Raw genomic sequence first — 57,671 nt, 5'->3', positions numbered from 1 at the left:
GCCCAGGAAAACTACGACAGCGCAACGCGCCTCGACAGCTTTACCACTGACCTGACGCTGGATAACGGGCAGCTCACCCTCGACGGAATGCAGGGAATCTCTTCACTCCTGTCGTTAACCGGTGAAGGTAAGCTGGATCTGGTGAAAGAGACGGCGGATACCCGATTTAACGTGCGGGTACTTTCCGGCTGGCAGGGTGAAAGTAAACTGATCGACTTCCTTAAAGAGACGCCGGTTCCACTCACTGTCTATGGCAAATGGCAGGCGCTGAATTACAGCCTTCAGGTGGATCAGATCCTGCGCAAACATCTGCAGGACGAAGCGAAACGTCGTCTGAACGACTGGGCGGATCGGAATAAAGATTCACAGTCAGGGAAGGATGTGAAGAAGCTGTTAGATAAGCTTTGATGCCCGAGCGCCCGGTAGCGCACATGCTACCGGGCAAAACAACTCACTAAACCTCATAGTCCAGTTCTTCTTCATCCCGCAGTGGAATGAGCTGCACCTTCTGTACACGGTGGCTCTCAACCTGCAACGTTTTAAGCAGATAGTCGCCCACCTGAACCTCTTCTCCCGGTTGCGGGATACGCTGCAAATATTCCATCAGCAGACCGGCAATAGTGTGGTATTCGCGTTTTTCATCCAGCGGCAGCGGCACATATTGCACCAGGTCTTCCAGCGGCATATGGCCGTTCGCCGTCCACGACCCGTCGGCATTTTTCTGGATGTCGTGGCGCGCATCAATCTCATCCACCTCGTTGGGCAAATTACCGGCGATGGTTTCCATGACGTCGCTGAGCGTGACCAGTCCTTCAACGGAACCGAATTCATCCACCACAAAGGCAAAGTGAGTGCGCGCGTTACGGAACTGCTCAAGGGCAGAAAGCAGCTGCAGTCCTTCAGGGAAGACCAGCGGCTGGCGCACCAGAGCGCGCAGATTGAGTGCTTCACCGTGCAGCTGCTGTTGCAGCAGGTCGATGACGTGCACCACGCCCAGCAACTCCTCTTCCTCTTCACCACCGGTGACAACCACGCGGGTGTGCTGGTTTTTATCCAGCAGGGCGCGAATGTGCTCCTCCGGTGCCGTCAGGTCGATATGCTCGATGTCATGCCGTGATGTCATGATGCTGCTGACCGTCCGCTGATTCAGATTGAGCACCCGCTCAATCATCAGTCGTTCCTGCGGATTAAAGATCAGCCCGTCACTGTGATCGGCAAGCATCGCGGCGGATTCCGCATCCAGTTCTGCATCCTCTTTTTTCCCGCTCAGCAGGCGCATGACCGTGTCGGCCGTGCGTTGACGTAACGTCTGATTTGCTGAGAGGAAGCGGCGACGGTTGAATATCGCCAGCTGGTTCAGCGCTTCAATCATTACTGAGAAACCAATGGCGGCATACAGATAGCCTTTCGGAATGTGGAATCCAAACCCGTCTGCCACCAGGCTAAAGCCAATCATCAGCAGGAAACTCAGGCAGAGAATAACAATGGTCGGGTGGCTGTTAACGAACCGGGTCAGGGCTTTACTTGCCATCACCATCAGCGTAATGGCAATGATCACTGCGGCCATCATCACGGCCAGGTGGTCAACCATCCCGACGGCGGTGATCACCGAGTCCAGTGAGAAGACGGCGTCCAGCACCACGATTTGCGCCACCACAGGCCAGAATTTTGCCCCGCGTCGCTGGGTCGGGTTTTCACTGTCTTTGCCTTCGAGCCGCTCATTAAGTTCAACCGTCGCTTTAAACAGCAGGAACAAGCCACCGAAGAGCATGATCAGGTCACGGGCGCTGAAGCTCAGGCCGTGAACGGAGAACAGAGGCTGTGTCAGCGTGACCAGCCAGGAGATAGAGGCCAGCAGCAGCAACCGCATCACCATCGCCAAAAGCAGGCCCGTTACGCGAGCGCGGTCACGCTGAGAAGGGGGCAGTTTTTCGGCGAGGATGGCGATAAAGACCAGATTATCAATACCGAGCACCAATTCGATGACGACCAGCGTCACCAGTCCGGCCCAGATTGATGGATCGGCAATCCATTCCATAGTAATAGCAATACCTTCTGTTATATGACGAATGTCACACTTCGATCATGGATAAAGCGGCGGGAAATTGCAATGCCGGGCTGAGATTTCTCTTAATAAGGCCGAACAAAAAGAGAGCAATACGCTGGCGCTGTAAATAAGGTAATTACGTATATTTTATTACGCACAGTACATTTTAGGATATATCGCAATTAATGGTTTTTATTGCTACTTTGTCAATATAAAGAAAATCCTAAAAGGTCAAAACTTTGCTCTTAATATTAATCTTAAAAACAGTTATTAGGACAGTTGTCTCCTTGCCTGCTATTAGGTTAGCTGCAACAATTCCTCCAGCATCAAATGTTAAATCTCCTTGTTGCTATTATTGTTTCGGTCTTCAGGAATGGTTATTGATTATCCGTCGGGCGTTTTGCGGCTGATATATTTCCAGAAGACCTTGTTCAAGAGGGTGTCTATCCATAACACATTGTTTAGTCAGTGGATTGGTAACTGAAAGCCAAGGGCGGTAGCGTGCCTGAAAGCGTGTGAATCAGCCTCGATTATTCTGTCAATAGCCAATGGATGAATAAGCTTTTTTTAGGACTGATGCCAGTTATATTTCTATTTGATTAACTGCATGCTGAAACCCAATACGACCCGGCTTATTTTAAATTGCACAGGATAATTACTCTGCCAAAGTGATAAATAATCAATGATGAAATCCAAAATGAAATTGATGCCATTATTGGTGTCTGTGACCTTGATGAGTGGTTGTACGGTCTTTCCCGGCAGCAATATGTCAACAATGGGTAAGGACGTGATCAAGCAGCAGGATGCCGATTTTGATCTCGACAAAATGGTGAATGTTTATCCACTCACGCCACGTCTGGTCGAACAATTACGCCCACGTCCGAATGTTGCTCAGCCGAATATGTCTCTGGATCAGGAGATTGCCTCCTACCAGTACCGCGTGGGGCCGGGTGATGTCATCAACGTCACCGTCTGGGACCACCCTGAACTGACCACACCAGCGGGCCAGTACCGTAGCTCAAGCGACACCGGTAACTGGGTACAGTCAGACGGCACCATGTTCTATCCCTATATTGGCAAGGTACACGTTGCCGGGAAAACGCTCGCCGAAATCCGCAGTGATATTACCGGCCGCTTAGCGCAGTACATCGCCGATCCGCAGGTGGACGTTAATATCGCCGCATTCCGCTCGCAAAAAGCCTATATCTCCGGACAGGTGAATAAATCCGGCCAACAGGCCATCACCAACGTACCGCTGACCGTTCTGGATGCCATTAACGCCGCCGGCGGTTTAACCGACGGTGCCGACTGGCGCAACGTGGTTCTGACGCACAACGGCAAAGAGCAGCGCATTTCGCTGCAGGCGCTGATGCAAAACGGTGACCTGACTCAGAACCGTCTGCTCTATCCGGGCGACATTCTCTACGTACCGCGCAATGACGATCTGAAAGTGTTCGTGATGGGCGAAGTTAAGAAACAGAGCACCCTCAAAATGGACTTCAGCGGCATGACCCTGACCGAAGCGCTGGGTAATGCAGAGGGTATTGATCTGACCACCTCCAACGCCACCGGTATCTTCGTGATCCGTCCGCTGAAAGGTGAGGGCAGTGCGAAAGGCAAGATTGCCAACATCTACCAGCTGGATATGTCCGATGCGACGTCTCTGGTGATGGCAACGGAGTTCCGTCTCCAGCCATACGATGTGGTGTATGTCACCACCGCACCGGTTGCCCGCTGGAACCGTCTGATCAACCAGTTGCTGCCAACCATCAGTGGCGTTCGCTACATGACGGATACGGCGCGCGACATTCATACCTGGTAATCCGCGATGTTTAACAAAATTCTGGTGGTATGCGTGGGGAACATTTGCCGTTCCCCCACGGCTGAACGGCTGCTGAAACTCTACCAGCCCGAACTGACCGTTGAATCCGCAGGGCTGGGTGCGCTGGTCGGTAAAGGTGCCGATGAGCGCGCAACGAGCGTGGCCCGCGATCATAACCTTTCTCTCGACGGGCACATCGCCCGTCAGGTCACCGGCCGTATGTGCCGGGAGTATGACCTGATCCTGACGATGGAAAAACGCCATATCCATGCGCTGTGTGATATCGCACCGGAGATGCGCGGCAAGGTGATGCTGTTTGGTCACTGGGACAATGAACGCGAAATCCCCGATCCATATCGCAAAAGCCATGAGGCCTTCGAGGCGGTATACACCTTACTTGACCAGTCTGCCCGTCAGTGGGCGCAGGCACTGAAAGCTCAGCAGGGATAACAATGACAGAAAAAACAAAACCTTCTGCCGCCCCGACTTCGGGCAGTGATGAAATCGATATTGGTCGCCTGGTCGGCACCGTCGTAGAGGCAAAGTGGTGGGTGCTTGGGATCACCGCCGTGTTTGCCGCGGCGGCCGTCGTCTATACGCTGTTTGCGACGCCAATCTACAGTGCCGATGCGCTGGTGCAGATTGAGCAGAATACCGGTAACTCGCTGGTGCAGGACATTGGCTCCGCACTGGCGAACAAACCGCCGGCCTCCGATGCGGAAATTCAGCTGATCCAGTCGCGCCTGGTTCTGGGTAAAACCGTTCACGACCTCGGCCTTGATATCTCCGTCACCAAAAATACCTTCCCGATCTTTGGTGCCGGCTGGGACCGTCTGATGGGACGCAGCAACGACACGGTCAAAGTGACTGATTTTGTGCTGCCAAAAGGAAGCGCGGATCAGACCTTTACCCTGACGGTGTTAGGCCCGAAACAGTACCAGTTGACCAGCGATGCGGGCTTTAGCGCGCGCGGTGAAGTGGGGCAGATGCTGACGAAAGAGGGTGTCAGCATGATGGTCAGCGCGATCCACGCCCAGGAGGGCGGTGAATTTACCGTGACCAAATTCTCCACGCTGGGAATGATTAACAATCTGCAGAACAACCTGACCGTCACCGAAAACGGCAAGGACACCGGTGTCCTGAGCATGACCTTTACCGGTGAAGATAAGGATCAGATCCGCGACATCCTCAACAGCATCACCCGCAACTATCTTGAGCAGAACGTTGAGCGTAAATCGGCTGAAGCGGCGAAAAGCCTGGCATTCCTCGCTAAACAGCTTCCGGAAGTCCGCGCTCGTCTGGATGATGCCGAGAACAAGCTGAACGCCTATCGTCAGGATAAAGACTCTGTCGACCTGCCGCTGGAAGCGAAATCCGTTCTCGACTCGATGGTTAACATTGATGCGCAGCTTAACGAGCTGACCTTCAAAGAAGCGGAGATTTCCAAGCTTTATACCAAGCGTCACCCGGCCTACCGTACGCTGCTTGAGAAACGCCGCACGCTGGAAGAAGAGAAGGCGAAACTCAACGACCGCGTCACTGCGATGCCTAAAACGCAGCAGGAAATCGTACGTCTGACCCGCGATGTGGAATCCGGACAGCAGGTGTACATGCAGCTGCTGAATAAACAGCAGGAGCTGAAAATCACCGAAGCCAGTACCGTTGGTGATGTGCGCATCGTTGACCCGGCCATCACCCAGCCTGGGGTGTTGAAGCCGAAGAAAGCCCTCATCATTCTCGGCAGCATTATTCTGGGTCTTATCCTCTCCATCGTTGGCGTGCTGCTTCGCTCGCTGTTCAACCGTGGAATCGAAAGCCCGCAGGCACTGGAAGAGAGCGGTATCAACGTCTACGCCAGCATCCCGCTGTCGGAGTGGCAAAAATCGCGTGACAGCGTCAAAACCACCAAAGGCGTTAAGCGTTACAAACAAAGCCAGCTGCTGGCCGTGGGTAACCCAACCGATCTGGCCATCGAAGCGATTCGTAGTCTGCGTACCAGTCTGCACTTCGCCATGATGCAGGCCAAAAACAACGTCCTGATGCTGACCGGTGTCAGCCCGTCAATTGGTAAGACCTTTGTTTGTGCCAACCTGGCGGCGGTGGTGAGCCAGACCAATAAACGGGTGCTGCTGATCGACTGTGATATGCGTAAGGGCTATACCCACGAACTGCTGGGTACCAATAACGTCAACGGGCTGTCGGAAATCCTGCTGGGCAAAGGTGAGATTAGCCAGAGTGCAAAACCGACGACGGTGCCGAAGTTTGACCTTATTCCGCGTGGTCAGGTGCCGCCGAATCCATCAGAGCTGCTGATGAGTGAACGTTTTAGCGAGCTGGTGGAGTGGGCGAGCAAAAACTATGACCTGGTGTTGATTGATACCCCACCGATTCTGGCGGTGACCGATGCCGCCATTGTGGGCCGCCATGCCGGCACCACGCTGATGGTGGCGCGTTACGCGGTGAACACGCTGAAGGAAGTGGAAACCAGCCTGAGCCGCTTCGAGCAAAACGGAATTGAAGTGAAAGGGGTGATCCTGAACTCCATCTTCCGTCGTGCGACCGGTTACCAGGATTACGGTTACTACGAGTACGAATACAAGTCTGACAGTCACTAATCGTTAGCTTTCGGGGAAGACCATGACTACACAACGCCCTTTAGTTTCTATTTATATGCCGACATGGAATCGTCAGCAGCTGGCGATCCGCGCAATAAAATCTGTGCTGCGACAGGATTACGATAACTGGGAACTGATCATCGTTGATGACTGTTCTTCCTCGTACGAACAGCTGCAAAAGTTTGTGACTGACCTTAACGACCCGCGCGTGGTTTACACGCACAACGAGATTAACTCCGGTGCGTGCGCGGTGCGTAACCAGGCGATTATGCAGGCTAAAGGCCAGTATCTGACCGGCATCGACGACGATGACGAATGGACGCCGAACCGTCTGTCGATCTTCCTGTCGCACAAAGCACAGCTGGTGACGCATGCGTTTTTGTATGCCAACGACTATGTCTGTCAGGGTGAAGTTTACTCGCAGCCTGCCAGCCTGCCGTTGTATCCGAAATCGCCTTACTCACGCCGCCTGTTCTATAAACGCAACATCATCGGTAATCAGGTCTTTACCTGGGCGTGGCGCTTTAAGGAGTGCCTGTTCGATACCGAGCTGAAGGCTGCGCAGGATTACGACATCTTCCTGCGCATGGTGATGGAGTATGGCGAGCCGTGGAAGGTGGAAGAGGCGACGCAGATCCTGCATATCAATCACGGGGAGATGCAAATCACCTCGTCGCCGAAGAAATTCTCTGGTTACTTCCACTTTTACCGCAAGCACAAGGACAAGTTCGACCGTGCCAGCCGGAAGTATCAGCTGTTTACCCTCTATCAGATCCGCAATAAGCGCATGAACTGGCGCACGCTGCTCACGTTGTTGTCCGTGCGTAACGGCAAGCGTCTGGCTGATGGACTTCGGGGGAAATAATGTTTCTGGAAGATTGCCGCGCTAACAGCTGGAGCCTGCGCCCGTGCTGCATGGTTCTGGCGTACCGCATCGCGCATTTTTGCTCGGTGTGGCGCAAGAAAAATGTTTTAAACAATCTCTGGGCAGCACCGGTGCTGGTGCTGTACCGCATCATTACTGAATGTTTTTTTGGTTATGAAATTCAGGCCGCTGCCACCATTGGTCGCCGTTTTACCATTCATCACGGTTATGCCGTGGTGATCAACAAATTCGTTGTAGCCGGTGATGATTTCACTATTCGCCACGCGGTCACCATCGGTAACCGTGGGCCCGACAGCCTGGCCTGCCCGGTGATTGGCAATAACGTCGAGCTGGGCGCGAACGTGGTCATCATTGGCGACATCACGATTGGTAACAACGTCACGATAGGCGCAGGCAGCGTGGTGCTGGACAGTATTCCGGATAACGCGCTGGTGGTGGGTGAGAAAGCCCGCGTGAAGGTGATCAAATGAACATTCTGCAATTTAACGTCCGTCTCGCAGAGGGCGGGGCGGCCGGTGTGGCGCTGGATCTTCACCAGCGCGCGCTGCAAAAAGGACTTCAGTCTCGTTTTATTTACGGTTATGGCAAAGGCGGTAAGAAAAGCGTCAGCCACGATAACTACCCGCAGGTACATAAGCACACGCCGCGCCTGACTTCCGTGGCCAACATTGCCTTGTTCCGCCTGTTTAATCGCGATCTGTTTGGCAATCTTAATACCCTTTATCGCACCGTGACGCGCTCCCAGGGGCCGGTTGTGCTGCATTTCCACGTGCTTCACAGCTACTGGCTGAATCTGGAAGAGGTGGTGGCGTTTTGCCAGAAGGTGCAGGCCCACAAACCGGATACCCGCTTCGTCTGGACGCTGCACGATCACTGGAGCGTGACCGGTCGCTGCGCCTTTACCGACGGGTGTGAAGGCTGGAAAAGCAACTGCCAGAAGTGCCCGACGCTGAGCAACTATCCGCCGGTGAAAGTGGATCGTGCCCATCAGCTGGTGGCCGGAAAGCGCCAGCTGTTCCGCGACATGCTCTCGCTCGGCTGTACGTTTATCTCCCCAAGCCAGCACGTGGCCGATGCCTTTAACAGTCTGTATGGGGCAGGGCGCTGTCAGATCATCAATAACGGTATCGACGTGGCGACGGAAGCGATTCTGGCCGAACTTACCCCGGTTGCAGAAACCCCGGGTAAACCAAAAATCGCTATCGTTGCGCATGACCTGCGTTACGACGGCAAAACCAATCAGCAGCTGGTGCGCGACATGATGGCGCTGGGTGACAAGATTGAACTGCACACCTTCGGCAAGTTCTCGCCGTTCGAAGGGGCTAACGTGGTGAATCACGGGTTTGAAACCGATAAGCGCAAACTGATGAGCGCCCTCAATGGGATGGATGCGCTGGTATTCAGTTCGCGCGTGGATAACTACCCGCTGATCCTGTGCGAAGCGCTCTCCATCGGTGTGCCGGTGATTGCCACCCACAGCGATGCGGCACGTGAAGTGCTGGAAAAATCGGGCGGGACCACGTTTGCGGAGCATGAGGTGCTGCCTTTGGTGCAACTGCCGAAGGCGCAGATCGCGCAGGCCGTTTTTGGCACCGACCTGGAATCGTTCCGCAACCGCAGCCGCAAGGCCTACAGTGGACAACAGATGCTGGAGGAATATGTCTCGTTCTATCAGAGTCTGTAGTTATCTGCTGCTGCCGCTGATTTACCTGCTGGTCAACGTCAAAATTGCCCAGCTTGGCGAAAGCTTCCCGATAACCATAGTGACCTTCTTGCCCGTTCTGCTTCTGCTGTATGTCGACAAAATCAACCTCAAGAAGCTGATGATGGCCTTAGGGCTGGGCGTGGGTCTGACGCTATTTAACTACATCTTTGGTCAGTCTCTGGATGCCAGTAAATACGTCACCTCCACCATGCTGTTTGTTTATATCGTCATTATTATTGGCATGGTCTGGAGTATTCGCTTCAAGGTTATTTCGCCACACAATTATCGGAAAATCCTTAGGTTCTTTTATATTGCCGTTGCGTTAATTGTTATGCTTGCCGCACTGGAAATGGCGCAAATTATTTTGACCGGTGGCAGTAGCCTGATGGAGATAATTTCGAAATATCTCATTTACAGTAACAGCTATGTATTGAACTTCATCAAGTTTGGCGGAAAGCGTACGACAGCCCTCTATTTTGAACCGGCGTTTTTTGCTTTGGCACTAATCTCAATTTGGCTCAGCATCAAACAGTTTGGTATCAAAACCCCTAAGACCGATGCTATGATTCTTGCAGGAATTGTTCTGTCAGGATCGTTCTCAGGGGTAATGACATTTATCCTGTTTTACCTGCTGGAGTGGGCATTCCAGTACCTGAACAAAGATGCGATTAAGAAAAAACTGCCGCTGGCGATTATCTCTCTGACAGTATTTATGGTTGGCGTGATATTTGCCTTCCCATACATCTCAGAACGTCTGGGAGATTTGGGAACCGAAGGCTCGTCATCCTATTATCGTATCATTGGTCCGCTGGTGATGGTGGGTTATTCCTTAACCCATATCGATGGTGTAGTAAGATTCGGCTCACTTTACGAATATGTTGCATCATTCGGAATCTTTAACGGTGCGGATGTCGGTAAAACCATAGACAATGGCCTGTATCTGTTAATTATCTATTTTTCGTGGTTCGCCGTACTGTTGACACTGTGGTATCTGTTTAAAGTTTTCAAAATGATGATTAACGCGTTTGGTGATAACCAGAACTTTCGCGTGCAGCTTTATCTGTTTACACCGGTGTCGTTGTTTTTTACCGGGTCAATATTTAGCCCGGAATATGCTTTCTTGATTGTCTGTCCGTTTATTCTGCGCAAAGCGCTTAATATTACGAACGTATGACGAAATGAGGTGATTTATGTTTCTTAGCGTCATTACTGTCGCTTTTCGTAATTACGAAGGGGTGGTAAAAACCTGGCGCTCGCTGCGCAACCTGGCGCGCGATCCAAGCCTCACCTTTGAGTGGATTGTGGTCGATGGCGGCTCGAACGATGGTACGGCGGAGTTTCTGGAAAAACTCAACGGTGAGTTCAACTTACGTTTCATCAGCGAGAAAGATAAAGGCATCTACGATGCGATGAATAAAGGCATCGACATGGCGCAGGGCCGTTATGCCATCTTCCTGAATTCCGGTGACGTATTCCATGAGGATGTGGCGTTATTTGCCCGTCAGCTGGCGCGCCAGAAAGAGGATGCGATGTACATTGGCGACGCGCTGCTCGATTTTGGCGATGGCCATAAAGTTTGCCGCAGTGCGAAACCCGGCTGGTATATCTACCACAGTTTGCCTGCCAGCCATCAGGCCATTTTCTTTCCGGTAAAAGGTCTGAAAAAACAGCCTTACGATCTGCAGTATAAAGTTTCTTCAGATTATGCGCTGACCGCCAGCCTGTATAAATCAGGTTACCCGTTCCGTCGAATTAAAGGGCTGGTATCTGAATTTTCAATGGGCGGTGTGTCAACGTCTAATAATCTGGAACTGTGCCAGGATGCCAGAAATGTGCAGCGTAAAATATTAGGCGTGCCGGGGTTCTGGGCGGAATTATCTTATTTATTACGTCTGCGTACCACCGGTAAAACGAAAACCTTATATAACAAAGCCTGAATATAAGGAAACGTAATGCAGGATCTTAAAGGTTTCTCCGTGCCGAAAGGCTTTCGGGGCGGGAGCGGTATTAAAGTGCAGTTGTGGTGGGCCGTACAGGCCACCTTATTTGCCTGGTCACCGCAAATACTGTACCGCTGGCGAGCTTTTTTATTGCGTCTGTTTGGCGCAAAAATAGGAAAAAACGTAGTCATTCGCCCGTCGGTAAAAATTACCTACCCGTGGAAATTAACGCTTGGGGATTATGCGTGGGTAGGGGATGACGCGGTGTTATATACCCTTGGCGATATTACGATTGGCGCAAATTCAGTGGTTTCACAGAAGTGTTATTTGTGCACCGGCAGTCACGATTTTATGAGTCAGCATTTTGATATTACCGCCACTCCGATTGTGATTGGCGAAAAATGCTGGCTGGCGACAGATGTTTTTGTTGCACCTGGTGTTTCTGTTGGCGATGGCACGGTAGTCGGTGCCCGCAGCAGCGTTTTTAAATCGCTACCGGCAAATAAAATTTGCCGTGGCAACCCCGCAGTGGTGATACGCGAACGCGTTGAAACTGATTAAATTCATAAGTAGAGGAATATAAACATGTCTAAAGTCGCTCTCATCACCGGCGTTACCGGACAGGATGGTTCTTACCTGGCAGAACTGCTGCTGGAAAAAGGTTATGAAGTACACGGTATTAAGCGTCGTGCTTCTTCATTCAACACCGAACGTGTGGATCACATTTACCAGGATCCTCATGCGGCGAACCCGAAATTCCATCTGCACTACGGCGACCTGACCGATACTTCCAACCTGACCCGTATTCTGCAGGAAGTGCAGCCGGATGAAGTGTACAACCTGGGCGCGATGAGCCACGTTGCGGTCTCCTTTGAATCTCCGGAATACACCGCTGACGTTGACGCAATGGGTACGCTGCGTCTGCTGGAAGCGATTCGCTTCCTCGGCCTTGAGAAGAAAACCCGTTTCTACCAGGCATCCACCTCTGAGCTGTACGGTCTGGTGCAGGAAATTCCTCAGAAAGAGACGACCCCGTTCTATCCACGTTCTCCGTACGCCGTGGCGAAACTGTACGCGTACTGGATCACCGTGAACTACCGTGAATCCTACGGCATGTATGCCTGTAACGGCATTCTGTTCAACCACGAATCCCCACGTCGTGGTGAAACTTTCGTTACCCGTAAAATCACCCGCGCTATCGCTAACATCGCACAGGGTCTGGAATCTTGCCTGCACCTCGGCAACATGGATTCCCTGCGTGACTGGGGCCATGCCAAAGACTACGTAAAAATGCAGTGGATGATGCTGCAGCAGGAAAAACCAGAAGACTTCGTTATCGCAACCGGCGTGCAGTACTCCGTACGTCAGTTCGTTGAGATGGCTGCCGCTCAGCTGGGTATCAAACTGCGCTTCGAAGGTACCGGCGTGGAAGAGAAAGGCATCGTGGTTTCCGTAACGGGCCATGACGCACCGGGCGTGAAACCGGGCGACGTGATTGTACAGGTTGACCCACGTTACTTCCGTCCTGCTGAAGTGGAAACCCTGCTGGGCGACCCAACCAAAGCACACGAAACACTGGGCTGGAAACCAGAAACGACTCTGCAGGAGATGGTTTCCGAGATGGTTGCCAAAGATCTTGAAGCAGCGAAAAAACACTCCCTGCTCAAGTCACATGGCTACGAGGTTGCCATCGCGCTGGAGTCCTGAGAATGACAAAACAACGTATTTTTGTCGCGGGTCATCGCGGAATGGTGGGTTCCGCGATTGTTCGCCAGCTTGAACAGCGCGGTGATGTCGATGTGATTGTCCGTACCCGTGACGAGCTGAACCTGCTCGACAGCAAAGCGGTACAGGACTTCTTCGCCAGTGAACGTATTGACCAGGTGTATCTGGCGGCGGCGAAAGTGGGCGGCATTGTTGCCAACAACACGTATCCGGCGGATTTCATCTACGAGAACATGATGATTGAGAGCAACATCATTCACGCAGCGCATCTGCACAACGTGAATAAGCTGTTGTTCCTCGGCTCATCCTGTATCTACCCGAAAATGGCGAAGCAGCCGATCGCCGAGAGCGAACTGCTGCAGGGTACGCTGGAAGCAACCAACGAGCCGTATGCGATTGCCAAGATTGCCGGGATCAAGCTGTGCGAATCCTACAACCGTCAGTATAACCGCGACTATCGTTCGGTGATGCCGACCAACCTGTACGGACCGCATGACAACTTCCACCCGAGCAATTCGCACGTGATCCCGGCGCTGCTGCGTCGTTTCCACGAGGCAACGGCCGAAAATGCACCGGATGTGGTGGTGTGGGGCAGCGGTACGCCAATGCGTGAATTCCTGCATGTGGATGATATGGCGGCTGCCAGCATCCACGTAATGGAGCTGGATCGTGAGGTGTGGCAGGAAAACACCGAACCGATGCTGTCGCACATTAACGTCGGTACTGGCGTGGATTGCACCATTCGTGAGCTGGCGCAAACCATCGCGCAGGTGGTGGGTTACAAAGGCCGCGTGGTCTTTGACGCCACCAAACCGGACGGCACGCCGCGCAAACTGCTGGACGTGACCCGTCTGCATCAGCTGGGCTGGTATCACGAGGTATCACTGGAGCAGGGGCTGGCAAGCACCTACCAGTGGTTCCTTGAAAACCAGCACCGCTTCCGGGGGTAATGATGTTTTTAAGTCAGGAAGATTTTGCCACGGTAGTGCGTTCCACTCCGCTCATCTCAATTGATTTGGTGGTGGAAAACGAACGCGGCGAGTTCTTGCTGGGAAAACGAACCAACCGTCCTGCACAGGGCTTTTGGTTCGTGCCCGGCGGGCGCGTGCAGAAGGATGAGACGCTGGAAAATGCTTTTGAGCGTCTCACTCTGGCGGAACTGGGCCTGCAACTGCCGATGGCGGCAGGCCAGTTTTACGGGGTCTGGCAGCACTTCTATGACGATAACTTTTCGGGCACCGGTTTCACCACGCACTATGTGGTGCTCGGTTTTCGCCTGAAGGTGAGTGAGGCAGACCTGCGTCTGCCTGATTCTCAGCATGACGACTACCGCTGGCAGACGCCAGAGGCGTTGCTGGCCAGTGACAATGTGCATGACAACAGTCGTGCCTATTTCCTGGCCGATCGTCAGTCCGGAGTGCCGGGCTTATGAAAATTCTGGTGTACGGAATCAACTATTCGCCGGAGTTAACCGGCATCGGTAAATACACCGGCGAAATGGTCGAGTGGATGGCGAGCCAGGGACATGACGTGCGGGTCATTACCGCGCCGCCATACTACCCGGAATGGAAAGTAGGTGAGCGCTATTCAGGCTGGCGCTACCGTCGCGAAGAGGGTGCCGCGACCGTCTGGCGTTGCCCGCTGTACGTGCCGAAACAGCCCTCAACGCTGAAGCGGTTACTTCATCTGGGCAGCTTTGCCCTGAGCAGTTTCTTCCCGCTGATGGCGCAACGTCGCTGGAAGCCGGATCGCATTATCGGTGTGGTGCCAACGCTGTTCTGCACCCCAGGTATGCGCCTGCTGGGCAAACTCTCCGGCGCGCGCACGCTGCTTCACATTCAGGATTATGAAGTGGACGCCATGCTCGGCCTGGGAATGGCCGGCAAAGGTAAGAGCGGGAAGGTGGCGAAACTCGCCAGCGCCTTCGAGCGCAGCGGCCTGCATAACGTGGATTATGTCTCGACCATCTCGCGCTCAATGATGAACAAAGCGCAGGAGAAGGGCGTACCGGCGGAAAAAGTGATCTTTTTCCCTAACTGGTCTGAAGTGGCGCGTTTTCGCGACGTGACAGACAGTGACGCGCAGGCGCTACGCGCTCAGCTCGGTTTGCCTGACGACCAAAAAATCATTCTTTACTCAGGCAACATCGGCGAGAAGCAGGGGCTTGAGAGCGTCATCGACGCCGCACAGCAACTGAGCCATCAACCCTGGATGTTTGTCATCGTCGGGCAGGGCGGCGGAAAAGCGCGACTGGAAAAAATGGCCAATGACCGCGGCCTGACGAACGTGAAATTTTTCCCGCTTCAGTCTTACGAGGCACTGCCTGCGTTGCTGAAGATGGGCGACTGCCATCTGGTAGTACAAAAGCGCGGCGCGGCAGACGCGGTGCTGCCGTCCAAGCTGACCAACATTCTGGCAGTGGGCGGTAACGCGGTGATCACGGCGGAAGCCGAAACAGAATTAGGCCAGCTGTGCGACAGCTATCCGGGGATCGCCGTTTGCGTGGAACCGGAATCGGTCCCGGCGCTGGTCACTGGCATTGAACGGGCACTTGCCATGCCAAAAACGAACACGGTGGCACGTGAATATGCCGAACGCACGCTCGAGAAAGAGAACGTGCTGAGCCAATTTATTGCAGATATACGGGGATAAATCATGAGTCAAACCACTTTGTATCCGGTTGTGATGGCAGGTGGCTCTGGTAGCCGGTTGTGGCCGCTGTCCCGCGTGCTCTATCCAAAACAGTTCCTCTGCCTGAAAGGGGAGCTCACCATGCTGCAGACGACGGTTAACCGCCTGCAGGGTGTGGAGTGTGAAAGCCCGGTGGTGATTTGTAACGAACAACACCGCTTTATTGTCGCCGAGCAGCTGCGCCAGCTGAACAAACTCACAGAAAATATCATTCTGGAGCCTGCCGGACGTAACACCGCCCCCGCGATTGCGCTGGCAGCGCTGGCGGCCAAACGCAGCAGCCCGGATTGCGATCCGCTGATGCTGGTTCTGGCGGCAGACCATGTTATTCAACAGGAAGAGTCGTTCCGCGAGGCGGTACGCGCGGCTATTCCTTACGCCGAAAACGGCAAACTGGTGACTTTCGGCATCGTGCCTGACCTGCCGGAAACCGGCTACGGGTATATTCGTCGTGGCAATGTGACCCCGGGCGAAGGCGACAGCGTAGCGTTTGACGTGGCGCAGTTTGTCGAAAAACCGAATCTGGAAACCGCGCAGGCGTATGTGGCCAGCGGTGAATATTACTGGAACAGCGGGATGTTCCTGTTCCGCGCTGGCCGTTACCTGGAAGAGCTGCGCAAATATCGCCCGGATATTCTGGACGCCTGCGAGAAAGCGATGGCGGTAGTGGATCCGGATCTCGATTTTATCCGTGTTGACGAAGCGTCTTTCCTCGCCTGCCCGGAAGAGTCAATTGACTATGCGGTAATGGAACGCACGGCCGATGCCGTTGTGGTACCGATGGATGCGGGCTGGAGTGATGTTGGCTCCTGGTCCTCCCTGTGGGAGATCAGCGCCCATACCCCGGAGGGTAACGTCCACCACGGTGATGTTATCAGCCACAAAACGGAAAACAGCTATGTCTACGCCGAGTCCGGTCTGGTGACCACTGTTGGCGTGAAGGATCTGGTGGTCGTACAGACGAAAGACGCCGTGCTGATTGCTGACCGTAATGCCGTGCAGGACGTTAAAAAAGTGGTGGAGAAGATCAAGGCCGATGGTCGCCATGAACACCATATCCACCGCGAAGTGTATCGTCCGTGGGGCAAATATGACTCCATCGATGCCGGTGAACGTTACCAGGTGAAACGCATCACCGTGAAACCGGGTGAGGGGCTGTCGGTACAGATGCACCACCACCGTGCCGAGCACTGGGTCGTGGTGGCGGGTACCGCCAAAGTCACGATTGATGGCGAAGTGAAACTGCTGGGCGAAAACGAGTCAATCTATATTCCGCTGGGAGCCACGCACTGCCTGGAAAACCCGGGGAAAATTCCTCTCGACTTAATTGAAGTGCGCTCCGGTTCGTACCTGGAAGAAGACGATATTGTCCGTTTCCAGGACCGTTACGGGCGGGTATAGCGCCGTCTCTAAAGCCGGATAGCGTTTCGCGCATCCGGCCTGCGAATGAATAAAAACAAATTTGCCTGTTAATCGGGCGGGCCAACTGTTGCCTGAAAAAGGGGTCATCATGGAAAAATTAACCTGTTTTAAAGCCTACGATATTCGCGGCAAGCTGGGCGAAGAGCTGAATGAAGACATTGCGTGGCGCATTGGCCGCGCATACGGCGAATATCTTAAGCCACAAACGATTGTCCTGGGCGGCGATGTGCGCCTGACCAGTGAGTCCCTGAAGCTGGCGCTGGCAAAAGGGCTGCAGGATGCGGGAGTGGACGTGCTGGATATCGGCTTGTCCGGCACCGAAGAGATTTACTTTGCCACCTTCCACCTCGGCGTGGACGGCGGTATCGAAGTGACGGCCAGCCATAACCCGATGGACTACAACGGTATGAAGCTGGTGCGCAAGGGCGCGCGTCCTATCAGCGGCGATACCGGTCTGCGTGACGTGCAGCGTCTCGCCGAAGCTAACGATTTCCCGCCGGTGAATGAAGCAAAACGCGGCAGCTATAAGCAGATCGACCTGCGTAAAGCGTACATCGACCACCTGCTGGGTTACATCAACGTTGCAAACCTGAAACCGTTGAAGCTGGTGATCAACTCCGGTAACGGCGCGGCCGGCCCGGTGGTGGATGCGCTCGAAGCCCGCTTTAAGGCCCTGAACGTGCCGGTAACCTTCGTTAAGGTCCATAACACCCCGGACGGCAACTTCCCGAACGGTATCCCGAACCCGCTGCTGCCGGAGTGCCGCGACGACACCCGTAACGCGGTCATCGAACACGGTGCCGATATGGGTATCGCCTTTGACGGCGATTTCGACCGCTGCTTCCTGTTCGACGAAAAAGGCCAGTTCATCGAAGGCTACTACATTGTCGGCCTGCTGGCGGAAGCGTTCCTCGAGAAGAACCCGGGCGCGAAGATCATTCACGATCCGCGTCTGTCCTGGAACACCGTGGATGTGGTGAACGCCGCGGGCGGCCAGCCGGTGATGTCCAAAACCGGTCATGCTTTCATCAAAGAGCGTATGCGCGAAGAAGACGCCATTTATGGCGGCGAGATGAGCGCCCACCACTATTTCCGTGATTTTGCCTACTGCGACAGCGGGATGATCCCGTGGCTGCTGGTGACCGAGCTGCTGTGTCTGAAAGGGCAGACCCTTGGCGAGCTGGTACGCGACCGCATGGCGGCCTTCCCGGCAAGTGGCGAAATCAACAGCAAACTGGCGCAGCCGGCCGAGGCCATTGCCCGCGTGGAGCAGCATTTTGCCCTCCATGCGCTGGAAATTGACCGTACCGACGGCATCAGCATGGCGTTCCCGCAGTGGCGTTTTAACCTGCGCTCTTCAAATACCGAGCCGGTGGTGCGCCTGAACGTGGAATCCCGCGCGGATACAGCGCTGATGGAAGCGCGAACGAAGGACATTCTGGCGCTGTTGAATCAGTAAATAGCTTTCCCCCTCACCCTGATGTGGGGTGAGGGGGCAGGTGTTGAACTAAAGGAACAACGATGACGAATCTAAAAAAACGCGAACGAGCGAGAACGAATGCATCGTTAATCTCCATGGTGCAGCGTTTTTCTGATATCACCATCATGGTCGGCGGATTATGGGTGGTGAGTTGGGTAAGCGGGCAATCCTTCTTCTACATGCATCTGCTCATGGCGCTGATTGCGCTGGTTGTGTTCCAGATGATCGGGGGGATGACCGACTTCTACCGTTCGTGGCGTGGTGTGAAAATGACCACCGAACTGATGCTGTTGCTGCAGAACTGGACATTAAGCCTGATCTTCAGCGCAGGGCTGGTGGCATTCAGCCATGATTTTGATAATCGCCTGGTGACGTATCTGTGCTGGTACCTGATTACCAGCGTCGGCATGGTGGTATGCCGCACCCTGATCCGTTTTGGTGCCGGCTGGCTGCGTAACCGCGGTTATAACCGTCGCTTTGTCGCCGTGGCGGGGGATTTGCCGGTAGGGAAGGTGCTTCTCGATAGCTTCCGCAAAGAGCCATGGTTAGGTTTTGAAGTGGTCGGGATTTATCACGACGCGAAGCCTGGCGGCGTGCCTTCAGACTGGGCCGGTAATTACGAACAGCTTATTGAGGACGCCAAAGCCGGCAAAATTCATAACGTCTACATCGCGATGCAGATGAAAGATGAATCCCGCATTAAGAAACTGATGCGTGAACTGGCCGATACCACCTGTTCGGTGATCCTGATCCCGGACGTCTTTACCTTTAACATCCTCCATTCCCGTATTGAAGAAGTGAACGGCGTGCCGGTCGTGCCGCTGTATGACACCCCGCTGTCGGGTATCAATCGCGTGCTCAAGCGCCTGGAAGATATCGTGCTCTCTTCACTGATCTTACTGCTGATCTCCCCGGTGCTGTGCTGCATTGCCCTGGCGGTGAAGCTGAGCTCTCCGGGCCCGGTTATCTTCCGTCAGACCCGCTACGGCATGGACGGTAAGCCCATCATGGTGTGGAAATTCCGCTCAATGAAGGTGATGGAGAACGACAAGGTCGTGACCCAGGCGACGCAGAACGATCCACGCGTTACGCGGGTGGGGAACTTCCTGCGCCGTACCTCGCTGGATGAGCTGCCGCAGTTTATCAACGTCTTTACCGGTGGCATGTCGATTGTCGGACCCCGTCCCCATGCCGTGGCTCACAACGAACAATACCGCTCGCTGATTGAAGGCTACATGTTGCGCCATAAAGTGAAGCCAGGCATTACCGGCTGGGCGCAGATCAACGGCTGGCGTGGCGAGACCGACACGCTGGAAAAAATGGAAAAACGCATCGAATTCGACCTGGAGTACATCCGTGAATGGAGCCTCTGGTTCGATATCAAGATCGTCTTTCTGACCATCTTCAAAGGTTTCGTGAACAAAGCGGCGTACTAAGATGAGCTTACGTGAAAAAACCATCAGCGGCGCCAAATGGTCAGCGATGGCGACCATTGTCATCATTGGCCTCGGCCTGGTGCAGATGACGGTGCTGGCGCGCATTATCGATAACCACCAGTTCGGTCTGCTGACCGTCTCGCTGGTGATTATCGCGCTGGCCGATACGTTGTCTGACTTCGGCATTGCTAACTCGATTATCCAGCGCAAAGAGATCAGCCATCTGGAACTGACCACGCTCTACTGGCTGAACGTTGGGTTGGGGGTGTTCGTTTTCGTGCTGGTGTTCCTGTTGAGCGATATCATCGCCAGCGTGCTGCACAACCCCGATCTGGCACCGCTGATGCGTACGCTCTCGTTTGCTTTTGTGGTGATCCCGCACGGGCAACAGTTCCGCGCGCTGATGCAGAAAGAGCTGGAATTCAACAAGATTGGGATGATCGAGACCAGCGCCGTTCTCGCAGGGTTTACCTTTACCGTGGTCAGCGCCCATTTCTGGCCGCTGGCCATGACCGCTATCCTCGGGTATCTGGTTAACTCTGCCGTGCGTACGCTGCTGTTCGGCTACTTTGGTCGCAAGATTTACCGTCCTGGGCTGCATTTCTCTCTCGCTTCGGTGTCATCCAACCTGCGTTTTGGCGCGTGGCTCACCGCCGACAGCATCATCAACTATGTCAACACTAACCTCTCCACGCTGGTGCTGGCACGCATCCTCGGGGCGAGCGTCGCGGGCGGGTACAACCTGGCGTACAACGTTGCGGTAGTACCACCAATGAAGCTCAACCCGATTATCACCCGCGTACTGTTCCCGGCGTTCGCCAAAATTCAGGATGACACCGAGAAGCTGCGCGTCAATTTTTACAAGCTGCTCTCTGTGGTGGGCATTATCAATTTCCCGGTTTTGCTGGGGCTGATGGTGGTCTCGAGCAACTTCGTGCCGCTGGTGTTTGGCGAGAAGTGGAACAGCATTATCCCGATCCTGCAGTTACTGTGCGTGGTGGGGCTGCTGCGATCCGTTGGCAACCCGATTGGCTCACTGCTGATGGCTAAAGCGCGGGTTGATATCAGCTTCAAATTCAACGTGTTTAAAACGTTCCTGTTTATTCCGGCGATTATCGTCGGTGGGCATATGGCCGGCGCCATTGGGGTCACGCTTGGTTTTCTGCTGGTGCAGATCATCAACACCGTTCTGAGCTACTTCGTGATGATCAAGCCGGTGCTGGGCTCCAGCTACCGGCAGTACATTCTGAGCCTGTGGCTGCCGTTTTATCTGTCACTGCCTACCCTTGCGGTGAGCTATGGACTGGGCATCGTGCTCACTGGCCATCTGCCGCTCGCGGCCATGCTGGCAATACAGGTCGCAGCAGGTGCACTGGCGTTTGGCGTGATGATTGTGCTGTCACGTAATGCGCTGGTGGTTGAGATGAAGCGCCAGTTTTGCCGTAACGAAAAAATGAAAACGCTGCTTCGCGCAGGCTAGTTATTTAAGAGGCCATTATGAAATTACTTATTCTTGGCAACCATACCTGCGGCAACCGTGGCGACAGCGCCATTCTGCGCGGTTTATTGGATGCGATTAACACCCTTAAGCCTGAGACTGAAGTGGACGTGATGAGCCGTTATCCGGTCAGCTCTTCCTGGTTATTGAACCGCCCGGTAATGGGCGACCCGCTATACAGCCAGATGAAGCAGCACAACAACGCTGCCGGCGTGATGGGACGCGTGAAGAAAGTTCTGCGCCGTCGCTATCAGCATCAGGTGTTGCTGTCCCGTGTAACTGATACCGGCAAGCTGCGTAACATCGCCATTGCTCAGGGCTTCACGGATTTCGTTCGACTGCTGTCGGGCTACGACGCCATTATTCAGGTCGGAGGATCGTTCTTCGTCGATCTTTACGGTGTGCCGCAGTTTGAGCACGCACTCTGCACATTCATGGCGAAAAAACCGCTGTTTATGATTGGTCACAGCGTCGGGCCGTTCCAGGATCCGCAGTTTAACCAGCTGGCAAACTATGTCTTCGGCCACTGCGATGCCCTGATCCTGCGTGAGTCGGTAAGCCTCGATATGATGAAACGCAGCGAGATTGACACTTCGAAAGTGGAACACGGGGTGGACACCGCCTGGCTGGTGGATCATCAGGACGACAGTTTCCAGGCGAGCTACGCAGTGCAGCACTGGCTGGACGTGGCGGCGAAACAGAAAACGGTCGCCATCACCCTGCGCGAACTTGCACCGTTTGATAAACGTTTAGGCACCACCCAGGCGGCGTATGAGAAAGCGTTTGCTGACGTGGTTAACCGTGTGCTGGACAGCGGATACCAGGTGCTGGCGCTTTCAACCTGTACCGGCATCGACAGCTATAACAAAGATGACCGCATGGTGGCGCTGAACCTGCGCAACCTGGTAAACGATCCGTCCCGTTATCACGTGGTGATGGACGAACTGAACGACCTCGAGATGGGCAAATTGCTCTCAGCCTGTGACCTCACCGTGGGCACGCGTCTGCACTCGGCGATCATTTCGATGAACTTTGGCACGCCGGCCATTGCGATTAACTACGAGCACAAGTCAGCCGGCATTATGCAGCAGCTTGGCATGCCTGAAATGGCCGTTGATATTCGTCATCTGCTGGATGGTTCGCTTGGCGCGATGGTGGGCGATACCCTGGGGCAATTGCCTGCCATCAATGAACGCCTGGCCGTCGCGGTGAAAGCCGAGCGCGAGAAGGGAATTGGGATGGTGAAATCGGTGCTCGACCGCGTCCGGGAGGGGAAATGAAGGTTGGTTTCTTCTTACTGAAATTTCCGCTGTCGTCTGAAACCTTTGTGCTGAACCAAATCACCGCGTTTATCGATATGGGATACGACGTGGAGATCATCGCCCTGCAAAAGGGCGATACACAAAATACCCATGCGGCGTATACGCAGTATGGGCTGGAGGCGAAAACCCGCTGGCTGCAGGACGAGCCCTCAGGAAGAGTAAATAAGCTGCGCCACCGGGCCAGCCAGACCTTACGCGGGATCCATCGTGCGTCGACCTGGCGCGCGCTGAATGTTTCCCGCTATGGCGCGGAATCTCGCAACCTGATCCTGTCTGCCATTTGTGGTCAAACGGCGCAGCCGTACCGCGCCGATGTGTTTATTGCTCACTTTGGCCCGGCGGGCGTGACCGCCGCCAAACTGCGTGAGCTGGGGGTGATTGACGGTAAGATTGCGACCATCTTCCACGGTATCGACATCTCCAGCCGCGAGGTATTGAACCACTACACGCCGGAGTATCAGCAGCTTTTCCGCCGTGGCGACATGATGCTGCCCATCAGCGACCTGTGGGCCGGGCGTCTGAAAAACATGGGCTGTCCGCAGGAAAAAATCACCGTTTCGCGTATGGGCGTGGATTTAGAGCGCTTTACCCGCCGCCCGGTCAAGGTACCGGGAAAACCGCTGCAGATAATCTCTGTTGCGCGTCTGACGGAGAAAAAAGGTCTGCACGTGGCCATCGAAGCCTGCCGCCAGCTGCGAGCGCGCGGCGTGGATTTCCGCTATCGCATTCTCGGTATTGGCCCGTGGGAGCGTCGTCTTCGCACGCTTATCGAACAGTATCAGCTGGAAGATTATGTGGAGATGCCGGGCTTTAAGCCAAGCCACGAGGTGAAGGCCATGCTGGATGAGGCGGATGTATTCCTGCTGCCTTCCGTCACCGGCGCCGATGGCGATATGGAGGGGATCCCGGTTGCGTTAATGGAGGCGATGGCCGTCGGTATTCCGGTGGTGTCGACCCTGCACAGCGGGATCCCGGAGTTAATCAAGTCTGATTACTCCGGCTGGCTGGTACCGGAGAATAATGCGATGGCCCTTGCGGATCGTTTAGCCGAATTTAGCGGCATCGACCAACAGGCGCTGGAGCCCGTTATCCACAACGCCCGACAAAAAGTTGAAGCAGATTTTAACCAGCAGGTGATTAATCGCCAGTTAGCGAGCCTGCTGCAAACGTTGTAACGCCGAGGTTGTATGCTGAAAAAGATTACCCGACGCACCTTTGTCTCTTCTTTATCCGTCCTGGCGGCTACGCCGCTGCTGTCGTCCCGCATTGCGCGGGCGGCAACCGGAAAGACGGTCTCTGTTAACCAGTACAACAACAACGACTGGATCGCCGCCTTTAAGCAGGCATTTAACGAAGGCGACACCGTTGTTGTCCCTGCCGGGCTCACCTGTAAAAACATCAATACGGGCATTTTCATTCCTGACGGTAAAACGCTGTTGATCCGCGGTGCGTTAACGGGAAATGGTCGCGGACGCTTCGTGCTGCAGGAAGGCAGTAAAGTGATTGGTGAAGGTGACGGTCGCACGGAGAACATTACGCTGGACATTCGCGGTTCAGACTGTGTGATTAAAGGGCTGGCAATGAGCGGCTTTGGACCGGTGACGCAGATCTACATTGGCGGCAAAAAGCCGCGCGTCATGCGCAACCTGCTGATTGATAACATCAGCGTAAGCCAGGCGAACTACGCCATCCTGCGCCAGGGATTCCATAATCAGATAGATGGCGCGCGCATCACCAACAGTAAATTCAGCCATCTCCAGGGCGACGCGATTGAGTGGAACGTCGCCATTAATGACCGTAACATCCTGATCTCCGATCATGTGATTGACAACATTAACTGTACGAACGGCAAGATCAACTGGGGCATCGGCATTGGTCTCGCCGGCAGCACCTACGACAACGATTATCCGGAAAAGCAAACCGTGAAGAACTTCGTGGTGGCAAATATCACCGGCAGCAACTGTCGTCAGTTAGTCCACGTCGAAAACGGTAAGCACTTTATTATTCGCAATATTAAGGCCAAGAATATCACTCCTGACTTCAGCAAGAAGGCGGGAATAGACAACGCCACGGTAGCCATTTATGGCTGTGATAATTTCATTATTGATAATGTCGATATGGTCAATAGTGCCGGCATGCTGATCGGCTACGGTGTAATAAAGGGCGACTATCTCTCGATACCTCAGAACTTTAAGCTGAACGACATTCGCCTGGATAATCGCCAGCTTGCGTACAAACTGCGCGGAATACAAATTTCCTCCGGCAACGCCACCTCCTTTGTGGCCATCACCAACGTTGAGATGCAGCGGGCTACGCTTGAGTTGCACAACAAACCGCAGCACCTCTTCTTGCGTAATATCAACGTGATGCAGGAAGCTGCCGTCGGCCCGGCGCTGAAGATGAATTTCGACCTGCGTAAGGATGTGCGAGGCAAGTTTATGGCTAAAGATGAGACCCTACTGTCGCTGGCGAACATCAAGGCTGTGAATGAGAAAGGGCAGAGCTCCGTGGATATTGACCGCGTGGACCAGCAGGTGGTGAATACGGAGCGGCTGAATTTTGCGCTCCCGCACAGATAATCGACAATTGTCTTTTTTTGCGACTATTCCTGGCACAGAAACGCGATCTATTCAGATTACAACTACTGTTTTTTGTGATGTGGTCCCCTAACATCATATAAGAATCACGGCAAATCATGCTGGCGAAAACAGGTTAAAGAGCTATAATTCGTCAACCATTTTAAGGTGGAAGAAATAATGATTAATTTGAAAGCAGTCATTCCGGTAGCAGGCCTGGGCATGCATATGTTGCCAGCCACAAAAGCCATTCCTAAAGAGATGCTGCCGATTGTCGACAAACCGATGATTCAATACATTGTCGATGAAATTGTTGCTGCAGGGATCAAAGAAATCGTCCTGGTTACGCACTCCTCCAAGAATGCGGTAGAAAACCACTTCGACACCTCTTACGAACTCGAAGCGTTGCTTGAGCAGCGCGTAAAACGCCAGCTGCTGGCTGAAGTGCAGTCTATCTGTCCTCCTGGCGTAACCATCATGAACGTGCGTCAGGCGCAGCCGCTGGGTCTGGGCCACTCCATTCTTTGCGCGCGCCCGGTCGTGGGTGACAACCCGTTCATCGTTGTACTGCCGGATATCATTATCGACAGCGCATCTGCCGATCCGCTGCGTTACAACCTGGCGGCAATGGTGGCGCGCTTCAACGAAACGGGCCGTAGCCAGGTACTTGCTAAGCGCATGAAAGGCGATCTCTCCGAGTACTCTGTTATCCAGACTAAAGAAGCGCTGGAGACGGAAGGGCAGGTGAGCCGTATCGTTGAGTTTATCGAGAAACCGGATCAGCCGCAGACGCTGGATTCTGACCTGATGGCCGTTGGCCGTTATGTTCTCAACGCGGATATCTGGGCCGAGCTGGAAAAAACCGAGCCGGGTGCCTGGGGCCGTATCCAGCTGACCGATGCGATTGCTGAACTGGCTAAGAAGCAGTCTGTTGATGCGATGCTGATGACCGGTGACAGCTACGACTGCGGTAAGAAACTGGGCTATATGCAGGCATTTGTGAAGTATGGCCTGCGTAACCTGAAGGAAGGTCAGAAGTTCAGAAGCCGGATTGAGAAGTTGCTGGCTAACGACTGATTCACATCTTTTCACTTTATATAAGCGGTAGTCGGTATTTTGGTGTTGTAACATAACCAGAATGCGGGCTACCGCTTTTTGTTATTAATTTCAGTGATAACAGAGAGTTATCTGATTTAAATCTCGACGAATTTGTAACGATTTGTGCTTGTTTCTGATGCCATTTAGGACGACAATTAACGCCAGTTTTTTGTCTGTATCCAGACAAGAAAAATCATTTAATCAAACATCGCTCAGTGCACTGGTAGCTGTCAAGCCAGGGGCGGTAGCGTGCTTAATTTCTGAAAGCGTTAATAAACGATCGGATTTCAGAGCGCCAGTATCCAGACATTTCCAACAGGCGGAATAGATAACGTGAAAATTCTTGTGACGGGTGGAGCCGGCTTTATCGGCTCAGCGGTTGTACGACATATTATTAAGAATACCCAGGACGTCGTCGTCAATGTGGATAAGCTGACTTATGCCGGCAACCTTGAGTCGCTTAGTGAAGTCAGTGACAGCGAACGATATGCTTTTGAACATGCGGACATTTGCGACAAAGACGCCTTGGAACGTATCTTCGCAAAGCATAAACCTGATGCGGTAATGCATCTGGCTGCTGAAAGTCACGTCGATCGTTCAATTACCGGCCCGGCCGCGTTTATTGAAACGAATATCGTCGGCACTTATGTGCTGCTGGAAGCCGCTCGCGCGTACTGGTCAATGTTGGATGAGCAGGCGAAGAAAGCGTTTCGTTTCCATCACATCTCTACCGACGAAGTGTATGGTGATTTACCGCATCCTGATGAGCATCCGGCATTAACTGAGCTGCCACTCTTTACGGAAACTACCGCGTATGCACCTAGCAGCCCATATTCAGCGTCGAAAGCATCCAGCGACCATCTGGTTCGCGCCTGGCTGCGTACCTACGGTTTCCCGACCATTGTCACCAACTGTTCAAACAACTACGGCCCATACCACTTCCCGGAAAAGCTGATCCCGCTGGTCATCCTGAATGCGCTGGACGGTAAAGCACTGCCTATTTACGGCAAGGGCGATCAGATTCGTGACTGGCTGTATGTAGAAGATCATGCGCGTGCACTCTACACCGTTGTCACCCAGGGGAAACCGGGAGAGACCTATAATATAGGTGGCCATAACGAGAAGCAGAACCTGGAGGTCGTACATACTATTTGCGATCTGCTGGATGAGATTATGCCAAAAGAGGGCTCTTATCGCGATCAGATTACGTATGTTGCTGACCGTCCGGGCCATGACCGTCGCTACGCCATTGACGCTGAGAAAATTGGAATTGAGCTGGGCTGGAAGCCAGTGGAGACCTTCGAAAGTGGGATCCGTAAAACTGTTGAATGGTATTTGGCAAATAAAGAATGGGTGGATAACGTTAAAAGCGGTAATTATAAATCCTGGATTGCACTCAATTATCAGAATCGTTAAGGGCTGTTCATTTCGTTTATTGCAAAAAGTTAATTAGCTGATAGGGGATGATAATGAAAGTTTTAGTGACAGGGGGGACTGGTTTTCTCGGTGCTACTTTAGTCAATACGCTGAGAGCAGCAGGTCATCAGGTAATATCTACTACGCGTCGAGAAGAGAATACCGAGCAGGGTATGTACAACCTTGGAGATATCTCTGCGCAAACTGATTGGAGCACAATTTTACAAGGTTGTGATACCGTCATTCATACAGCTGGCAGAGCACATATCCTTAATGATGACGCCAAAGATGCGCTGACCGAATTTCGTCGTGTAAACCATGATGCGACAATGAAATTAGCGAATGACGCTGCAAACTGTGGCATAAAACATTTCATCTTCATCAGTTCAATAGGTGTTAATGGCAATTCCACTTCAGGGATGCCTTTCAGTGAATTGACACCGGCCAAGCCCACGTCCGATTATGCTATATCTAAGCTCGAAGCCGAGGAAAGTCTTCTCAAGACATTTTCAGGGAGTGCAATGGCTATAACCATTGTCCGCCCGGCATTGATCTGTGGTCCAAATGCTCCTGGCAATATTCAACGCTTATTAAAACTAGTATCTCGAAATCTTCCATTACCATTTAAATCAGTAAAAAACAAACGTGCTCTGGTTTCTTTAGACAACGTAGTCAGCTTTGTCAGCGAATGTGTTACGAATGAAAAAGCAAAGAATCAGCTCTATCTATTAGCCGACCAGGAACATCCTTCGACCGGAGAAATGATAAAAGCCTTCTCAACCGGGATGGGGATGAAAGGTCGGATGGTTTATTTTCCCAAGAGTATATTGAAAGTATTGCTTTCAGTATTAGGTAAAAAAAATATCTATGATCAACTCTTTGGCGATCTGGAAGTAGATTCAAAGAAATCAAGAGAGCAACTTCAGTGGACGCCACCTGTTACATTGCAAGAAACGATGGTAAAAACAGCAAAGAATTTTATTGAAGGTAACAAATAATGTTGTATCTGGAGATTATCGTTTTTGCATTCTGTTTATCATGTGCATTGACCTGGGGATTAAGATTATACGCCATCAAGAATAATGTGATCGATCAGCCAAACCAACGAAGCTCACACAGTGTGCCAACGCCACGTGGGGGAGGGGTAGCTATAGTATTAACATTGTTAGCTACATTAGTTTGGCTGGTATTCACCAGCCATCTCTCTCTGGAGACATTTTTAGGTTTCTTCGTGCCGGGGGTATTGATTGCTGTTATTGGTTTCCTTGACGATCATGGCCATATTGCAGCACGTTGGCGTCTGCTAATGCATTTTTTAGCTGCAGCAATAGGGCTCTATTTCTTAGACTCGTTCCCTGAAATTGATATGTTTGGCTATGTCGTGTCCTTGCCATGGATTGGAATGATTCTCGGAAGCGTCTATTTAGTGTGGATGCTTAATCTCTATAACTTTATGGATGGCATTAATGGTCTTGCAAGTGCGCAAGCTATTACCTTTTCGCTGTGCAGCGTCGCGTTGATAACGCTCAATCACTACTCTGGCTCCTCTGATGCGATGGCGATGATTGCAATGGCGCTCGCTGGGGCTGCGGTGGGATTCATTGTCTGGAACTTCCCAGTGGCGAGGATCTTTATGGGGGATGCCGGAAGTGGATTTTTAGGCATTACCATTGGCCTGATGATTCTTTATTTTGCTAAGCTAGATCCCCATGTTTTGATCGCGGAACTCTGCCTGCTTGGTATTTTCATTGTTGACGCAACCACAACCTTGCTTCGAAGATTACTCGCGGGAAAAAAGGTATACGAAGCACATGCAAGCCATTGCTACCAAATACTTGCCCGGAAATATAAGAGTCATGTGCCAGTTACTTTGGCAGCGATCGCAATCAATATCATTTGGTTATTCCCCATTGCATACCTAATCATTTCGGCAAAAATTGACGGAATCACAGGCCTAATCATTGCATGGTTACCGTTGATTTTTATTGCTTTCAAATGTGGTGCTGGAGTCAAAGATAAAGAGAACACATAAATGTATGACCTGATTATTGTAGGCGCTGGTGGTCATGGACGTACGCTGTATGATACGGCTAAACTTTTAGGGTATGAAAATATTGCCTTCCTCGATGATAATGAATTGTGCTCTGATATGGCAGAAATTCGTGTTATCGGGAAAACCTCCGAGCTTAAGCTCTATGCGAGCACTGCCAAATATATTGTTATTGGGATTGGCAACAATAAGCTTAGAGAGTTGTTCCATCAGCAGCTTTACTCCTTAAACATTACCCCTATAACGCTCGTTCACCCTTTTACATTCGTGAGTCCTTCCGCTACTTTGGGGAACGGCAGTGTAGTTTTAGCCGGTGCCGTTATTGGCGCAAACTCAGTCTTGGGGCAGGGAACGATAGTTAATTGTCATTCAACGGTGGATCATGATTCTACTCTTGGTGATTTTGCGCACTTAGGTGTGGGTGTGCATCTTGCTGGGGGAGCGAATATCGGTAAATCGGCATTTCTCCAGGCGGGAACAGTGGGTGGATATAGTGCTACAGTGGACGAGCATGTCATATGCCCTCCTGGTACTATTTTATAAACTAATAGCAAGCTTTAACGAGGCGACTAGTTTTTAGTATGCTAACTTATTTAATTTCTTTGCCAAGACCGGTAAAACGGATTATAACACTCTCTATTGATGTTGTTCTGTTAATGTGCGCATTCTGGTTTGCATTTTGGGTCCGTATTGACTCTATGACGCCATTAACTAGCGTATCACATTGGCTATTACTTACATCAGTAATTGTCATTACTTTGGCAATATTCGTTAAACTGGGTCTTTATCGGGCAGTAATACGTTATATAACAGCGAAAATACTACTTGTTGTAGCTGTTGGGATGATGACTTCATCGTTGCTACTGATTATCGCCGCCTTTTATACTAATTTATATCTCCCAAGGACAATTCCGTTCATTTACTTCTCGTTTGGCGTCTTGCTCATTGCCGGCTCACGTCTTGGAATGAGAATGTTGATAAACCGCGGTTTAAAATTAGGCACTCGAGTAATTATATATGGGGCCGGAGCTTCCGGACGCCAGTTACTTCCCGCCTTGAGTCAGATGGACGAATACTATCCTGTTGCGTTTGTCGACGACAATCGCTCCTTGCAGGGTCAGGTCATCCATGGAGTAAGCGTATTTTCACCAGAAAAATTAGCATGGCTGATTGATAAGTATGAGGCGAAGAAAATCCTGCTGGCAATGCCAAGTGCAAGCCGCGCGAGAAAAAACGAGGTAATATCCACCCTGGAGGGGCTCCCTTGCGAGGTACTTTCAATTCCGGGGATGGTTGACCTGGTTGAAGGAAAAGCAAGAATCGATTCCTTGCGTAAAGTTGTGATTACCGACCTTCTGGGCCGCGATCCTGTTTCTCCAATCCCTGAGTTAGTATCAAAGAATATTCAGGGTAAAACAGTCATGGTAACTGGCGCAGGTGGCTCGATCGGTTCTGAGTTATGCCGACAAATCATCAGAAATAGGCCTTCTCAACTAATTCTTTTCGAATTATCAGAGTTCTCACTATATTCTATTGATTCTGAACTCCGAAATTTAATTGTATCGAAATCGCTCAATATTAAGATTTACCCAATCCTGGGGAATGTTCAGAATATGGAACATCTTGAAAGGCTAATTAAGGCATTCAACGTTGAGACGATTTACCATGCTGCAGCCTATAAGCACGTTCCGCTAGTTGAATTCAACGTAATTGACGGTGTCCGAAATAATATCTTCGGAACCTGGAGTTGTGCTCAAGCTGCGGAAAATTGTGGCGTCGAAAGTTTTGTTCTGATCTCTACGGATAAAGCTGTGCGGCCAACAAACACTATGGGTGCAACGAAGCGTATGGCGGAGCTCATCCTTCAGGCGCGAGCATCAGAGTCCCGTAAAACCTGTTTCAGTATGGTCAGGTTCGGAAATGTCTTAGGTTCGTCCGGTTCCGTTGTTCCATTGTTTGAAAAGCAGATTGCTGCAGGTGGCCCGGTAACGTTAACGCATCCTGATATCACTCGTTATTTCATGACCATTCCTGAGGCTGCACAGCTTGTGATTCAAGCTGGAGCAATGGGCAGCGGAGGGGATGTCTTCGTGCTGGATATGGGTGAGCCGGTTAAAATTATTGATCTCGCGCATCGAATGATTGCTTTACAGGGGCTTACCGTTCGTGATGATAAAAATCCTTATGGGGATATTGCTATCAAAATGACGGGATTGCGACCGGGTGAGAAACTTTACGAAGAACTGTTAATTGGTGATAACGTCTCCATTACACAGCATCCGAGAATCAAAACTGCGAATGAAGTCATGCTTCCTTGGGTGGAAATGAAAGACATTCTTGCAAAGCTTGATACCTCATGTAGCAATTTTGATTATGAGCAGGTACGCGAAATATTGCTAAACGCGCCAACCGCATTTAATCCAACCGATGATATCTGTGACTTACTCTGGAAAGAGAATAAAAGCTAAGCAGTATTAGTCACGACGTTAATCTGATTGTAATCAACAAACTTGATGGGAAAGTGATACTTTCCCATCGAAGGATTTTAAATGAAAGTAATTCAAACCCCTTTAAAAGATTGTGTGATCATTGAGCCTCAGGTTTTTGGTGATACCCGTGGTTTTTTCCTTGAAGCCTGGCATAAAGAAAAATACGAAGATGCAGGAATTAAAGGTAATTTTGTACAGGATAACCGCTCACGTTCGAGTCGAAATGTTTTGCGCGGATTGCATTTCCAGAAAACGAAACCCCAGGGGAAATTAGTCAGCGTAATCAGTGGTGAAGTTTATGATGTTGCAGTAGATCTTCGCCAGGATTCTGATACGTTTGGTCAGTACGTAGGTGTTATTCTTTCTGGCGAGAAGAATAACCAAATATACGTTCCCCCTGGGTTTGCTCATGGATTCTGCGTATTAAGTGAATATGCCGATTTCCATTACAAGTGTACTGACTTTTACGATCCAAAGGATGAAGGTGGGATTATCTGGAACGATCCGGATATTGCGATTGAATGGCCGGTAACATCACCACTACTCTCTGAAAAAGATGTTAAATTAATTACACTTGCTGAGTACAAAAAAACGTTATGAAAATACATTATACAGTGATCGGTGGGCGTGGTTTCATTGGCAGCGAAATCGTTGAAAACCTTCTGGCGAAAGGCGAAACAGTTGTGGTTCCACCGCGAGATGATGAGACTCTGTTTGAAAAAGATCTGGGGATTGTAATCTATGCTGCTGGCAATGGTGATTGTGCAAACACACCATTTGATGTTTACAAATCGAACACCGAATTGCTCGCTACAGTACTTGAACGCGCCAAATTCTCAAAGTTAATCTATATTTCATCAACGCGTGTATATATGGAACAAGATGGCGCTTCAGAGGATGATAATCTTACGGTATGCAGTAACGATAACCGAAGACTTTTTAACTTAACCAAACTAGTGAGTGAAGAGTTATGCTTAAAAAGCACTAGAGATACGATTATTGTCAGGCCGAGTAACGTATATGGTTTGGCATTGAAGAGTAAGCTATTCCTGCCAAGCATTATCAGAAATGCGATTTCGAATAAACATATTGACATGTATGTTGCGCCTTCATATGCAAAAGATTATGTTTCAGTTAAGGATGTCGCAGAAGTTATTTATCAGATCAGTCGTAAGAATGAGTATGATATTTACAATATTGCTTCTGGTGTGAATACAACAGCCTCTGATATTGCTGATTTAATTGCTAGTCGAACAGGTTGTTCGATCAAATGGCATGAAGGCTTTAAAGGTGAATACTTCCCACCGACAGATAACACCAGAACTGTAAATGAGTTTGGTCATGTCTATAACAATGTCTTGTCAGATATAGAGATAATGATTGATAACTTTAAAAAGAATATGACAGATGTCTAAATTTTTATTGTTAGCTATAAAAAAAATTGTGGCGGAAGAAGATAAAAGAAAAGTCTTTATTAACTTTTTTTATCTTAGTCTTGAGCGAATCACTCAGCTTGTTATAATCATTATCATTAACCGGTTGTTAATTAATCACTATGATTTTGGTGATTTCAGTAGCTGGCAATATTCTCTCGTCATTTTAGCCATATTTATGACAGGCACCTGGATCTGTGGTGCCGAGGTGGTTATTCCTAAATTGCTGGATGCGCCATCCAAAATAAACTCCATAATTAGCAATGTAATTGTATTACGTCTTGCAGCAGGGATTTGCGTTGCATTATGCATGATGGCATGGGGAATGTTTGCGGCCAGTGGATTGTCCAGACAGTTTATTATTGGTTTGGCTATATCTGTGGCATTGCGAGAAACGTTCATTGTCGGTTTAACATGGTACCAAAGCCAGGCCCGCCTCAAATTGCCTTGCCTTGTGCTGATGCTCGCTGCAATAATTAAGCTGATTGTCATTTATATTGGTGTAAAAAATCAATTACCAATAAACTATCTCTGGGTGGCTTGGGTTATCGAATCACTTTTACCTTGTGGCTTTATCTTTTATACGTTTAGAAAGGCTACAGGTTTTAGATTCGTGAAAGTTGATACGGAGGTTTTTGCGTATTTCAAGATTGGAGTCGCAGTATGGTTCTGTCTGATTATGCAGCAGGTGACCATGAAGTTTGACCGAGTATATCTCGAAGGAAAAATTTCCGGAGAAACGTATTCAAACTATGCAGCAGCACTCCAGTTAGTCGATAATTGGTATGCAATATGTATTCTTTTTGTTCAGGCAATTGCACCAATCTTTATCTTTAAATTTATTGATATTGCAACAATAAAAAGAAAATTGCCGTTCTGTATCTTCGCTACACTTGCCGTTACCTGTGCCGGTGCACTAGCTACCACAGTACTTGCCGATATAATAATTCATATTCTTTATGGTACTAAACTCGTTAATGCCTATAGTTATTTACGGACTTTTGTATGGTTAACACCTATTTTAGCTATAGACCAATTACTCAGTATGGTTTTAATCAGAATGAAGCAATTAAAGAAATTAGCGATTAAATGGCTAATAGCTTTCTGTCTAGTTGTCGCTATTGTGCCGGCTATTTTCCATTATGTAGGCGTGAGTAATATTGTCATTGGTTTAGCAGTGGTTTACGCTTTCAATATAATTTATTCTTCGAGGTGCATTAGTGCAGTACAATGATAAGATTTCAATAGTGGTTCCTGCTTACTGTGAACCATCGAAAGTCAAGCGGTTCATGGATGCCATACTGAAAATTGATTATCCAAACAACCTTGTTGAATTAATTCTTATTGACGATTGCAGTCCGGTTTCTCTGGCTGAAATCGCAGCATCTTATGCGGAAAGATTTAAAGATAAGATAACTTTCTTATTCCACAGGAATCATGTCAATTCTGGTCGGGCAATTTCCCGCAATGTGGGTATTTCTCTTGCGTCAAATTCTTTGATAATGTTTATTGACATCGATAATCTTATTGAACCTAAGGCGATAAAAAAGATTGTTTCCTTTTTTCATGGTAAGCAATACACAGCAGCCAGAATTAATATACGAATCGATCCCGCCAGACTCTACACTAGCAATTATCTCCGCTATTTTGATAGTCGTTACCTGGGGGCACGAAATATACCTGAAGGGACTATAAGTACCCGCTTCTTCGCAAGCGATGGCATTATCCTGACGCGGGATATTATTGATACGATTGGTTGTTTTGATGAGACATTTTATCATTACGGCTGTGAAGATGAAGAACTCGGTATCCGAGTTGCAAAAGCAAAGTATGACTTTTATTTTTTACCCGATGCAAGGGCAGAAGACAGCGATACACCTACGTTGCGCCGAGCTTCAGAAAGAATGATTGTGTATGCATCTAAATCATTCCCTGTGCTGAAAGAAAAACATCCAGAGTGTGTTAAGGATAGCCTCTTTTCATCCTATGAAGTGATGTTGGACGATAATAGACTCCTCAGTAAATTGCTCATCAGTATCATACATAAGCTTCCTCTAACAACGACAAGAAAATTCCTTCTTCGGTTGTGCGAAATGTTAGATACCAAAGCAATTAAAATACCAGATTTCTTATATAAGATCGTATTGGCACTTTCATACATTGAAGGTGGAAGACTTCGATTCTTGAGGAACTAGGATGAGTATTTTTTTTATGTCCCCAGGGTTTGTATATGCTTCAACCTGGCTTTTCACAATCTTATTGTACTCACTTGGGCTGACGACTAATATCAGCTCGCTCTCAAATGAGATGACTGTATTTTTATCCATTAATATCGTTCTGGGTTTGATTTTTGCACTTCCATTTGTCACACCTGGTAGTATTAATCGTGTTCGCCTTAATGACATTATGCCGTCCTGGCGAGCGACTAAAATATGGCTAATTATTTGGTGCTTTGCGATAATTCCAGATGTGATTGTGGCAGGTGGCATTCCGATGATTATGCAATTTAGAGGGGGGTATAATTACACTGAGTTCGGAATACCGACATATCATGGGATAGTTAATATGCTATTCCTTTTTATTTTCCCATCTCTGTATTATCATTTCCTTTTATCAAGGCGGAAAATGTTTCTCCTTATATTACTTTTAATGAGCATTTGGGAAATGCTGGTGTTCAGGCGAGGGATCCTTATGTCTGGCCTCGTGGAAATATTCTTTTTATTCTTTATCTATAAAAAATTCACAAGAAAGATGTTTATTTATACAGTTCTTGCTGTTGTGACAATAGTGTTACTGTTCGGAGCTGTAGGTGATATTAGGGGAGCAGAAAACCCATATCAATATTTATTGTCACCCCAAGGGCAATTCCTGGGAAGTCTGCCTTCTGGTTTTACATGGTTTTATGTTTATATTACTGCTGGACTTGCTAACCTGGCATATAATTTTGCGCACATAGTTCCGGTATACGACTTCACAAGCTTCCAGGATCTTTTCCCTAGCGTTATCCGAAATCTAATTTACACTGATCTAGGCTTTCACGATACGATGGCATTGGTAGATGATAATGCCAATGTTTCAACCATGTTTGAAAAGTTAATGCCCGATCTTGGCATCGCGGGTTCACTTATTGTGGTCACTTGTTTATTGTTGCTTTTTAGTGTGGCCTATAAGAATTTATTAAGATCGTATCGTTATAGTCTTTTTCCTTACGCTATTGCGATGCAATGTGCGATATTTAGTGGTTTTTATAATTTATTTTTTATCCAGACGTATTTCTTGCTTTTCATTGTAACTCTTGTCTTTGTGAGAATTAAAATAAATATTCGGAGTCAACCTCATGTTTGAGTTGGTGAAAGATGATGTACTGAGATATTACAATCTGACTGGGCGTAACAAATCAAAAGTATCTTTACTAGGAATAGTGTCAGCATTTTTTGGTATGAAGATGACTCCTGTTATATTATATCGCATGAGTCATTTCTGCTATAAAAAAAGAATTCCTGTTATAGGGAAAATCTTCTCGCTACTTAATTTTATTATTTTTGGTGTTGAGATCGCTTCCAATTGTGAAATTGGCGGTGGTTTTTTTATTCCGCACTCGCAAGGTGTCGTTATTGGTGCATCTAAAATTGGCGTTAATGCAACGATTTACCAACAGGTTACTCTTGGTGCGAAGAATGTAGATATCCCCTTTAATCACGCAAATCGTCCTGTTTTGGGTGATAATGTGGTGATTGCTTCAGGAGCGAAAGTTCTTGGTGGTATTCGAATTGGCGACAATGTTATTGTTGCTGCTAATGCTGTTGTAATGCAGTCCTGTGATGACAATGTACTACTTGTAGGCATTCCGGCGATTGTGAAGAAGAGTATTTGAAATGAAAGTGTTGTTTTTATGCCCACGCTTTTTTAATTATGAAAACGAAATATCAGATGGTTTGAGACGAGCCGGAGCCACCGTTGATTATTTCGATGAAAAGCCATTTAATAACGTATTTTTTAAAATATTACTCAGGCTTTGGAAAGAAAATAACTTTCTTAAGCGCATTTCAGATGCGTATTTTGATAGGATTTTGCTTCAAACTTCTGATGATTATGACTATGTCATTGTCCTCAAAGGTGAGTCTCTTAACAGAAAAAATCTACTTAAATTTAAAGAGAAATACAAGAATGCCACGTTTATTTACTATGCATGGGATTCTATTAAAAATTATCCCCATATACAGGAGTATTTAAACTTATTTGATCGGGTATTTACATTCGATGATAACGATGCGCGTGAGTATGATTTTATGAATCATCTACCATTATTTTACTCACCTGATTTCGTAAGCACTGCGAAAAAAAATGCATTACCGAATGTTAAGCCGAGCATTGCATTTCTGGGCACCGTTCATAGTGACAGATACAAACTGCTGGGCGCAATTTATAAAAAGTATAAAAATGAATATGATTTGAGATTTGTTCTTTATTTTCCATCAGTTGTTGTATTGGCGGGTTTTCTTGCCTCCAATATCAAAGATGTAATTAAGTTCAGACTTTTCAGTTTTACACTTCGCTCCAGGAATAAAAAGCAGATTGCAGCATTTTTCTCCGATGCTGATGCTGTTCTTGATATTCAGCACCCCCGTCAGACTGGTCTGACTATGAGAACAATAGAATGTTTGCCTCTAAAGAGGAAATTTATAACCACAAATTCCAGAGTTAAAGACTACGATTTTTATTCAGCGAAAAATTTTTATTTCATCAACCGTGAAAATATCTATATTGACTCTGCTTTTTTTAATGTCTCGTTTGACGACACTTACTCAGATGAAATTTCGCGTTATAGTGTAGACTCTTGGATAAGCACATTGTGCTCAGCTGATATCAGTAAAGATGCAGTTTAATTCATAAATATCTAATCTAATTTAGCTTAAAGTATTGAGGTAGTAGAATGAAGGGTATTATTCTGGCAGGTGGTTCAGGAACTCGTTTGCACCCAATTACGCGTGGAGTCTCTAAACAGCTCTTGCCCATATATGATAAACCGATGGTTTATTATCCAATGTCGGTGCTTATGCTTGCGGGTATCCGAGACATTCTCTTAATCACAACGCCTGAGGATCTGCCATCATTTAAACGTTTGTTGGGCGATGGTAGTCGTTTCGGAATTAATTTATCCTATGAAATTCAACCTTCTCCTGATGGCCTCGCGCAGGCATTCATTATTGGTGAAGAGTTTATCGCTGGTGATAAATGTGCCCTGGTATTAGGCGATAATATTTTCTTCGGGCAGAGCTTTGGCAGGAAACTTGAATCGGTTGTTTCAGGCAATACAGGCGCTACTGTTTTTGGTTATCAGGTAATGGACCCTGAGCGGTTCGGCGTTGTTGAGTTTGATGAAAACTACAAAGCATTAAGTATAGAAGAAAAACCTTCGGCACCAAAATCCAACTGGGCGGTTACTGGTCTCTACTTTTATGATGAAAACGTGGTTGATATGGCTAAACATGTCAAGCCATCAGCTCGCGGTGAGCTTGAAATTACTACCCTTAATGAGATGTACCTGGAGCAGGGAAATCTTCAGGTAGAATTGCTTGGCCGTGGCTTTGCATGGCTCGATACCGGTACCCATGATAGTCTAATCGAAGCATCACAATTTATTCATACGATTGAGAAGCGACAGGGCTTTAAAATTGCCTGCCTTGAGGAAATTGCTTACCGCAATGGTTGGCTCACTGTGGATGAAGTTCTGACCTACGGGAATGAGATGAGCAAGACCAATTACGGTCAATATTTGATTAATTTAATTAAGAATAGCAAATAGCGATTACAGAAATATCATAATATTATATGTTTTATGGCTATCAGGTTATAATTATCTAATATGAAAGCAAAATTTTTTTTCTTTACCTCTGTATTTTTGTTACCCCCTGCATTTTCTGACGAAAAACAGCAATGCGATTTCCTCTGGGGCACTGCATCCTCCTCATATCAAGTTGAGGGTGGTTGGAATGAAGGTGGAAAGGGCCCTTCAAATTGGGATTACTTTACCCATAATGAAGTGACCAAATATATTATTGGTACCGCTGAAAATGGCGATGTCGCGGCTAATCAAATTTCACGTGATGTTTATCTTAAAGATATACAACTCATGAAGGAATTAGGAGTAAATTCATACCGCTTCTCCATTTCCTGGTCTCGAATAATGCCAGATGGAGTTACAGTAAATCAGAAGGGGTTGGCTTATTATAATCAACTGATTGCTGATTTAAAAGATGCCAATATTGAGCCTGTCATTACACTTTACCACTGGGATATGCCATTAGCGCTGTATGAAAAAGGTAGTTGGTCTAATCCTGAATCACCTGTCTGGTTCGAAAAATATGCTGAAGTAATTTTTAAGAACTTTGGTAATAAAGCTCATGATTTCATCACCTTTAATGAGCCTGAAGGTTATGTTTTTACTCTGGAACCTCTTGCTGAGAATCTCATTGCAAAAAAAACGGACGGATATCGTGACGTTTTGTCTGCAGCTTCACGCGGAAAGCAAGCGGTAGCACTGCATAATCTTTTGATTGCGAATGCGTTAGTGGTACGTAATTACCATAAGGCGAAATATGATGGTCGCGTTGGTATTGCTTTAAACTTATCTCCATGCATCGACAGTGGTCAACCAAACAGTCCTACTGAACAGTTATGTAACGATCTCCATAATAACTGGATCCTGGATGCGCTTTATAAGGGGAAATATCCAGATACAGTATTGAAAATGTATCAGTCTGCATATCCTCAATTCAAGCCTACCTCTCAGGATATGCAACTTATTACCCAAGGCAAACCTGATTTTATCGGCGTAAATTATTATGGCCCTACGTTGGTCAAGCATGATAAAACTGAAGCGTTTGAAATAGGGAATGCTCCTAATCCTGATAAAAAACCCTCTGTCAACGGTCCGGTTTCTCCAGAAGCATTGGTTACGATGATGGAAAAGATCGATGCTAAATACGCCCATCCTACCTTTATTATTACTGAGAATGGGGCTGGTTTTGGTCCAGATGATGAAAAACTTAAAGACGGCGTCATTTCTGATAAGTTGAGAGCCGACTATCTCGTTAGACATGTGTCTGCAATTATGGAAGCAAAAAAGGATGGCCTGGATATCCAGGGCTATCTTTTCTGGAGTTTACTCGATAATTTCGAATGGCTCTGGGGCTACAAAAATAGGTTTGGCATAATTGGTGTTGATTTTGAAGATAAGACATTAAGACGAACGCCAAAGTTAAGTTATTATAATTATCAAGAAATCATTAAAGAATATAAAAATAAAAACTCATGTGTCTCATCGACGAAAAAATAATCGCACGTTAAAGCCTTGCTTTTGGTATGGCTTAAATGGATTAATGACCATAAATACCTACCTCTGCTCTCGTTTTCTGAGTTAAGATAATTCAATATTATATCCGCCGGGAAGTACCCGGCGGGACCACACCTGACAGGAGTATGTAATGTCCAAGCAACAGATCGGCGTTGTCGGTATGGCAGTGATGGGGCGCAACCTGGCGCTCAACATCGAAAGCCGTGGTTATACCGTCTCCGTTTTCAACCGCTCCCGTGATAAGACTGAAGAAGTGATTGCCGAGAACCCAGGCAAGAAACTGGTTCCGTTCTATACGGTGAAAGAATTTGTTGAGTCCCTGGAAACGCCTCGTCGTATCCTGTTAATGGTGAAAGCGGGCGCGGGTACCGATGCTGCTATCGACTCTCTGAAACCTTTCCTCGAAAAAGGCGACATCATCATTGATGGCGGCAACACCTTCTTCCAGGACACCATTCGTCGCAACCGTGAACTGTCTGCTGAAGGTTTTAACTTCATCGGTACCGGTGTTTCCGGTGGTGAAGAGGGCGCACTGAAAGGCCCATCTATCATGCCTGGTGGTCAGAAAGAGGCGTACGAACTGGTTGCGCCAATCCTGACAAAAATCGCTGCGGTTGCTGAAGATGGCGAGCCGTGTGTGACCTATATTGGTCCAGACGGTGCGGGCCATTATGTGAAGATGGTTCACAACGGCATCGAATACGGCGACATGCAACTCATCGCAGAAGCTTACTCTCTTCTGAAAGGCGGCCTGAACCTCTCTAACGAAGAGCTGGCTGAAACCTTTACCGAGTGGAACAAAGGTGAGCTGAACAGCTACCTGATTGACATCACCAAAGATATCTTCACCAAGAAAGATGAAGAGGGTAAATACCTGGTTGATGTGATTCTGGACGAAGCTGCGAACAAAGGTACCGGTAAATGGACCAGCCAGAGCTCTCTGGATCTGGGTGAACCGCTGTCTCTGATCACCGAATCCGTATTTGCGCGTTACATCTCTTCCCTGAAAGAGCAGCGTGTTGCGGCATCCAAAGTGCTGTCTGGCCCACAGGCTAAACCTGCGGGTGACAAAGCTGAATTCGTCGAGAAAGTTCGCCGCGCTCTGTACCTGGGTAAAATCGTCTCTTACGCGCAGGGCTTCTCTCAGCTGCGTGCCGCGTCAGACGAGAACAACTGGGATCTGAACTACGGCGAAATCGCGAAGATCTTCCGCGCAGGTTGCATCATTCGTGCACAATTCCTGCAGAAAATCACCGATGCTTATGCGGAAAACGCGGGTATTGCTAACCTTCTGCTGGCGCCATACTTCAAGAAGATTGCCGACGAATACCAGCAGGCGCTGCGTGACGTTGTGGCCTACGCTGTGCAGAACGGTATTCCTGTTCCGACCTTCTCCGCAGCAGTGGCGTACTACGACAGCTACCGTGCTGCCGTTCTGCCTGCGAACCTGATTCAGGCACAGCGCGACTATTTTGGTGCGCATACCTATAAGCGTACTGATAAAGAAGGTGTATTCCATACCGAATGGATGGAATAAGTTAAATAACGCGTTGTAATTAAGGCCCGGAGCTCGTCTCCGGGTTTTTTTTACGCAAAATTTGGCTCGCGATACTCGAAGTAGTCTGAATGTCATCCTGCGAGCAGGGATTACTCCTGGTTTGCCTTGACAGTTCTGTTGGCCAGGAGGTACAAAGCCCAACAGTCAGGTTTATCGCGATGGTCAGGCGGCCATCAGTACAGTTAACTCACAGAAGTCATTAGCGAATGAAAATAACAATCTCCGGAACAGGCTATGTCGGTCTCTCAAACGGCATTCTGATTGCCCAGAACCATGAAGTGGTTGCGCTGGACATCGTACAGTCCAAAGTGGATATGCTGAATCAGAAGAAATCGCCGATTGTAGACAAAGAAATCCAGGATTACCTTTCGAACAAACCGCTGAATTTCCGTGCTACCACCGATAAAGAAGATGCTTATCGTGATGCGGACTTTGTCATCATTGCGACCCCAACAGACTACGATCCAAAAACCAACTATTTCAACACTTCGACAGTTGAAGCGGTGATCAAAGACGTTATCGCGATTAACCCGAATGCAGTGATGATCATTAAGTCGACCATTCCGGTCGGTTTCACTAAATCAATCAAAGAAGAGTTGGGTATTGATAATGTCTTCTTCTCGCCAGAGTTTCTGCGCGAGGGCAGGGCGTTATACGATAACCTGCACCCATCCCGTATCGTGATCGGTGAGCGCTCTGAGCGCGCGAAGCGTTTTGCTGCTCTGCTTCAAGAAGGTGCAATCAAGAAAGATATTCCGGTGCTGTTTACCGATTCCACCGAAGCCGAAGCGATCAAGCTGTTCGCGAATACCTACCTGGCAATGCGCGTGGCTTACTTCAACGAGCTGGACAGCTATGCCGAGAGTCTGGGCCTGAATACCCGCCAGATCATCGAAGGCGTGTGCCTCGACCCGCGTATCGGCAACCATTACAACAACCCGTCGTTTGGTTACGGCGGCTACTGCCTGCCTAAAGATACGAAACAGTTGCTGGCGAACTATCAGGCTGTGCCAAACAATTTGATTTCAGCGATTGTTGATGCAAACCGTACGCGTAAGGACTTTATTTCCGATTCCATTCTCGCGCGTCAGCCGAAAGTGGTGGGCGTATATCGCCTGATCATGAAGAGCGGTTCTGATAACTTCCGCGCCTCTTCCATTCAGGGGATCATGAAGCGTATTAAGGCTAAAGGCGTTCAGGTGATTATTTATGAGCCAGCGATGCAGGAAGATGAATTCTTCCATTCTCGTGTGATTCGTGACCTGGATGCGTTCAAGCAGGAAGCGGATGTGATTATCTCTAACCGTATGGCGGAAGAACTGGCCGACGTGGCGGATAAAGTGTATACCCGCGATCTGTTTGGTAGCGACTGAGTCTCTGCTTAAGGGGCATAAAAAACCGGCCAAGTGCCGGTTTTTTTATGTTTTTATACTTTGTAGAAGTCGCGATACCAGTCAACGAAATTCTTCACGCCTTCTTTAACGGAAGTCTGCGGTTTGAAGCCAATAACGTCATACAGCGCTTTAGTATCTGCGCTGGTTTCCAGTACGTCACCCGGCTGGATTGGCATCATATTCTTCTCTGCCTTTTTCCCGAGCGCCTCTTCAAGAGCCGTAATGTAATCCATCAGTTCAACCGGAGAGCTGTTTCCGATGTTATAGACGCGATAAGGCGCAGAGCTGGTTGCCGGTGAACCGGTTTCAACGGTCCAGTTTGCATCGGCCTGAGGAATAACATCCTGCAGACGGATAATGGCTTCGGCGATGTCATCAATATAGGTGAAGTCACGCTTCATCTTACCGTAGTTGTAGACATCAATGCTTTTGCCTTCAATCATCGCTTTGGTGAACTTAAACAGCGCCATATCCGGACGACCCCACGGACCGTACACGGTAAAGAAACGCAGGCCCGTCGTGGGCAGGTTGTACAGGTGGGAATAGGTATGCGACATCAGTTCATTGGCTTTTTTGGTCGCGGCATAAAGTGAGACAGGGTGATCGACCGAATCGTCAGTCGAAAAAGGCATCTTACGATTCAGACCGTAAACGGAGCTGGAAGACGCATACAGAAGATGCTGTACCTTGTGATGGCGACAGCCTTCCAGCACGTTGAGGTGGCCTACCAGGTTGGCATCTGCATAGGCGTGAGGGTTTTCAAGCGAGTAGCGTACACCTGCCTGTGCGGCCAGGTGGATGACGCGATCAAATTTCTCACGGGCGAACAGTGTGGCCATGCCTTCACGGTCGGCCAGGTCCAGCTTGTGGAAGGCGAAACTGTCAGATGTCAGCAGATCCAGACGTGCCAGCTTAAGATTGACATCATAGTAGTCATTCAGGTTATCAATACCGACGACCTGATGACCGGCATCCAGGAGTCGTTTGCTGACATTTGCGCCGATAAAGCCTGCTGCACCCGTTACCAGAAATTTCATACCTTCCCTCATAAATATGTGTTCTTACTGATGCCATCACGCATCACATTGCGTCTATCATAGCGCGGCGGATGCCAGTTACATAACCCATCTTTCCGATTTAACTCATCGGATTCTTATAGAAAAATCTGTAGCAACAGATACACTATGCAAACACAATTGTTTTTGCCCTTTTTCATCTGTTAGGGATTGTATGACGCAGAACAACTATAGCCAGGTCAACCGAAGCAATGACCCGGAGCAAATTGATTTAATTGATTTAGTGTTGCAAGTATGGCGTGGGAAGTGGACTGTAGTCGCTTTTGTCGCTCTATTTGTCGTGCTTGCGGGGATTTATATTACGGTTGCAAAAGAGAAATGGACATCATCCGCCATCATCGCTCAACCTGATGCGGCTCAGATTGCTACTTACTCAAATGCATTAAATATCCTTTATGGCAGCGCAGCTCCTGCTATGCTCGATATTCAAACGCGAGCAATTGGACGTTTTAATTCCTCATTCTCAGCTTTAGCACAGGCTCTAGGAAATCAGGAACAACCTGAGAAACTGTCCATCGGGCCTACAGTCAAAAATCAAGAATTGCCCCTGACTGTGACTTATGTCGCGGAGTCCGCTGAAGCTGCTCAAAAGCAACTAGCACAGTACATCCAGCAGGTTGATGAGCAAACTGCAAAAGAACTTTCCGTTGATCTTAAAGACAATATCAAAGAGCAGATTAAAACCCTGAACGACTCTCTAGAGAACCAGGAGAAGGTCGCTCAAGAGCAAAAAGATCTGCGCATTAAACAGATTACGGAAGCGCTGAAGAACGCAGAGGCAGCGAAAATCACCTCTCCGCAAATTCAGCAAACTCAGGACGTGACGCAGGAAACTATGTTCCTGCTTGGCAGCGAAGCGCTGAAGTCAATGATTGAAAACGAAGCGTCTCGTCCGTTGGTGTTCTCAGGTGCGTACTATCAGACTAAGCAAAATTTGCTGGATATCGAAAAACTGAATGTGAACCCTGACACAATCCACGTATATCGCTATGTTATGAAACCGGATCTTCCAGTCCGACGTGACAGCCCGAAAAAGGCAATTATTTTAACTTTGGCAGTCCTGCTTGGCGGGATTATTGGTTCGGGTTTGGTTCTCGGCCGCAACGCATTGCGGAACTACAAACCAAAAGCGTGATTCTCATCAGATAAAAAAACCGGGGAAATTCCCCGGTCTTTTTTTATTTATGCCGCTTACGAAGATTCTCTATCACCGCCGTTAAATCCAGCTCTTGATCCTGCAGCAGTACCAGCAGGTGATACATCAAATCCGACGCTTCATTGGTCAGCTCCTCGCGGTCATGCACCGTAGCGGCCAGCGCGGTTTCGACGCCTTCTTCACCCACCTTCTGCGCAATACGCTTGGTGCCGCTTGCGTACAGCTTCGCGGTATAGGAGCTTTCAGGATCCGCTGTTTTACGCTCAGCCAGTAACTGTTCCAGTTGATACAGGAACAACCACTGGTGGCTTGCCTCACCGAAGCAACTGCTGGTGCCTTTATGGCAGGTCGGGCCAATCGGATTGGCCAGTACCAGCAGGGTGTCGTTATCGCAGTCAGGCGTAATGCTGACCACATTCAGGAAATGGCCCGAGGATTCACCCTTGGTCCACAGACGCTGTTTCGTGCGGGAGTAAAAGGTCACTTTGCCGCTGTCGAGGGTTTTTGCCAGCGCGTCCTGGTTCATATACCCCAGCATCAGCACTTCGCCTGAAACCGCATGCTGCACAACCACCGGCAGTAATCCGTCGGTTTTTTCCCAGTCCAGCTGTGCCTGTTGTTGCTCTGTTAACATACCCTGATCTCCACGCCCTGGTCGGCCAGGTACGTTTTTAACTCACCAATATTGATAATCTGCTTGTGGAACACGGAGGCGGCCAGCGCGCCATCCACGTTCGCGTCGCGGAAGGCTTCCAGGAAGTGCTCCATGGTGCCCGCGCCGCCGGAGGCAATCAGCGGTACGTGGCAGACCGCACGGACTTTTTTCAGTTGCTCAAGGTCATACCCGTTACGCACGCCGTCCTGGTTCATCATGTTCAATACGATTTCGCCCGCGCCGCGCTTCTGCACTTCCTGCACCCAGTCGAGCGTCTCCCACTGCGTCACACGCGTCCGGCTCTCATCGCCGGTATACTGGTTGACGTGATATTTACCCGTAGCGGCGTCATACCAGGTGTCGATTCCCACGACAATACACTGCACGCCGAAGCGATCGGCGAGACGGGTAATCAGCTCCGGGTCGGCCAGGGCAGGGGAGTTGATGGAGATCTTGTCGGCACCAAACGAGAGAATTTTGGCGGCGTCGTCAGCGGACTTAATCCCGCCTGCCACGCAGAAGGGAATATCAATCACTTCTGCCACGCGCGCCACCCAGCTTTTATCCACGACGCGGCCATCGCTGGAGGCGGTGATATCGTAAAACACCAGCTCATCTGCGCCTTCTTCAGCGTAGCGTTTTGCCAGCGGGACGATATCGCCAATGATTTCGTGGTTGCGGAACTGCACGCCTTTCACTACCTGGCCGTCACGTACGTCCAGGCAAGGGATTATCCGTTTTGCCAGCATTGAATCGCCTCCGTTACAGTAAATTTACCTTCCAGTAGGGCCCTGCCCACAATCACGCCCTGTACGCCCGTTCCGCGCAGCGCGGCAACATCAGCGATATCACCAATACCGCCCGACGACTGGAAGGCCACCTGCGGATAACGCGCGCAGATTTCTTGATATAAAGAAACGTTAGAGCCTGCCAGCGTGCCGTCGCGGGAGATATCGGTGCACAGCACGTGCTTCAGGCCAACGGGCAGATACCTCTCGACCAGCTCTTCCAGCGTCACCCCGGAGTTTTCCTGCCAGCCGCTGACTGCAACCTGCTTGTTACCCTGTTCGTCGATACGAACATCCAGCGCCAGCACCAGCGCGTCAGCGCCAAAGCGGCGGAACCAGGCTTTAACCTTTTCAGGATCGTTAACGGCAGTCGAGCCGACGACCACGCGCGCCACGCCAGCGTCCAGCAGCGCCGCAACGTCATCTTCCGTACGCACGCCACCGCCTACCTGGACGGGCACATCCACGCCGGCCACCAGTTTTTTAAGAAGTGGGATTTGACGTTTTGTCGGATCTTTTGCGCCAGTCAAATCCACCAGGTGCAGCACCTGCGCGCCCTGGGCAGCATAATCCTGCAGACGTGGCAAGGGGTCGTTACCGTAGTCGCGTTGCTGCCCGTAATCGCCCTGATGGAGACGGACAACCGTGCCGTCGATTAAATCTAAAGCGGGAATAATCATTACATCTCCAGGAAGTTTTTCAGCAACTGTGCGCCTGCGGCACCCGAACGTTCCGGGTGAAACTGCACGCCGAAGAAGTTATCTTTCTGCACCGCCGCGGTAAATGCTTCGCCGTAATTGCACTGGGCAATGGTGTACGGATTTACCGGCATGGCGTAGCTGTGCACGAAGTAAAAATAGGCCCCGTCTTCAATGCCGCGAAACAGTCTGTCACCGGCTTTGGCATAAACACGGTTCCAGCCCATGTGCGGCAGAGGCAGACCGTGATCGGTCATTTTCGGCACGTCTTCGTCAATAATCCCGAGCAGATCAACGCCGTTGCTCTCTTCACTGCGTCGGCCCAAGAGCTGCATGCCGAGACAAATTCCCAGCACCGGTTGAGTACAGGCTTTGATGAGACTCACCAGCTCGCGCTCGTGGATCTGATCCATCGCCGCCTGCGCTGTCCCTACGCCGGGCAGAAAAAGCTTATCGGCGCGCAGTACGACGTCAGGGTCGCGACTCACGTCCGGCGCATAGCCGTGACGGGCAATTGCCGATTTTACGGAGTTCAGATTGGCGCATCCGGTATCCAGAATCACCACATTCATTACAGCACTCCTTTCGATGAGGGCAGGGCGTCACCTTCCACACGAATCGCCTGGCGGAGGGTACGGCCAAAGGCTTTGAACAGGCTTTCCACGCGGTGGTGGTCGTTCTTGCCCTTGGTCTTGAGGTGCAACGTCAGGCCCATGGTGTAGGACAATGAACGGAAGAAGTGTTCAACCATTTCGGTGCTGAGGTCGCCCACGCGCTGGTAGGTGAAATCCGCTTTGTATTCCAGGTGTGGGCGCCCGGAGATATCCATTGCGCAGCGCGCCAGGCACTCGTCCATCGGCAGCACAAAACCAAAACGGTTGATGCCGCGTTTGTCGCCGAGTGCCAGCTTCAGCGCTTCACCCAGCGCCAGGCCGGTATCTTCCACGGTGTGGTGATCGTCGATATACAAATCGCCTTTCACGGCGATCTCCATGCGGAAACCACCATGGGTCGCGATCTGGTCCAGCATATGGTCAAAGAAACCCACACCGGTGTGGATCTTGCTGCCGCCTTCACGATCCAACCAGACCTTAACGTCGATTTGCGTCTCTTTGGTGTTGCGCTCAACGTGCGAGTAGCGGTCACGCTGGGTCAACTGCTCACCAATTTTTGCCCAGTTAAGGGTGGAACGGTCATAGCGCAGCCCGGAGATACCCATGTTCTCCGCCAGTGTAATATCGGTCATGCGATCGCCAATGACATAGCTATTGGCTTTATCCAGCACGTCATCCGTCAGGTAGCGTTCGACCAGCTTTACCTTCGGCTTGCGGCAGTCACATTCATCGGCAGGCAGGTGTGGGCAGATCAGCACCTCATCAAATTCAACGCCCTGAGAGGTCAGCACCTGCATCATCAGGTTATGTGGGCCGTCAAAATCCGCCTGCGGGAAACTGTCGGTACCCAGCCCGTCCTGGTTAGTGATCATCACCAGCTTATAGCCGGCTTTCTGCAGCTTGAGCAGCACCGGGATTACATCGGGTTCAAAAGCCAGTTTGTCGAAACGATCGACCTGAAAATCGGTTGGCGGCTCCGAAATAAGGGTACCGTCACGATCGATAAAGAGGGTCTTCTGGCTCATACTTTCTCCGCTTTCAGGGCGTCAATCACGCGCTGACTCTCTGCACGGGTGCCTACGGTAATACGCAAACAGCCGCTTAAGGATGGTTGTTTATTTTGGTCTCGTAAGATAATGCCCTGATCCCATAAAGATTTAAATACGGCACTCGACGCGGTAAAGCGTACCAGGATGTAGTTGGTTTCAGAGTCGAATACCTGCTCCACGCAGGGAATATCTTTCAGGGCAGTGACCAGATACTGCCGTTCTTCAAGAATTTGTGCCACGCGTTCGCGCATTGCCTTGATCCCCTGAGGGGCCAAAGCCTGCGCCGCAATGTCGGCAACCGGCGTAGAGAGGGGATATGGCGCAATCACTTTCATCAGCAGGTCGATGACTTCTTTATTGGCCAGCGTAAAGCCGCAGCGCAGGCCAGCGAGAGCGAAAGCTTTTGACAGCGTACGCAGTACAACCAGGTGCGGGTACTCCTCGAGCCAGCCAGCCAGCGTCGCCTGCGGGCAGAACTCAATATAGGCTTCGTCAGCCACCACCAGCGCTTTACCGCGCGTCATCTCCAGCAGGGTTCGAATGTCCTGCGGGTTGATAATCTGCCCGGTCGGGTTATTTGGACTGCAGACGAACACCACCTTCACGCCGTCAAGATTATCGGCAATCCCCTGCAGATCGAGCTGCCAGTCTTCCAGCGAAAGCACGTTACGGCACGCCACGCCAAAGGTTTCTGCGCTGACGCTGTACATTCCGTAGGTTGGCTGGCAGTACATAACAGCATCTTTGCCCGGTTCGCAGAAGGCTCGGATCAGCAGTTCAATGCCTTCATCTGCACCCCGGCTGACCAGCACCTGCTCAGGCTTTACGCCTGCGTACCGGGCGTAATTTTCGATAACCGCTTTCGGCTGGCATTCCGGATAGCGGTTCAGCGTTTGCTGCGATAGCTCGAACTGTACGGCCGTCGGGTATTCGTTAGCGTTCAGCCAGACATCACCGTTGCCACCCAGACGACGAGCAGACTGATAAGGCGTCAGGCGACGGACATTTTCGCGGGCTAATTCTTCAATGCTCATGCTTGCTCCTTCAGGGCTGCAACGCGCAGCGTAACGGCGTTTTTGTGGGCGGTCAGACGTTCGGCGGCGGCCAGGGTCTCAATGGTGGAGGCCAGAGAGGCAAACCCCTCGCGGGACAGCTCCTGTACGGTCATGCGTTTCTGGAAATCCGCCAGCCCGAGGCTCGAACAGGTTGATGTATAGCCGTAGGTTGGCAGAACGTGGTTGGTGCCGGAAGCGTAATCGCCGGCGGATTCCGGTGACCAGTCGCCAAGGAAGACCGAACCTGCGCTGGTAATGCTGTCAACCAGATCTCGCGCATTGCGGGTCTGGATAATCAGGTGTTCCGGGCCGTACTGGTTGGAGATGGCAATGCACTGCGCCAGATCGCGCGCCACAATCAGGCGGCTTGCTGAGAGTGCCTGGCGTGCCGTGTCGGCGCGCGGCAGGTCGGCAAGCTGACGTTCAACGGCTTCACCCACGCGTCTTGCCATATCCGCTTCCGGCGTCAGCAAAATAACCTGTGAGTCCGGGCCATGTTCTGCCTGGGATAACAGATCGGAGGCGACGAAGTCCGGCGTTGCACCGCTGTCGGCAATCACCAGCACCTCAGAAGGACCGGCCGGCATATCAATTGCGGCACCGTCCAGACGCTGGCTGACCTGACGCTTTGCTTCGGTCACATACGCGTTGCCCGGGCCAAAAATTTTGTCCACTTTAGGAATGGATTCGGTACCAAACGCCAGCGCGGAAATTGCCTGTGCACCCCCCACTTTATACACCGCCTGTACGCCACACAGTTTTGCCGCATAGAGAATTTCATCGGCAATCGGAGGCGGCGAGCACAGTACTACTTTCTGACAACCGGCGATGCGTGCCGGGGTTGCCAGCATTAATACGGTAGAGAACAGCGGGGCGGAACCACCGGGGATGTAAAGCCCCACCGACGCAACCGGACGCGTGACCTGCTGGCAGCGTACGCCGGGCACGGTTTCCACATCGACCGCCTGCAATATCTGCGCGGTGTGGAAGGTATCAATGTTTTTCACCGCGACGGCCATCGCCTGTTTGATCTCATCACCGAGGCGGCTTTCCGCGTCCGTGATTTCCTGTTCAGTTACCTTTAAAGCGCCAACCTCGGTTTTATCAAACTTTGCGCTGTATTCCCGCAGCGCATCGTCGCCACGGGCTTTGACGTTATCAAGGATCTCGGCCACGGTGCGGGTAATGCTTTCTGAAGCGGAAATCGCCGGACGCATCAGCAGCGCGCGCTGTTGTTCTTGCGAACAATCGTTCCAGTTGATGATTGTGTTAAAGCTCATGACCATCACTCCATCATCTTCTCAATTGGCAGCACCAGAATTGAGCTTGCGCCCAGCGCCTTCAGTTTTTCCATGGTCTCCCAGAACAGGGTTTCGCTACTGACCATGTGCATGGCGACGCGCTGCTGGTCACCGGCCAGAGGCAGGATGGTCGGGCGCTCTGCGCCTGGCAGCAGGGCAATGACCTCATCAAGACGTTCGGTTGGCGCGTGCATCATGATGTATTTCGATTCACGGGCCTGGATCACGCCCTGAATACGGGTCAGCAGTTTGTCGATCAACTGCTGTTTCGCATCGGCCATTTCGCCGTCGCGCTGGATAAGGCACGCTTTGGAGCGGTAAATCACTTCCACTTCGCGCAGACCGTTCGCTTCCAGCGTGGCGCCCGTAGAGACGAGGTCACAGATGGCGTCAGCCAGACCCGCGCGCGGCGCCACCTCAACAGAGCCGTTCAGCAGGCAGGATTTAAACTGCACGCCTTTCTGATCCAGGTAACGTTTTAACAGGTGAGGGTAGGAGGTGGCGATACGTTTGCCGTTCAGCGCGGCCGGGCCGTCCCAGGCTTCATCGACAGGCGTGGCCAGCGACAGGCGGCAGCCACCGAAGTCCAGACGACGCAGGGTAAAATAGCGTGGATCTTCACCCTGGGCGCGGCGGGTCAGGAGCTCTTCTTCCAGCACGTTTTCACCGATGATGCCGAGGTCAACAACGCCATCCATCACAAGGCCGGGAATATCGTCATCACGCACGCGCAGAATGTCGATGGGCATATTTTCAGCCAGGGCAATCAGGCGCTGGGTGTGCAGGTTGATTTTAATCCCGCAGCGGGCGAGCAGTTCGCGTGAATCATCACTCAAACGGCCTGATTTTTGAATAGCTATGCGTAAACGTGAGTTATCTAACATTCTGTTTTCCTCGTTAACCTGTTTTAACCTGTCTGAATTTGGTCCAAAAAAAAGCCCCCGGAAGAAGATCTTCCGGGGGCTTTTTCATGCGTTCATGCACCACTGGAAGATCCAAACGTCTTCCAGCACACATCGCCTGAAAGACTAGTCAGGATGATGGTGATGATGGTGGTGTTTAAATTGAACGCGTGTCATAAAATTCTCGATGAATGCTTATTCATTTGATGTCTTTTAACCTAAACCAGTTGTATGACTGATTGCAAGGGCTTTTTTTGATCATTAATTCATTTCATATTGACGCTATGAATTGTGTGTTCTGTCGGGCTGGCGTAGCCTTAAGAAAGACGAGTAAAAGTCAGGAGAATTCGCATGAAAAAGGTCGCGATTGTCGGTTTAGGTTGGCTGGGAATGCCGCTGGCGATGTCATTAGCCGCAAAAGGCTGGCAGGTGACCGGAAGCAAAACCACGGCGGATGGGGTAGAAGCGGCGCGCATGTGCGGTATTGACGGCGTCGAGCTGCGTCTGGAACCCGAACTGGTGTGTGATGCTGACGATCTGGACACGCTGATGAACGTTGATGCGCTGGTGATTACGTTACCGGCACGGCGCAGTGGCCCGGGCGAATCATTTTATCTGCAGGCGATGCAGGAGATTGTCGACAGCGCGCTGGCGCATCACGTCCCACGCATTATTTTTACCAGCTCAACCTCGGTCTACGGCGATGTTGACGGCGTGGTGAAAGAGACCTCTGAGCGTCATCCCGTTACCGCGAGCGGTAAAGTGCTGAAAGAGCTGGAAGACTGGCTGCATCATCTTCCCGGCACCCAGGTCGATATCGTACGGCTGGCAGGTCTGGTTGGCCCCGGACGACATCCAGGGCGCTTCTTCGCGGGAAAATCCGCGCCAGACGGACAACATGGCGTCAATCTTGTGCATCTTGATGACGTAATTGCCGCAATAGAACTACTCTTACAGGCTCCAAAAGGTGGGCACATCTATAATATATGTGCGCCTTCTCATCCAGCGCGTAGCACGTTTTACCCGCTGATGGCACGCCAGCTGGGTCTGGTTCCGCCTGTTTTTGGTGAAGCAAAGGACGAAAGTAAAGGCAAAATTGTTGATGGCAATCGCATTTGTCATGAACTGGGGTTTGAGTATCAATATCCCGATCCGCTGGTGATGCCGATGGAATAAGTTTCTCAGCGGAAACGATCGCACACCGGAAGGGGGCGAACATGAAACCGCTGCTGGATGTTCTTATTATTCTGGATGCACTGGAAAAAGAGGGGAGCTTTGCCGCTGCTTCGGCAAAGCTCTTCAAAACCCCGTCGGCGCTGAGCTATACCGTTCATAAACTGGAAAGCGATCTTAATATCCAGATCCTCGATCGCTCTGGTCACCGCGCCCGTTTTACCCGTACCGGGCAGATGCTGCTGGAGAAGGGGCGCGACGTCCTGCATACCGTTCGCGAACTGGAAAAACAGGCCGTCAAACTGCACCAGGGATGGGAGAACGAACTGGTCATCGGCGTTGATGATACTTTTCCGTTTTCTCTTCTGACGCCGCTGATTGAGGCGTTCTATCAGCACCACAGCGTAACCCGATTAATCTTCATTAATGGCGTGCTGGGCGATTCATGGGATGCCTTAACTCAGGGCAGGGCAGATATTTTTGTCGGTGCGCTGCATGAACCGCCCCAGTTAAGCGATTTCGGTTTCGCCCGGCTGGGTGTGCTGGAGCAGGTTTTCGCCGTCGCGCCACACCATCCGCTCGCGCAGGAGCCGGAACCCCTTAACCGGCGCACGATTAAAGGCTACCGCGCCATTGTGGTCGGTGACAGCTCGCGTCCCGACTGTGCGGCCTCCACGCAGTTGCTTGATGAGCAGGAGGCGATCACGGTGTTCGACTATAAAACCAAGCTGGAGCTGCAAATCAGTGGCCTGGGGTGCGGCTATTTACCCCGCTATCTGGCACAGCGGTTTTTAGACAGCGGTGCGCTTGTTGAAAAACAGGTGCTTGCACAAAGCAGCAATGAATCGGTGTGGGTCGGCTGGAATGAACAAACTGCGGGGCTGGCAAGTGCCTGGTGGCGGGACGAAATTTTAGCAAATAGTGCTATTGCTGCCGTTTACTCGCAAAGCAGCGTCGAGAAATCAGCCAGTTAGAAAAAAGAAAATCGCCCCGGGCGTTGCAAAGTATTGCCTTTTGTATCCGATGTGGGGCAAAATGCGCCGCTGCAACCAAATGAATAATCGACGATATAAAAGGCGTCGGTTATTTTTTTTTGCACGTATGAAACGAAACTAAAAACCAAGAGGCCGGGCTTCGTACCGGATAGATATTTACTAAAATCCGACAGTTGTTGTCGCTGAGGAATACAGAAATGGGGCAATTTTTCGCTTACGTGGCGGTTATCACCGTAAAGGAGAATAACTATGTCGCATAACGCAACTCCAAACACCTCTCGCGTGGAATTACGTAAAACCCTTACGTTAGTTCCGGTTGTTATGATGGGCCTTGCCTATATGCAGCCAATGACGCTGTTCGATACATTCGGTATCGTATCAGGCCTCACAGACGGTCATGTGCCGACGGCTTACGCCTTCGCGCTGATTGCGATCCTCTTTACCGCGCTGAGCTACGGTAAACTGGTCCGTCGCTATCCGTCTGCCGGTTCCGCCTACACCTACGCCCAGAAATCCATCAGCCCGACCGTTGGCTTTATGGTGGGCTGGTCTTCGCTGCTCGACTATCTGTTCGCGCCGATGATCAACATTCTGCTGGCTAAAATTTATTTTGAAGCACTGGTGCCGTCGATCCCTTCGTGGATGTTCGTCGTGGCGCTGGTGGCCTTTATGACGGCGTTCAACCTGCGCAGCATCAAGTCCGTTGCGAACTTTAACTCCGTTATTGTTGTGCTTCAGGTCATCCTGATTGCCGTGATTCTGGGCATGGTTATCTTTGGTGTCTTCCACGGTGAAGGCGCAGGTACCCTGGCGAGCAGCAAGCCGTTCTGGTCTGGTGATGCGCATGTGATCCCGATGATTACCGGGGCAACCATTCTGTGCTTCTCCTTTACCGGTTTTGACGGCATCAGCAACCTGTCTGAAGAGACCAAGGACGCAGAGCGTGTTATCCCGCGTGCTATCTTCCTGACGGCGCTGATTGGTGGTCTGATCTTTATCTTTGCGACCTACTTCCTGCAGCTGTACTTCCCGGATATCTCTCGCTTTAAGGATCCGGATGCCTCTCAGCCAGAAATTATGCTCTACGTGGCGGGTAAAGCGTTCCAGGTTGGCGCGTTGATCTTCTCCACCATCACGGTACTGGCATCCGGCATGGCCGCGCACGCAGGCGTTGCACGTCTGATGTACGTAATGGGTCGTGACGGCGTATTCCCGAAAAGCTTCTTCGGCTACGTTCACCCAACCTGGCGTACGCCGGCGATGAACATCATCCTGGTCGGCGCTATTGCTCTGCTGGCGATTAACTTTGACCTGGTGATGGCAACTGCGCTGATTAACTTCGGTGCGCTGGTGGCGTTCACCTTTGTTAACCTGTCGGTTATTTCTCAGTTCTGGATCCGTGAAAAGCGTAATAAAACGCTGAAAGACCACTTCCAGTATCTGTTCCTGCCGATGTGTGGTGCGCTGACCGTGGGTGCGCTGTGGGTTAACCTGGAAGAGAGTTCCATGGTGCTTGGCCTGATTTGGGCGGGTATCGGCCTGGTTTACCTGGCGTGCGTCACGAAGAGCTTCCGTAACCCGGTTCCTCAGTACGAAGACGTTGCGTAAGAGCTAAGTAAAAAAAAACCGGAGACCATCGCCTCCGGTTTTTTTTCGCCCAAAATCTGTCAGACGATTTCCTGCGCATACTGATACAGCGCTTTTAACAGCGCCTGCTTTTCAGCATTTCCTTCATACTGGCTATACAGCATCTCCAGATCCTGCGCGTAGCTCTGCAGAAACTCCGGTGTAAACACATGACGACGATGCTGAAGCCAGCGCGCCTGTTCGGTTTCATCCAGCGTGCCAGGATAGTTGCGCGCGCGGTAATTAAACATCAGTTTTTCGATACGTGCATCCGCGAAGGTAATATCCAGCGCGGGTAAGTTACGCGGTTCGGTTTGCAGAACAATATTCATTGCCGCACGGTCTGCGTCGCTGAAAAAGCCGTTGTACAGCTGCGCATCGACGTTGTCGGACGGAACAAAGGGTTCGGCTTCGGCAAAGATCGCCACCACTTTCTCACGCACCTGCGGGTTTTCACGCAGCACCTTGAGGTTATCCAGGCAACGCTGACGGTTAATCCCCAGCCTGTCGGCATCCTCCGCGCGCAGCGTATTGGCCTGGGCCAGGACCGGGCATTTATTGATATGGACCAGTTTGACCGGGACCGCGGGCAGATCGCCGAGTTCATCTTTTGGGGTATAGAG

General features: G+C 50.3%; 55 protein-coding genes and 1 other annotated feature (2 of these 56 running past the window's edge). Of the genes, 43 read left to right on the top strand and 12 right to left on the bottom strand.

Annotation, left to right across the window (positions count from 1 at the left end):
* A protein-coding gene (gene asmA / locus AM379_RS23890; protein ID WP_025203682.1) for an outer membrane assembly protein AsmA crosses the window boundary here: on the top strand, positions 1 to 408 show its 3' end. It extends 1,443 nt beyond the left edge of the window; 408 of the gene's 1,851 nt are visible here — the last part of the coding sequence; the start codon falls outside the window, past its left edge; its stop codon occupies positions 406 to 408.
* Positions 409 to 454: 46 nt separating this feature from the next.
* Here the strand turns inward: asmA and AM379_RS23885 are convergent, their stop codons facing one another.
* Positions 455 to 2,038: a TerC family protein gene (locus tag AM379_RS23885; RefSeq protein ID WP_020883259.1), complete on the bottom strand. Its 1,584-nt coding sequence runs from the start codon at positions 2,036 to 2,038 to the stop codon at positions 455 to 457.
* Between the two features lie 691 nt (positions 2,039 to 2,729).
* Between AM379_RS23885 and AM379_RS23880 the strand changes: the two genes are divergently transcribed.
* The 37 genes from AM379_RS23880 to ugd all read left to right on the top strand — a co-directional run bounded on the left by AM379_RS23880 (position 2,730) and on the right by ugd (position 43,939).
* A complete protein-coding gene (locus tag AM379_RS23880) occupies positions 2,730 to 3,869 on the top strand; it encodes a polysaccharide export protein (RefSeq protein WP_014170829.1) in 1,140 nt (379 codons plus the stop codon).
* 6 nt (positions 3,870 to 3,875) lie between these two features.
* Positions 3,876 to 4,319, top strand: coding sequence for a low molecular weight protein-tyrosine-phosphatase Wzb (gene wzb, locus AM379_RS23875; RefSeq protein ID WP_014170828.1), 444 nt, complete (start codon positions 3,876 to 3,878; stop codon positions 4,317 to 4,319).
* Between the two features lie 2 nt (positions 4,320 to 4,321).
* Positions 4,322 to 6,484 carry a tyrosine-protein kinase Wzc gene (gene wzc / locus AM379_RS23870; protein WP_032680628.1) on the top strand — a complete coding sequence of 721 codons (2,163 nt, stop codon included), beginning with the start codon at positions 4,322 to 4,324 and terminating at the stop codon, positions 6,482 to 6,484.
* Positions 6,485 to 6,506: 22 nt separating this feature from the next.
* Positions 6,507 to 7,349: a colanic acid biosynthesis glycosyltransferase WcaA gene (gene wcaA, locus AM379_RS23865; RefSeq protein ID WP_014170826.1), complete on the top strand. Its 843-nt coding sequence runs from the start codon at positions 6,507 to 6,509 to the stop codon at positions 7,347 to 7,349.
* Positions 7,349 to 7,840, top strand: coding sequence for a colanic acid biosynthesis acetyltransferase WcaB (wcaB, locus tag AM379_RS23860; protein WP_014170825.1), 492 nt, complete (start codon positions 7,349 to 7,351; stop codon positions 7,838 to 7,840). Before wcaA ends, wcaB begins: the two co-directional genes overlap by 1 nt.
* Positions 7,837 to 9,054: a colanic acid biosynthesis glycosyltransferase WcaC gene (gene wcaC, locus AM379_RS23855; protein WP_014170823.1), complete on the top strand. Its 1,218-nt coding sequence runs from the start codon at positions 7,837 to 7,839 to the stop codon at positions 9,052 to 9,054. Before wcaB ends, wcaC begins: the two co-directional genes overlap by 4 nt.
* The gene (wcaD, locus tag AM379_RS23850) at positions 9,029 to 10,249 is read left to right on the top strand and encodes a colanic acid polymerase WcaD (RefSeq protein ID WP_020883262.1); all 1,221 of its coding nucleotides are present in this window, start codon (positions 9,029 to 9,031) and stop codon (positions 10,247 to 10,249) included. The genes wcaC and wcaD overlap by 26 nt, the downstream gene beginning before the upstream one ends.
* A gap of 16 nt (positions 10,250 to 10,265) precedes the next feature.
* Positions 10,266 to 11,012: a colanic acid biosynthesis glycosyltransferase WcaE gene (gene wcaE, locus AM379_RS23845; RefSeq protein ID WP_014170821.1), complete on the top strand. Its 747-nt coding sequence runs from the start codon at positions 10,266 to 10,268 to the stop codon at positions 11,010 to 11,012.
* Between the two features lie 15 nt (positions 11,013 to 11,027).
* Positions 11,028 to 11,576, top strand: coding sequence for a colanic acid biosynthesis acetyltransferase WcaF (gene wcaF, locus AM379_RS23840; RefSeq protein WP_020883264.1), 549 nt, complete (start codon positions 11,028 to 11,030; stop codon positions 11,574 to 11,576).
* 24 nt (positions 11,577 to 11,600) lie between these two features.
* Complete coding sequence (gene gmd, locus AM379_RS23835) at positions 11,601 to 12,722, top strand: GDP-mannose 4,6-dehydratase (protein WP_014170819.1); 1,122 nt, start codon at positions 11,601 to 11,603, stop codon at positions 12,720 to 12,722.
* Between the two features lie 2 nt (positions 12,723 to 12,724).
* Positions 12,725 to 13,690: a GDP-L-fucose synthase gene (gene fcl / locus AM379_RS23830; RefSeq protein ID WP_014170818.1), complete on the top strand. Its 966-nt coding sequence runs from the start codon at positions 12,725 to 12,727 to the stop codon at positions 13,688 to 13,690.
* Positions 13,691 to 13,692: 2 nt separating this feature from the next.
* Positions 13,693 to 14,172 (top strand): GDP-mannose mannosyl hydrolase, encoded by a 480-nt coding sequence (locus AM379_RS23825; RefSeq protein ID WP_072126435.1) that lies wholly within the window; start codon positions 13,693 to 13,695, stop codon positions 14,170 to 14,172.
* A complete protein-coding gene (gene wcaI / locus AM379_RS23820) occupies positions 14,169 to 15,392 on the top strand; it encodes a colanic acid biosynthesis fucosyltransferase WcaI (protein ID WP_032678531.1) in 1,224 nt (407 codons plus the stop codon). Before AM379_RS23825 ends, wcaI begins: the two co-directional genes overlap by 4 nt.
* A gap of 3 nt (positions 15,393 to 15,395) precedes the next feature.
* The gene (gene cpsB / locus AM379_RS23815; RefSeq protein WP_014170815.1) at positions 15,396 to 16,832 is read left to right on the top strand and encodes a mannose-1-phosphate guanyltransferase; all 1,437 of its coding nucleotides are present in this window, start codon (positions 15,396 to 15,398) and stop codon (positions 16,830 to 16,832) included.
* A gap of 109 nt (positions 16,833 to 16,941) precedes the next feature.
* Positions 16,942 to 18,312 carry a colanic acid biosynthesis phosphomannomutase CpsG gene (gene cpsG / locus AM379_RS23810; protein WP_032680630.1) on the top strand — a complete coding sequence of 457 codons (1,371 nt, stop codon included), beginning with the start codon at positions 16,942 to 16,944 and terminating at the stop codon, positions 18,310 to 18,312.
* Between the two features lie 62 nt (positions 18,313 to 18,374).
* Complete coding sequence (gene wcaJ, locus AM379_RS23805) at positions 18,375 to 19,769, top strand: undecaprenyl-phosphate glucose phosphotransferase (protein ID WP_014170813.1); 1,395 nt, start codon at positions 18,375 to 18,377, stop codon at positions 19,767 to 19,769.
* A 1-nt stretch (position 19,770) separates the two neighbouring features.
* The gene (wzxC, locus tag AM379_RS23800) at positions 19,771 to 21,249 is read left to right on the top strand and encodes a colanic acid undecaprenyl disphosphate flippase WzxC (RefSeq protein ID WP_073396119.1); all 1,479 of its coding nucleotides are present in this window, start codon (positions 19,771 to 19,773) and stop codon (positions 21,247 to 21,249) included.
* Positions 21,250 to 21,266: 17 nt separating this feature from the next.
* Complete coding sequence (gene wcaK, locus AM379_RS23795; RefSeq protein WP_024908095.1) at positions 21,267 to 22,547, top strand: colanic acid biosynthesis pyruvyl transferase WcaK; 1,281 nt, start codon at positions 21,267 to 21,269, stop codon at positions 22,545 to 22,547.
* A complete protein-coding gene (gene wcaL, locus AM379_RS23790; protein ID WP_014170810.1) occupies positions 22,544 to 23,764 on the top strand; it encodes a colanic acid biosynthesis glycosyltransferase WcaL in 1,221 nt (406 codons plus the stop codon). The genes wcaK and wcaL overlap by 4 nt, the downstream gene beginning before the upstream one ends.
* A 12-nt stretch (positions 23,765 to 23,776) precedes the next feature.
* Positions 23,777 to 25,168, top strand: coding sequence for a colanic acid biosynthesis protein WcaM (wcaM, locus tag AM379_RS23785; RefSeq protein ID WP_025203690.1), 1,392 nt, complete (start codon positions 23,777 to 23,779; stop codon positions 25,166 to 25,168).
* Between the two features lie 177 nt (positions 25,169 to 25,345).
* A complete protein-coding gene (galF, locus tag AM379_RS23780; protein WP_032678526.1) occupies positions 25,346 to 26,242 on the top strand; it encodes a GalU regulator GalF in 897 nt (298 codons plus the stop codon).
* Positions 26,243 to 26,596: 354 nt separating this feature from the next.
* Positions 26,597 to 27,679, top strand: coding sequence for a dTDP-glucose 4,6-dehydratase (rfbB, locus tag AM379_RS23775; protein ID WP_032678525.1), 1,083 nt, complete (start codon positions 26,597 to 26,599; stop codon positions 27,677 to 27,679).
* Positions 27,680 to 27,732: 53 nt separating this feature from the next.
* The gene (locus AM379_RS23770; RefSeq protein ID WP_032678524.1) at positions 27,733 to 28,677 is read left to right on the top strand and encodes an NAD-dependent epimerase/dehydratase family protein; all 945 of its coding nucleotides are present in this window, start codon (positions 27,733 to 27,735) and stop codon (positions 28,675 to 28,677) included.
* A complete protein-coding gene (locus AM379_RS23765; protein WP_032678523.1) occupies positions 28,677 to 29,711 on the top strand; it encodes an MraY family glycosyltransferase in 1,035 nt (344 codons plus the stop codon). The genes AM379_RS23770 and AM379_RS23765 overlap by 1 nt, the downstream gene beginning before the upstream one ends.
* Positions 29,712 to 30,272 (top strand): PglD-related sugar-binding protein, encoded by a 561-nt coding sequence (locus AM379_RS23760; RefSeq protein WP_032678522.1) that lies wholly within the window; start codon positions 29,712 to 29,714, stop codon positions 30,270 to 30,272. It abuts the gene before it with no gap.
* Between the two features lie 38 nt (positions 30,273 to 30,310).
* Positions 30,311 to 32,197: a polysaccharide biosynthesis protein gene (locus AM379_RS23755; protein WP_032678521.1), complete on the top strand. Its 1,887-nt coding sequence runs from the start codon at positions 30,311 to 30,313 to the stop codon at positions 32,195 to 32,197.
* Between the two features lie 81 nt (positions 32,198 to 32,278).
* Positions 32,279 to 32,818: a dTDP-4-dehydrorhamnose 3,5-epimerase gene (gene rfbC / locus AM379_RS23750; protein WP_032678520.1), complete on the top strand. Its 540-nt coding sequence runs from the start codon at positions 32,279 to 32,281 to the stop codon at positions 32,816 to 32,818.
* On the top strand, positions 32,815 to 33,633 hold the full coding sequence (locus AM379_RS23745; RefSeq protein ID WP_032678519.1) for an NAD-dependent epimerase/dehydratase family protein: 819 nt from the start codon (positions 32,815 to 32,817) through the stop codon (positions 33,631 to 33,633). Before rfbC ends, AM379_RS23745 begins: the two co-directional genes overlap by 4 nt.
* Complete coding sequence (wzx, locus tag AM379_RS23740; RefSeq protein ID WP_032678518.1) at positions 33,626 to 34,885, top strand: O45 family O-antigen flippase; 1,260 nt, start codon at positions 33,626 to 33,628, stop codon at positions 34,883 to 34,885. Before AM379_RS23745 ends, wzx begins: the two co-directional genes overlap by 8 nt.
* The gene (locus AM379_RS23735; protein ID WP_032678517.1) at positions 34,872 to 35,846 is read left to right on the top strand and encodes a glycosyltransferase; all 975 of its coding nucleotides are present in this window, start codon (positions 34,872 to 34,874) and stop codon (positions 35,844 to 35,846) included. The genes wzx and AM379_RS23735 overlap by 14 nt, the downstream gene beginning before the upstream one ends.
* Before the next feature lies 1 nt (position 35,847).
* Positions 35,848 to 36,996: an O-antigen polymerase gene (locus tag AM379_RS23730; RefSeq protein ID WP_032678516.1), complete on the top strand. Its 1,149-nt coding sequence runs from the start codon at positions 35,848 to 35,850 to the stop codon at positions 36,994 to 36,996.
* A complete protein-coding gene (locus tag AM379_RS23725; RefSeq protein ID WP_032678515.1) occupies positions 36,989 to 37,525 on the top strand; it encodes a serine O-acetyltransferase in 537 nt (178 codons plus the stop codon). Before AM379_RS23730 ends, AM379_RS23725 begins: the two co-directional genes overlap by 8 nt.
* Before the next feature lies 1 nt (position 37,526).
* Positions 37,527 to 38,537: a hypothetical protein gene (locus AM379_RS23720; RefSeq protein WP_106504326.1), complete on the top strand. Its 1,011-nt coding sequence runs from the start codon at positions 37,527 to 37,529 to the stop codon at positions 38,535 to 38,537.
* 47 nt (positions 38,538 to 38,584) lie between these two features.
* A complete protein-coding gene (gene rfbA, locus AM379_RS23715; RefSeq protein WP_032678513.1) occupies positions 38,585 to 39,457 on the top strand; it encodes a glucose-1-phosphate thymidylyltransferase RfbA in 873 nt (290 codons plus the stop codon).
* Between the two features lie 60 nt (positions 39,458 to 39,517).
* On the top strand, positions 39,518 to 40,990 hold the full coding sequence (locus tag AM379_RS23710) for a glycoside hydrolase family 1 protein (RefSeq protein WP_082209484.1): 1,473 nt from the start codon (positions 39,518 to 39,520) through the stop codon (positions 40,988 to 40,990).
* Positions 40,991 to 41,138: 148 nt separating this feature from the next.
* A complete protein-coding gene (gndA, locus tag AM379_RS23705) occupies positions 41,139 to 42,545 on the top strand; it encodes an NADP-dependent phosphogluconate dehydrogenase (RefSeq protein ID WP_032678512.1) in 1,407 nt (468 codons plus the stop codon).
* Positions 42,546 to 42,772: 227 nt separating this feature from the next.
* On the top strand, positions 42,773 to 43,939 hold the full coding sequence (ugd, locus tag AM379_RS23700) for a UDP-glucose 6-dehydrogenase (RefSeq protein WP_032678511.1): 1,167 nt from the start codon (positions 42,773 to 42,775) through the stop codon (positions 43,937 to 43,939).
* Between the two features lie 53 nt (positions 43,940 to 43,992).
* Here ugd and AM379_RS23695 read toward each other — a convergent pair whose 3' ends face one another.
* On the bottom strand, positions 43,993 to 44,997 hold the full coding sequence (locus tag AM379_RS23695; protein WP_032678509.1) for an NAD-dependent epimerase: 1,005 nt from the start codon (positions 44,995 to 44,997) through the stop codon (positions 43,993 to 43,995).
* A 193-nt stretch (positions 44,998 to 45,190) separates the two neighbouring features.
* Between AM379_RS23695 and wzzB the strand changes: the two genes are divergently transcribed.
* Complete coding sequence (wzzB, locus tag AM379_RS23690; RefSeq protein WP_032678508.1) at positions 45,191 to 46,171, top strand: LPS O-antigen chain length determinant protein WzzB; 981 nt, start codon at positions 45,191 to 45,193, stop codon at positions 46,169 to 46,171.
* Positions 46,172 to 46,214: 43 nt separating this feature from the next.
* Here wzzB and hisIE read toward each other — a convergent pair whose 3' ends face one another.
* The 9 genes from hisIE to hisL form a co-directional block, all read right to left on the bottom strand.
* Positions 46,215 to 46,826, bottom strand: a complete 612-nt coding sequence (gene hisIE, locus AM379_RS23685; protein ID WP_106504325.1) for a bifunctional phosphoribosyl-AMP cyclohydrolase/phosphoribosyl-ATP diphosphatase HisIE — start codon at positions 46,824 to 46,826, stop codon at positions 46,215 to 46,217.
* A complete protein-coding gene (gene hisF, locus AM379_RS23680) occupies positions 46,820 to 47,596 on the bottom strand; it encodes an imidazole glycerol phosphate synthase subunit HisF (RefSeq protein ID WP_106504324.1) in 777 nt (258 codons plus the stop codon). The genes hisIE and hisF overlap by 7 nt, the downstream gene beginning before the upstream one ends.
* Positions 47,578 to 48,315, bottom strand: a complete 738-nt coding sequence (gene hisA, locus AM379_RS23675; RefSeq protein WP_106504323.1) for a 1-(5-phosphoribosyl)-5-[(5-phosphoribosylamino)methylideneamino]imidazole-4-carboxamide isomerase — start codon at positions 48,313 to 48,315, stop codon at positions 47,578 to 47,580. The genes hisF and hisA overlap by 19 nt, the downstream gene beginning before the upstream one ends.
* A complete protein-coding gene (hisH, locus tag AM379_RS23670; RefSeq protein WP_020883288.1) occupies positions 48,315 to 48,905 on the bottom strand; it encodes an imidazole glycerol phosphate synthase subunit HisH in 591 nt (196 codons plus the stop codon). The genes hisA and hisH overlap by 1 nt, the downstream gene beginning before the upstream one ends.
* Positions 48,905 to 49,972: a bifunctional histidinol-phosphatase/imidazoleglycerol-phosphate dehydratase HisB gene (gene hisB, locus AM379_RS23665; protein WP_040017933.1), complete on the bottom strand. Its 1,068-nt coding sequence runs from the start codon at positions 49,970 to 49,972 to the stop codon at positions 48,905 to 48,907. Before hisB ends, hisH begins: the two co-directional genes overlap by 1 nt.
* The gene (gene hisC, locus AM379_RS23660; RefSeq protein WP_032678504.1) at positions 49,969 to 51,030 is read right to left on the bottom strand and encodes a histidinol-phosphate transaminase; all 1,062 of its coding nucleotides are present in this window, start codon (positions 51,028 to 51,030) and stop codon (positions 49,969 to 49,971) included. Before hisC ends, hisB begins: the two co-directional genes overlap by 4 nt.
* Positions 51,027 to 52,331 carry a histidinol dehydrogenase gene (hisD, locus tag AM379_RS23655; protein WP_106504322.1) on the bottom strand — a complete coding sequence of 435 codons (1,305 nt, stop codon included), beginning with the start codon at positions 52,329 to 52,331 and terminating at the stop codon, positions 51,027 to 51,029. Before hisD ends, hisC begins: the two co-directional genes overlap by 4 nt.
* A 5-nt stretch (positions 52,332 to 52,336) precedes the next feature.
* Positions 52,337 to 53,236: an ATP phosphoribosyltransferase gene (gene hisG / locus AM379_RS23650; protein ID WP_000886595.1), complete on the bottom strand. Its 900-nt coding sequence runs from the start codon at positions 53,234 to 53,236 to the stop codon at positions 52,337 to 52,339.
* A 45-nt stretch (positions 53,237 to 53,281) separates the two neighbouring features.
* Positions 53,282 to 53,405: a sequence feature (His leader region), on the bottom strand.
* Positions 53,381 to 53,431 carry a his operon leader peptide gene (gene hisL, locus AM379_RS23645; RefSeq protein ID WP_001364200.1) on the bottom strand — a complete coding sequence of 17 codons (51 nt, stop codon included), beginning with the start codon at positions 53,429 to 53,431 and terminating at the stop codon, positions 53,381 to 53,383. It overlaps the preceding feature by 25 nt.
* A 174-nt stretch (positions 53,432 to 53,605) precedes the next feature.
* On the opposite strand from hisL, the gene AM379_RS23640 reads away from it, so the two are divergent.
* From AM379_RS23640 to plaP, 4 genes are all read left to right on the top strand, one after another.
* Positions 53,606 to 54,430 (top strand): SDR family oxidoreductase, encoded by an 825-nt coding sequence (locus tag AM379_RS23640; protein ID WP_014170788.1) that lies wholly within the window; start codon positions 53,606 to 53,608, stop codon positions 54,428 to 54,430.
* Between the two features lie 41 nt (positions 54,431 to 54,471).
* Positions 54,472 to 55,401: a LysR substrate-binding domain-containing protein gene (locus tag AM379_RS23635; RefSeq protein ID WP_014170787.1), complete on the top strand. Its 930-nt coding sequence runs from the start codon at positions 54,472 to 54,474 to the stop codon at positions 55,399 to 55,401.
* A 218-nt stretch (positions 55,402 to 55,619) separates the two neighbouring features.
* Positions 55,620 to 55,682 carry a membrane protein YoeI gene (gene yoeI / locus AM379_RS23630; RefSeq protein WP_099458931.1) on the top strand — a complete coding sequence of 21 codons (63 nt, stop codon included), beginning with the start codon at positions 55,620 to 55,622 and terminating at the stop codon, positions 55,680 to 55,682.
* Positions 55,672 to 57,030: a putrescine/proton symporter PlaP gene (plaP, locus tag AM379_RS23625; protein ID WP_014170786.1), complete on the top strand. Its 1,359-nt coding sequence runs from the start codon at positions 55,672 to 55,674 to the stop codon at positions 57,028 to 57,030. The genes yoeI and plaP overlap by 11 nt, the downstream gene beginning before the upstream one ends.
* Before the next feature lie 59 nt (positions 57,031 to 57,089).
* Here plaP and sbcB read toward each other — a convergent pair whose 3' ends face one another.
* Positions 57,090 to 57,671 carry the end of an exodeoxyribonuclease I gene (gene sbcB, locus AM379_RS23620; protein ID WP_425592153.1) on the bottom strand. Its footprint extends 855 nt past the window's final position, so only the last 582 of its 1,437 coding nucleotides appear in the window; the start codon falls outside the window, past its right edge; its stop codon occupies positions 57,090 to 57,092.

Origin of the sequence: Enterobacter cloacae complex sp. FDA-CDC-AR_0132 (assembly GCF_003010695.1) — a bacterium.
Taxonomy (GTDB): domain Bacteria; phylum Pseudomonadota; class Gammaproteobacteria; order Enterobacterales; family Enterobacteriaceae; genus Enterobacter; species Enterobacter ludwigii.
This window is presented reverse-complemented; position numbering and strand designations above follow the sequence as displayed.

Coding starts and splice junctions, on each gene's coding strand:
- AM379_RS23885 (WP_020883259.1), bottom strand. CDS start 2,038: ATGGAATGGATTGCCGATCCATCAATCTGGGCCGGACTGGTGACGCTG.
- AM379_RS23880 (WP_014170829.1), top strand. CDS start 2,730: ATGATGAAATCCAAAATGAAATTGATGCCATTATTGGTGTCTGTGACC.
- wzb (WP_014170828.1), top strand. CDS start 3,876: ATGTTTAACAAAATTCTGGTGGTATGCGTGGGGAACATTTGCCGTTCC.
- wzc (WP_032680628.1), top strand. CDS start 4,322: ATGACAGAAAAAACAAAACCTTCTGCCGCCCCGACTTCGGGCAGTGAT.
- wcaA (WP_014170826.1), top strand. CDS start 6,507: ATGACTACACAACGCCCTTTAGTTTCTATTTATATGCCGACATGGAAT.
- wcaB (WP_014170825.1), top strand. CDS start 7,349: ATGTTTCTGGAAGATTGCCGCGCTAACAGCTGGAGCCTGCGCCCGTGC.
- wcaC (WP_014170823.1), top strand. CDS start 7,837: ATGAACATTCTGCAATTTAACGTCCGTCTCGCAGAGGGCGGGGCGGCC.
- wcaD (WP_020883262.1), top strand. CDS start 9,029: ATGTCTCGTTCTATCAGAGTCTGTAGTTATCTGCTGCTGCCGCTGATT.
- wcaE (WP_014170821.1), top strand. CDS start 10,266: ATGTTTCTTAGCGTCATTACTGTCGCTTTTCGTAATTACGAAGGGGTG.
- wcaF (WP_020883264.1), top strand. CDS start 11,028: ATGCAGGATCTTAAAGGTTTCTCCGTGCCGAAAGGCTTTCGGGGCGGG.
- gmd (WP_014170819.1), top strand. CDS start 11,601: ATGTCTAAAGTCGCTCTCATCACCGGCGTTACCGGACAGGATGGTTCT.
- fcl (WP_014170818.1), top strand. CDS start 12,725: ATGACAAAACAACGTATTTTTGTCGCGGGTCATCGCGGAATGGTGGGT.
- AM379_RS23825 (WP_072126435.1), top strand. CDS start 13,693: ATGTTTTTAAGTCAGGAAGATTTTGCCACGGTAGTGCGTTCCACTCCG.
- wcaI (WP_032678531.1), top strand. CDS start 14,169: ATGAAAATTCTGGTGTACGGAATCAACTATTCGCCGGAGTTAACCGGC.
- cpsB (WP_014170815.1), top strand. CDS start 15,396: ATGAGTCAAACCACTTTGTATCCGGTTGTGATGGCAGGTGGCTCTGGT.
- cpsG (WP_032680630.1), top strand. CDS start 16,942: ATGGAAAAATTAACCTGTTTTAAAGCCTACGATATTCGCGGCAAGCTG.
- wcaJ (WP_014170813.1), top strand. CDS start 18,375: ATGACGAATCTAAAAAAACGCGAACGAGCGAGAACGAATGCATCGTTA.
- wzxC (WP_073396119.1), top strand. CDS start 19,771: ATGAGCTTACGTGAAAAAACCATCAGCGGCGCCAAATGGTCAGCGATG.
- wcaK (WP_024908095.1), top strand. CDS start 21,267: ATGAAATTACTTATTCTTGGCAACCATACCTGCGGCAACCGTGGCGAC.
- wcaL (WP_014170810.1), top strand. CDS start 22,544: ATGAAGGTTGGTTTCTTCTTACTGAAATTTCCGCTGTCGTCTGAAACC.
- wcaM (WP_025203690.1), top strand. CDS start 23,777: ATGCTGAAAAAGATTACCCGACGCACCTTTGTCTCTTCTTTATCCGTC.
- galF (WP_032678526.1), top strand. CDS start 25,346: ATGATTAATTTGAAAGCAGTCATTCCGGTAGCAGGCCTGGGCATGCAT.
- AM379_RS23770 (WP_032678524.1), top strand. CDS start 27,733: ATGAAAGTTTTAGTGACAGGGGGGACTGGTTTTCTCGGTGCTACTTTA.
- AM379_RS23765 (WP_032678523.1), top strand. CDS start 28,677: ATGTTGTATCTGGAGATTATCGTTTTTGCATTCTGTTTATCATGTGCA.
- AM379_RS23760 (WP_032678522.1), top strand. CDS start 29,712: ATGTATGACCTGATTATTGTAGGCGCTGGTGGTCATGGACGTACGCTG.
- AM379_RS23755 (WP_032678521.1), top strand. CDS start 30,311: ATGCTAACTTATTTAATTTCTTTGCCAAGACCGGTAAAACGGATTATA.
- rfbC (WP_032678520.1), top strand. CDS start 32,279: ATGAAAGTAATTCAAACCCCTTTAAAAGATTGTGTGATCATTGAGCCT.
- AM379_RS23745 (WP_032678519.1), top strand. CDS start 32,815: ATGAAAATACATTATACAGTGATCGGTGGGCGTGGTTTCATTGGCAGC.
- wzx (WP_032678518.1), top strand. CDS start 33,626: ATGTCTAAATTTTTATTGTTAGCTATAAAAAAAATTGTGGCGGAAGAA.
- AM379_RS23730 (WP_032678516.1), top strand. CDS start 35,848: ATGAGTATTTTTTTTATGTCCCCAGGGTTTGTATATGCTTCAACCTGG.
- AM379_RS23725 (WP_032678515.1), top strand. CDS start 36,989: ATGTTTGAGTTGGTGAAAGATGATGTACTGAGATATTACAATCTGACT.
- AM379_RS23720 (WP_106504326.1), top strand. CDS start 37,527: ATGAAAGTGTTGTTTTTATGCCCACGCTTTTTTAATTATGAAAACGAA.
- rfbA (WP_032678513.1), top strand. CDS start 38,585: ATGAAGGGTATTATTCTGGCAGGTGGTTCAGGAACTCGTTTGCACCCA.
- AM379_RS23710 (WP_082209484.1), top strand. CDS start 39,518: ATGAAAGCAAAATTTTTTTTCTTTACCTCTGTATTTTTGTTACCCCCT.
- gndA (WP_032678512.1), top strand. CDS start 41,139: ATGTCCAAGCAACAGATCGGCGTTGTCGGTATGGCAGTGATGGGGCGC.
- ugd (WP_032678511.1), top strand. CDS start 42,773: ATGAAAATAACAATCTCCGGAACAGGCTATGTCGGTCTCTCAAACGGC.
- AM379_RS23695 (WP_032678509.1), bottom strand. CDS start 44,997: ATGAAATTTCTGGTAACGGGTGCAGCAGGCTTTATCGGCGCAAATGTC.
- wzzB (WP_032678508.1), top strand. CDS start 45,191: ATGACGCAGAACAACTATAGCCAGGTCAACCGAAGCAATGACCCGGAG.
- hisIE (WP_106504325.1), bottom strand. CDS start 46,826: ATGTTAACAGAGCAACAACAGGCACAGCTGGACTGGGAAAAAACCGAC.
- hisF (WP_106504324.1), bottom strand. CDS start 47,596: ATGCTGGCAAAACGGATAATCCCTTGCCTGGACGTACGTGACGGCCAG.
- hisA (WP_106504323.1), bottom strand. CDS start 48,315: ATGATTATTCCCGCTTTAGATTTAATCGACGGCACGGTTGTCCGTCTC.
- hisH (WP_020883288.1), bottom strand. CDS start 48,905: ATGAATGTGGTGATTCTGGATACCGGATGCGCCAATCTGAACTCCGTA.
- hisB (WP_040017933.1), bottom strand. CDS start 49,972: ATGAGCCAGAAGACCCTCTTTATCGATCGTGACGGTACCCTTATTTCG.
- hisC (WP_032678504.1), bottom strand. CDS start 51,030: ATGAGCATTGAAGAATTAGCCCGCGAAAATGTCCGTCGCCTGACGCCT.
- hisD (WP_106504322.1), bottom strand. CDS start 52,331: ATGAGCTTTAACACAATCATCAACTGGAACGATTGTTCGCAAGAACAA.
- hisG (WP_000886595.1), bottom strand. CDS start 53,236: ATGTTAGATAACTCACGTTTACGCATAGCTATTCAAAAATCAGGCCGT.
- AM379_RS23640 (WP_014170788.1), top strand. CDS start 53,606: ATGAAAAAGGTCGCGATTGTCGGTTTAGGTTGGCTGGGAATGCCGCTG.
- AM379_RS23635 (WP_014170787.1), top strand. CDS start 54,472: ATGAAACCGCTGCTGGATGTTCTTATTATTCTGGATGCACTGGAAAAA.
- plaP (WP_014170786.1), top strand. CDS start 55,672: ATGTCGCATAACGCAACTCCAAACACCTCTCGCGTGGAATTACGTAAA.